Origin of the sequence: Neobacillus sedimentimangrovi (genome assembly GCF_010614825.1) — a bacterium.
Taxonomy (GTDB): domain Bacteria; phylum Bacillota; class Bacilli; order Bacillales; family Cytobacillaceae; genus Neobacillus; species Neobacillus thermocopriae.
Genome location: NZ_JAAFZF010000018.1, coordinates 1 through 56,246, shown reverse-complemented (window position 1 = coordinate 56,246; position 56,246 = coordinate 1). Strand labels below are relative to the sequence as shown.

At 40.6% G+C, this 56,246-nt stretch carries 50 protein-coding genes and 3 pseudogenes; 7 read left to right on the top strand and 46 right to left on the bottom strand.

The window, feature by feature from the left end; translation table 11 throughout:
• From GZA11_RS08340 to GZA11_RS08305, 8 genes are all read right to left on the bottom strand, one after another.
• On the bottom strand, window positions 1-184 hold a 184-nt coding region (locus GZA11_RS08340; protein ID WP_163183451.1), incomplete at its 3' end, for a helix-turn-helix domain-containing protein.
• A gap of 69 nt (window positions 185-253) precedes the next feature.
• Window positions 254-511, bottom strand: a complete 258-nt coding sequence (locus GZA11_RS08335; protein WP_163183450.1) for an HPr family phosphocarrier protein — start codon at window positions 509-511, stop codon at window positions 254-256.
• Window positions 512-583: 72 nt separating this feature from the next.
• A complete protein-coding gene (whiA, locus tag GZA11_RS08330) occupies window positions 584-1,534 on the bottom strand; it encodes a DNA-binding protein WhiA (RefSeq protein ID WP_163183449.1) in 951 nt (316 codons plus the stop codon).
• Between the two features lie 96 nt (window positions 1,535-1,630).
• Window positions 1,631-2,617: a gluconeogenesis factor YvcK family protein gene (locus GZA11_RS08325; protein ID WP_038537301.1), complete on the bottom strand. Its 987-nt coding sequence runs from the start codon at window positions 2,615-2,617 to the stop codon at window positions 1,631-1,633.
• Entirely contained in the window at window positions 2,614-3,507 is an 894-nt protein-coding gene (gene rapZ, locus GZA11_RS08320) for an RNase adapter RapZ (RefSeq protein ID WP_038537303.1), read from the bottom strand. Before rapZ ends, GZA11_RS08325 begins: the two co-directional genes overlap by 4 nt.
• Window positions 3,508-3,530: 23 nt before the next feature.
• A complete protein-coding gene (locus tag GZA11_RS08315) occupies window positions 3,531-3,989 on the bottom strand; it encodes an NUDIX hydrolase (protein WP_038537305.1) in 459 nt (152 codons plus the stop codon).
• Between the two features lie 394 nt (window positions 3,990-4,383).
• Window positions 4,384-5,334 (bottom strand): thioredoxin-disulfide reductase, encoded by a 951-nt coding sequence (gene trxB, locus GZA11_RS08310; protein ID WP_038537306.1) that lies wholly within the window; start codon window positions 5,332-5,334, stop codon window positions 4,384-4,386.
• 99 nt (window positions 5,335-5,433) lie between these two features.
• Window positions 5,434-6,927, bottom strand: coding sequence for a tetratricopeptide repeat protein (locus GZA11_RS08305; RefSeq protein WP_038537308.1), 1,494 nt, complete (start codon window positions 6,925-6,927; stop codon window positions 5,434-5,436).
• 150 nt (window positions 6,928-7,077) lie between these two features.
• Here GZA11_RS08305 and GZA11_RS08300 point away from each other — a divergent pair, with 150 nt between their 5' ends.
• Window positions 7,078-7,512 (top strand): hypothetical protein, encoded by a 435-nt coding sequence (locus GZA11_RS08300; protein WP_038537309.1) that lies wholly within the window; start codon window positions 7,078-7,080, stop codon window positions 7,510-7,512.
• On the opposite strand, the gene hisIE is transcribed toward GZA11_RS08300, so the two are convergent.
• The 28 genes from hisIE to GZA11_RS08160 all read right to left on the bottom strand — a co-directional run bounded on the left by hisIE (window position 7,509) and on the right by GZA11_RS08160 (window position 39,702).
• Window positions 7,509-8,138, bottom strand: coding sequence for a bifunctional phosphoribosyl-AMP cyclohydrolase/phosphoribosyl-ATP diphosphatase HisIE (gene hisIE / locus GZA11_RS08295; protein ID WP_038537311.1), 630 nt, complete (start codon window positions 8,136-8,138; stop codon window positions 7,509-7,511). The two genes, GZA11_RS08300 and hisIE, sit on opposite strands and share 4 nt — an antisense overlap.
• A 138-nt stretch (window positions 8,139-8,276) precedes the next feature.
• Entirely contained in the window at window positions 8,277-9,038 is a 762-nt protein-coding gene (gene hisF, locus GZA11_RS08290; RefSeq protein WP_163183448.1) for an imidazole glycerol phosphate synthase subunit HisF, read from the bottom strand.
• A gap of 30 nt (window positions 9,039-9,068) precedes the next feature.
• A complete protein-coding gene (gene hisA, locus GZA11_RS08285) occupies window positions 9,069-9,797 on the bottom strand; it encodes a 1-(5-phosphoribosyl)-5-[(5-phosphoribosylamino)methylideneamino]imidazole-4-carboxamide isomerase (protein WP_163183447.1) in 729 nt (242 codons plus the stop codon).
• On the bottom strand, window positions 9,794-10,420 hold the full coding sequence (gene hisH, locus GZA11_RS08280; RefSeq protein WP_163183446.1) for an imidazole glycerol phosphate synthase subunit HisH: 627 nt from the start codon (window positions 10,418-10,420) through the stop codon (window positions 9,794-9,796). Before hisH ends, hisA begins: the two co-directional genes overlap by 4 nt.
• A 23-nt stretch (window positions 10,421-10,443) precedes the next feature.
• Window positions 10,444-11,031 (bottom strand): imidazoleglycerol-phosphate dehydratase HisB, encoded by a 588-nt coding sequence (gene hisB, locus GZA11_RS08275; RefSeq protein ID WP_163183445.1) that lies wholly within the window; start codon window positions 11,029-11,031, stop codon window positions 10,444-10,446.
• Window positions 11,032-11,153: 122 nt separating this feature from the next.
• A complete protein-coding gene (gene hisD, locus GZA11_RS08270; protein ID WP_163183444.1) occupies window positions 11,154-12,437 on the bottom strand; it encodes a histidinol dehydrogenase in 1,284 nt (427 codons plus the stop codon).
• Window positions 12,415-13,086 carry an ATP phosphoribosyltransferase gene (gene hisG, locus GZA11_RS08265; RefSeq protein ID WP_038537322.1) on the bottom strand — a complete coding sequence of 224 codons (672 nt, stop codon included), beginning with the start codon at window positions 13,084-13,086 and terminating at the stop codon, window positions 12,415-12,417. Before hisG ends, hisD begins: the two co-directional genes overlap by 23 nt.
• 69 nt (window positions 13,087-13,155) lie before the next feature.
• Window positions 13,156-14,328, bottom strand: a complete 1,173-nt coding sequence (locus tag GZA11_RS08260) for an ATP phosphoribosyltransferase regulatory subunit (protein ID WP_163183443.1) — start codon at window positions 14,326-14,328, stop codon at window positions 13,156-13,158.
• Window positions 14,329-14,924: 596 nt separating this feature from the next.
• Window positions 14,925-15,470, bottom strand: coding sequence for an acyltransferase (locus GZA11_RS08255; RefSeq protein WP_163183442.1), 546 nt, complete (start codon window positions 15,468-15,470; stop codon window positions 14,925-14,927).
• On the bottom strand, window positions 15,442-16,119 hold the full coding sequence (ppaX, locus tag GZA11_RS08250) for a pyrophosphatase PpaX (protein ID WP_163183441.1): 678 nt from the start codon (window positions 16,117-16,119) through the stop codon (window positions 15,442-15,444). The genes GZA11_RS08255 and ppaX overlap by 29 nt, the downstream gene beginning before the upstream one ends.
• The gene (locus tag GZA11_RS08245) at window positions 16,119-17,057 is read right to left on the bottom strand and encodes a nucleoside recognition domain-containing protein (RefSeq protein WP_038541901.1); all 939 of its coding nucleotides are present in this window, start codon (window positions 17,055-17,057) and stop codon (window positions 16,119-16,121) included. The genes ppaX and GZA11_RS08245 overlap by 1 nt, the downstream gene beginning before the upstream one ends.
• Window positions 17,058-17,133: 76 nt before the next feature.
• The gene (gene lgt, locus GZA11_RS08240; RefSeq protein WP_038537329.1) at window positions 17,134-17,949 is read right to left on the bottom strand and encodes a prolipoprotein diacylglyceryl transferase; all 816 of its coding nucleotides are present in this window, start codon (window positions 17,947-17,949) and stop codon (window positions 17,134-17,136) included.
• A gap of 59 nt (window positions 17,950-18,008) precedes the next feature.
• Complete coding sequence (gene hprK / locus GZA11_RS08235; protein WP_038537331.1) at window positions 18,009-18,953, bottom strand: HPr(Ser) kinase/phosphatase; 945 nt, start codon at window positions 18,951-18,953, stop codon at window positions 18,009-18,011.
• A gap of 140 nt (window positions 18,954-19,093) precedes the next feature.
• A complete protein-coding gene (locus GZA11_RS08230) occupies window positions 19,094-19,456 on the bottom strand; it encodes a phage holin family protein (protein ID WP_163183440.1) in 363 nt (120 codons plus the stop codon).
• Window positions 19,457-19,537: 81 nt separating this feature from the next.
• Complete coding sequence (locus GZA11_RS08225; protein WP_163183439.1) at window positions 19,538-20,644, bottom strand: DUF4097 family beta strand repeat-containing protein; 1,107 nt, start codon at window positions 20,642-20,644, stop codon at window positions 19,538-19,540.
• A gap of 386 nt (window positions 20,645-21,030) precedes the next feature.
• A complete protein-coding gene (gene uvrA, locus GZA11_RS08220) occupies window positions 21,031-23,904 on the bottom strand; it encodes an excinuclease ABC subunit UvrA (protein WP_163183438.1) in 2,874 nt (957 codons plus the stop codon).
• 55 nt (window positions 23,905-23,959) lie between these two features.
• Window positions 23,960-25,942: an excinuclease ABC subunit UvrB gene (uvrB, locus tag GZA11_RS08215; protein WP_328822040.1), complete on the bottom strand. Its 1,983-nt coding sequence runs from the start codon at window positions 25,940-25,942 to the stop codon at window positions 23,960-23,962.
• Between the two features lie 165 nt (window positions 25,943-26,107).
• On the bottom strand, window positions 26,108-26,356 hold the full coding sequence (locus tag GZA11_RS08210; protein ID WP_038537338.1) for a CsbA family protein: 249 nt from the start codon (window positions 26,354-26,356) through the stop codon (window positions 26,108-26,110).
• Between the two features lie 69 nt (window positions 26,357-26,425).
• On the bottom strand, window positions 26,426-27,901 hold the full coding sequence (locus GZA11_RS08205; RefSeq protein WP_038537340.1) for an alanine/glycine:cation symporter family protein: 1,476 nt from the start codon (window positions 27,899-27,901) through the stop codon (window positions 26,426-26,428).
• A gap of 230 nt (window positions 27,902-28,131) precedes the next feature.
• Window positions 28,132-29,385 (bottom strand): exo-beta-N-acetylmuramidase NamZ family protein, encoded by a 1,254-nt coding sequence (locus GZA11_RS08200; RefSeq protein ID WP_038537341.1) that lies wholly within the window; start codon window positions 29,383-29,385, stop codon window positions 28,132-28,134.
• Between the two features lie 30 nt (window positions 29,386-29,415).
• Complete coding sequence (locus GZA11_RS08195; RefSeq protein ID WP_163183436.1) at window positions 29,416-31,485, bottom strand: glycoside hydrolase family 3 protein; 2,070 nt, start codon at window positions 31,483-31,485, stop codon at window positions 29,416-29,418.
• A gap of 26 nt (window positions 31,486-31,511) precedes the next feature.
• Window positions 31,512-33,194 (bottom strand): serine hydrolase domain-containing protein, encoded by a 1,683-nt coding sequence (locus GZA11_RS08190; protein ID WP_163183435.1) that lies wholly within the window; start codon window positions 33,192-33,194, stop codon window positions 31,512-31,514.
• A gap of 201 nt (window positions 33,195-33,395) precedes the next feature.
• Window positions 33,396-34,325: an N-acetylmuramic acid 6-phosphate etherase gene (gene murQ / locus GZA11_RS08185; RefSeq protein WP_163183434.1), complete on the bottom strand. Its 930-nt coding sequence runs from the start codon at window positions 34,323-34,325 to the stop codon at window positions 33,396-33,398.
• 38 nt (window positions 34,326-34,363) lie between these two features.
• Window positions 34,364-35,188, bottom strand: coding sequence for a carbohydrate ABC transporter permease (locus GZA11_RS08180; RefSeq protein WP_038537348.1), 825 nt, complete (start codon window positions 35,186-35,188; stop codon window positions 34,364-34,366).
• A gap of 14 nt (window positions 35,189-35,202) precedes the next feature.
• Complete coding sequence (locus tag GZA11_RS08175) at window positions 35,203-36,144, bottom strand: carbohydrate ABC transporter permease (protein WP_038541903.1); 942 nt, start codon at window positions 36,142-36,144, stop codon at window positions 35,203-35,205.
• Between the two features lie 76 nt (window positions 36,145-36,220).
• Window positions 36,221-37,513 carry an ABC transporter substrate-binding protein gene (locus tag GZA11_RS08170; protein WP_163183433.1) on the bottom strand — a complete coding sequence of 431 codons (1,293 nt, stop codon included), beginning with the start codon at window positions 37,511-37,513 and terminating at the stop codon, window positions 36,221-36,223.
• Between the two features lie 116 nt (window positions 37,514-37,629).
• The gene (locus GZA11_RS08165; protein WP_038537351.1) at window positions 37,630-38,484 is read right to left on the bottom strand and encodes a MurR/RpiR family transcriptional regulator; all 855 of its coding nucleotides are present in this window, start codon (window positions 38,482-38,484) and stop codon (window positions 37,630-37,632) included.
• A 276-nt stretch (window positions 38,485-38,760) separates the two neighbouring features.
• Window positions 38,761-39,702 (bottom strand): cation diffusion facilitator family transporter, encoded by a 942-nt coding sequence (locus GZA11_RS08160; protein ID WP_038537352.1) that lies wholly within the window; start codon window positions 39,700-39,702, stop codon window positions 38,761-38,763.
• 310 nt (window positions 39,703-40,012) lie between these two features.
• On the opposite strand from GZA11_RS08160, the gene GZA11_RS08155 reads away from it, so the two are divergent.
• Both GZA11_RS08155 and GZA11_RS08150 read left to right on the top strand, forming a co-directional pair.
• Entirely contained in the window at window positions 40,013-41,131 is a 1,119-nt protein-coding gene (locus GZA11_RS08155; protein ID WP_163183452.1) for a PfkB family carbohydrate kinase, read from the top strand.
• Complete coding sequence (locus GZA11_RS08150) at window positions 41,128-42,045, top strand: pseudouridine-5'-phosphate glycosidase (RefSeq protein WP_163183432.1); 918 nt, start codon at window positions 41,128-41,130, stop codon at window positions 42,043-42,045. Before GZA11_RS08155 ends, GZA11_RS08150 begins: the two co-directional genes overlap by 4 nt.
• A 183-nt stretch (window positions 42,046-42,228) precedes the next feature.
• Here GZA11_RS08150 and GZA11_RS08145 read toward each other — a convergent pair whose 3' ends face one another.
• On the bottom strand, window positions 42,229-42,609 hold the full coding sequence (locus GZA11_RS08145) for an ArsR/SmtB family transcription factor (RefSeq protein ID WP_038537354.1): 381 nt from the start codon (window positions 42,607-42,609) through the stop codon (window positions 42,229-42,231).
• 293 nt (window positions 42,610-42,902) lie between these two features.
• Between GZA11_RS08145 and GZA11_RS08140 the strand changes: the two genes are divergently transcribed.
• Genes GZA11_RS08140 through GZA11_RS08130 form a run of 3 tightly spaced genes read left to right on the top strand, consistent with a single transcriptional unit; the run spans window position 42,903 to window position 45,161 of the window.
• Window positions 42,903-43,682 carry an amino acid ABC transporter substrate-binding protein gene (locus GZA11_RS08140; RefSeq protein ID WP_163183431.1) on the top strand — a complete coding sequence of 260 codons (780 nt, stop codon included), beginning with the start codon at window positions 42,903-42,905 and terminating at the stop codon, window positions 43,680-43,682.
• Between the two features lie 58 nt (window positions 43,683-43,740).
• Window positions 43,741-44,400, top strand: coding sequence for an amino acid ABC transporter permease (locus tag GZA11_RS08135; RefSeq protein WP_038537356.1), 660 nt, complete (start codon window positions 43,741-43,743; stop codon window positions 44,398-44,400).
• A gap of 14 nt (window positions 44,401-44,414) precedes the next feature.
• Window positions 44,415-45,161 carry an amino acid ABC transporter ATP-binding protein gene (locus GZA11_RS08130; protein ID WP_163183430.1) on the top strand — a complete coding sequence of 249 codons (747 nt, stop codon included), beginning with the start codon at window positions 44,415-44,417 and terminating at the stop codon, window positions 45,159-45,161.
• A 317-nt stretch (window positions 45,162-45,478) separates the two neighbouring features.
• Here GZA11_RS08130 and GZA11_RS08125 read toward each other — a convergent pair.
• Window positions 45,479-45,751: pseudogene (locus GZA11_RS08125) on the bottom strand (manganese catalase family protein); the annotation flags it as partial.
• Window positions 45,752-45,802: 51 nt separating this feature from the next.
• On the opposite strand from GZA11_RS08125, the pseudogene GZA11_RS08120 reads away from it, so the two are divergent.
• Window positions 45,803-46,384 (top strand): annotated as a pseudogene (locus GZA11_RS08120) (manganese catalase family protein); the annotation flags it as partial.
• A 136-nt stretch (window positions 46,385-46,520) separates the two neighbouring features.
• On the opposite strand, the gene GZA11_RS08115 reads toward GZA11_RS08120, so the two are convergent.
• The 8 genes and pseudogenes from GZA11_RS08115 to GZA11_RS16695 all read right to left on the bottom strand — a co-directional run.
• A complete protein-coding gene (locus GZA11_RS08115) occupies window positions 46,521-47,714 on the bottom strand; it encodes a PDZ domain-containing protein (protein WP_163183429.1) in 1,194 nt (397 codons plus the stop codon).
• A gap of 300 nt (window positions 47,715-48,014) precedes the next feature.
• Window positions 48,015-49,472 carry a S41 family peptidase gene (locus tag GZA11_RS08110; RefSeq protein WP_163183428.1) on the bottom strand — a complete coding sequence of 486 codons (1,458 nt, stop codon included), beginning with the start codon at window positions 49,470-49,472 and terminating at the stop codon, window positions 48,015-48,017.
• Between the two features lie 391 nt (window positions 49,473-49,863).
• Window positions 49,864-51,174 carry a murein hydrolase activator EnvC family protein gene (locus tag GZA11_RS08105; protein ID WP_163183427.1) on the bottom strand — a complete coding sequence of 437 codons (1,311 nt, stop codon included), beginning with the start codon at window positions 51,172-51,174 and terminating at the stop codon, window positions 49,864-49,866.
• Between the two features lie 132 nt (window positions 51,175-51,306).
• Window positions 51,307-52,200, bottom strand: a complete 894-nt coding sequence (ftsX, locus tag GZA11_RS08100; RefSeq protein WP_038537366.1) for a permease-like cell division protein FtsX — start codon at window positions 52,198-52,200, stop codon at window positions 51,307-51,309.
• Window positions 52,190-52,876 (bottom strand): cell division ATP-binding protein FtsE, encoded by a 687-nt coding sequence (gene ftsE / locus GZA11_RS08095; protein WP_038537368.1) that lies wholly within the window; start codon window positions 52,874-52,876, stop codon window positions 52,190-52,192. Before ftsE ends, ftsX begins: the two co-directional genes overlap by 11 nt.
• Window positions 52,877-54,548: 1,672 nt before the next feature.
• Complete coding sequence (gene cccB / locus GZA11_RS08090; RefSeq protein ID WP_038537369.1) at window positions 54,549-54,884, bottom strand: cytochrome c551; 336 nt, start codon at window positions 54,882-54,884, stop codon at window positions 54,549-54,551.
• Between the two features lie 54 nt (window positions 54,885-54,938).
• Complete coding sequence (locus GZA11_RS08085; protein ID WP_038537372.1) at window positions 54,939-55,805, bottom strand: YitT family protein; 867 nt, start codon at window positions 55,803-55,805, stop codon at window positions 54,939-54,941.
• Window positions 55,806-56,008: 203 nt separating this feature from the next.
• Window positions 56,009-56,246, bottom strand: a pseudogene (locus GZA11_RS16695) (hypothetical protein); the annotation flags it as partial.

Sequence of the window (56,246 nt, the reverse complement as noted above, 5' to 3'; positions counted from 1 at the left end):
AAAACTGCTTATTTTTCTTGGCTGCCAAACCAATTCGACCAAATTCTTGATAAGCTCGTACCCATCGTCTTAACTGTGATTCTGCTAGTGGCTTATATTTCTTTGCAAGTAATCCACAACCTAATGGGCCATTAAGATATTCTAGTACAACCATCAGCTTAAATTCTTCACTATATTTAGCCATAAAAAACACCCCAAAAGTTAGATTTTAACTCTAACTTTTGGGGTGCAGTACCTGCGGGAACCCTTTTTATTAGTGTTCTTTTTCAACAAAATCGGTTAATGCTTGAATGGCTTTATCCTCGTCTTCCCCATCAGCGATGATGTTAATGACGACTCCGGAACCAAGCGCGAGGCTCATCAGGCCCATGATACTTTTGGCATTCACTTTTTTTCCATCCTTTTCAAGAAAAACATCAGCTGAGAACCGGTTGGCTTCCTGGACAAACAGTGCAGCTGGACGAGCTTGAAGGCCAGTTTTCAATTTTACTTCGACTTGTTTTGCCAACATGTAATTATTCCTCCTCTGCCATATGTGTTTAATTATTTTTTTTAATGGTATAAGTATGATCGGTCCTAAGCATTACTTCAAAGATAGTGATTCTCCTGCGCGCAGCTTTTCAGCAATCTCATCAATTTTCCGAAGGCGATGATTAATGCCAGACTTACTAATCGTGCCTCCTGAAACCATCTCACCTAGTTCTTTCAATGTAACATCTGTATACTTTAATCGGAGCTCAGCAATTTCTCTTAATTTGTCAGGTAAAACTTGTAAGCCAACCGTTTGTTCAATATAACGGATATTCTCAACCTGTCTGATGGAAGCACCAATCGTTTTATTTAAATTTGCCGTTTCACAGTTGACCAGACGATTTACAGAATTGCGCATATCACGAACAATTCGAACATCCTCAAATCGAAGTAACGCATTATGAGCACCAATAATATTTAAAAACTCCGTTATTTTCTCTGCTTCTTTTAAATACGTTATATAGCCTTTTTTCCGTTCAAGTGTTTTGCTGTTAAGTCCGAATGAATTCATTAATTCACATAATGAATCATTATGTTCCTTATAAAGGGAAGAAATTTCTAGATGATAAGAGGACGTTTCCGGATTATTCACCGATCCTCCAGCCAAAAATGCACCGCGTAGATAGGAACGCTTACAACACTTTTTTTTCACAAGCTCAGGAGAAATATCGTGGATAAATGTGAACCCATCCCCCAATATTTTTGTGTCTTCCAAAATTTCTTTTGCCCGTTCCGATAAACGGACAATGTAAACATTATTCTTTTTCAAACGCATTTTTTTACGGACAAGCAATTCGACTTGAACTTGATATCTTTTCTTCAATAACGTATAAATTCTTCTAGCAATCGCCGCATTTTCGGTTTGTATATCGACCACAATTTTACGATTAGAAAAGGAAAGGGAACCGTTCATTCGAATAAGTGCTGAAAGTTCAGCACGTTCACAACACGGTTTCACTTCTAAGTTCGTTAATTCCTTTTTTGTTTCAGAAGCGAAAGACATTCCCTTACCCCCTTTCAACAATAACAATCATTTTTCCTAATAAATAATTGCACTTTACGCTTCGTTTATTTTCTTAAAAATTCCATTTTATTTATTTTACGCTTCATAACGTCTTTTGGTTTCGGTCATTAATAAATTATATAAAATTTTAGCTACTTTTTGTGGGTCATGTCTTAAAGCACCTTTTTCAAGATTGGCGATATCGGCGTGAACAACCTCCAAGCCTAGTTCAGTAAGTTTCTCTAAATCGAAGTGAACCGGATGGGCCAGCTCTTCCTTATAACGAAGCTGAACATCTTCCGGAATCTCCTCTTTATTCACTAGGATGATGTTAATAAAATCATCACAACTCATGTGATCATAAATGGCCTTTACATGATCACTAGCCGTATATCCATGTGTTTCCCCTGCTTGGGTCATAAGATTACAAATATATACTTTTTTGGCTCGTGAACGGCATACTTCATCCCCTAGTTGAGGGACGAGCAGGTTCGGCAACAGGCTGGTATATAGACTTCCTGGTCCAAGAATGATCAAGTCGGCCTTACGAATCGCTTGAATGGTCTCTGGAAGCGGACGGATATTTTTAGGAGTTAAGAAAACCCTTTTAATTTTTTTCCCGGAATACGGGATTTTCGATTCTCCAGAAACGACGGTGCCATCCTCCATTTCCGCATGCAAAACAACGCTTTGATTGGCGGCTGGAAGCACTTTTCCTCGTACATTCAATACCCTGCTCATTTCCTGAATGGCATGAACAAAGTCGCCGGTAATCGAAGTCATTGCGGCTAATATGAGATTGCCGAGCGAATGACCGGAAAGCTCATTGGATGTTTTAAACCGATGCTGAAACATTTCCTCAACAAGTGGTTCCACATCCGAAAGAGCGGCTAACACGTTGCGTATATCGCCAGGTGGAGGGATATGCAGGTCCTCACGGATTTTACCTGAACTGCCGCCATCATCAGCCACTGTTACAATAGCGGTGATATCAACCGGATACTGTTTTAATCCCCTGAGTAAAACCGGTAACCCTGTTCCCCCGCCAATGACGACAATTCTAGGCTGCCCTAATTCTGTCATGTAGTCTTTTCCTTTCTCCTCTCAATGTCACGATGGGAAACAACGGTTCTATAATCTTTTTGGAAATATTTGCCGATATATTCTGCTAAGGCAACAGATCTGTGCTGCCCGCCGGTACAACCAATACCGATGACCAGTTGAGCTTTCCCTTCCCGTTTATAATGTGGAAGCATAAAGCTTAAAAGATCTGTTACTTTTTCCAAAAATTTTTGTGTTTCGTTCCACTTTAATACATAACTCGAGACCTCTTCATCCATTCCGGTTTTTGGACGCATGTGCTCGATATAATGCGGATTCGGCAGGAACCTTACATCAAATACAAGATCGGCATCAATAGGGATTCCATGCTTAAATCCAAATGACATGACATTGACGGTAAAGATTAAATGTTTATTCGCCGTAAACTCAGATAATATCTTCTCACGTAATTCCCGCGGTTTCATATGGGAAGTGTTGTAAATAATTTGTGCTCTCCCTTTTAACTCCTCTAAAAGCTGCCTTTCTTGCTTAATTCCTTCAAGTGGAGCCGCTGTTTTGGCCAACGGATGCGAACGTCTTGTTTCTTTATATCTTCGCACAAGTGTGGCATCATCCGAATCCAAAAACAGGATTTGCGGTGTTACCCAAGAAGTTTCAGCAAGGTCGTCAAGGGCCTTAAAAAGGTGGTCGAAAAATTCCCGACCCCGAAGGTCCATGACGAGAGCAACTTTATTCATTTTATTCCCCGATTCCTTCATGAGTTCAAGGAATTTTGGCAATAATGTAGGAGGTAAATTGTCGACACAGAAAAAACCTAAATCCTCGAAGCTTTGGATAGCAACTGTTTTTCCAGCTCCAGACATTCCGGTAATAATAACCATTTGAATATCACTAGTCGAACCGGTACTCATTGATTCTTCCTCCTAACTAATCTTTAACTTGGGTCTAAACGATAACTAATTAGCTCAAAATCTTTTGTATAAGTAAAAGTACCGTAAATAATGCCTTTTCCATGAATCATGTAATCAATAATATGATAATCACCTGCGGCCATCGGCAGATCTTTTATGTCATCAAAGGAATGCCAAGCAAGTTTTCCCTCTTCCGACTCATCGAGATCTAAACCATCCGAATCGGTAGCAACAAAGGTGAACATCATCCATTCAGAAAGAAGCTGGTCCCCTTCCTTCATAATCATGGTGAAAATCCCTTTTAATTGTGGATTTTTTAAATATACTCCTGTTTCTTCACGGAATTCTCTGATACACGAATCTCGTACCGACTCACCGGGTTCCATTTTTCCTCCTGGCGCAACCCACCAGCCCCGGCGCGGCTTCTTAAGCATCAATACTTTATCATCTTTAATCAACACACAATTGGTGACCCGCTGCAAAGTACTCACCCTCTTGCTAAATATACTAATATAACTACTAATCCATTCTTCTCATTATACTATTTTTATACCACACCCACAATGAATACAAATTTGATAATTCTGTTAACTTTATAGATGTCAGGTATCTTATTTAATAAATTCCCATATCAACATATCCACTCTATATAAACAATATAATAATTTTGTCCACAGACGGTGCCGACACCTTTAAAATGACAAAAAAAAGCACAGGCTGCTGATCCTGTGCGGGAAAAGGTATATATTTCTAAAAGGGGGTCAATTAGTATTAATTATACCGTATTTTTATTTCATCATTGTTACATTTGAGTTAAAACCGCTTTACTTTTTTACATGATTGAAGCGTCCTATTTTAGGACGCTTTTCTTGGACATTATTGTACTTGTTTTAATTTTTCTTTTAGTTCTTCTACATAGTGCTGAGCGCTTTGAGCAGCGATACTACCGTCCCCTGTTGCTGTAACAATTTGACGGAGCATTTTTTCACGAATATCTCCTGCGGCAAAAATGCCCGGAACTTTCGTCTCCATTCGGTCGTTCGTTTCAATATAACCGTTTTCGTTTGTAATCCCAAGTTTTTCGAAAGGCTTAGATAATGGTACCATGCCAATATAAATAAATACCCCATCAGCTGGCAACTCCTGTTCTTTGCCATCTACCGTCGACACAAGCGTCACACTGCCGACTTTCCCATCCTTTTCATTAATGGACTTCACGGTATGGTTCCATATAAAATCGACTTTCTCATTAGCGAACGCACGATCTTGCAAAATCTTTTGCGCTCTTAGTTCGTCACGGCGATGAACAATCGTTACTTTTGAAGCAAAACGTGTTAAATACACACCCTCTTCAACAGCCGAGTCTCCTCCACCGATGACAAATAGCTCTTTCCCTTTAAAGAAAGCCCCATCACAAACGGCGCAATAAGAAACTCCGCGTCCGCTAAGCTCTTGTTCTCCTGGAACACCAAGCTTTTTATATTCTGCACCGGCTGCAATTATCACGGAATAAGTCTTGTACTGCTTTGAACCCGCCACAACGACTTTATAATCACCATGGTCAATAATTTCTTTAATATCTCCATAGGCATATTCAGCACCAAATTTTTTCGCATGTTCAAACATTTTCGTGGATAATTCAGGTCCTAAAATACTTTCAAAACCCGGATAGTTTTCTATATCCTCTGTATTAGCCATTTGTCCACCAGGCATTCCACGCTCAATCATCAATGTGGATAGGTTGGCCCTTGACGTATATACAGCTGCTGTCATTCCTGCAGGACCAGCACCGACAATAATGACATCATAAATTTTTTCTTCCGTCATTTGGATCACTCCTAAAAAAAATACGATTAAGTATAGCATTCCCTACTTAATCGTATTAAACAAATGATTTTCCGTCCAAATATCTGCTCAAATCGGGCACTATTGTAACAATTCGTTCACTCGTTTGACATATTTTCCAATGGTCGCTTTCGAGATGCCGTAACGTTGGGCAACCTCTTGCTGGGAGACTTTCTCACTGCGCAGTCTGTGCCATACATATTCAACGGCACCTGCCCAAGCACGTTTATTTTTCAATTGAATGTTTGCTTTCAAAACTTCAACAAAAACAGTGAACCACATCAAGTACAAACCGGCTTCAACGGTGCCGATTGGATGATGGCTTTCATAAAATAATTGTGCCACTTCCTGAGCATCCGCGACCCGGGACGGTCTTCCTGAACGGATATGTGAGATGTATTCTTTTTCCAATGACGTAAACTTTGGATTTTGGGACAAACGTTTCGATTGGATAATCTCATCTTTTTTACTTGAAACCGTTGTTAAAAATAAGGCAAACAACCGCTCCTCAACATAGTCACTTTCAAGCTTTTGAAAAATAGAACCAGAATGGTCTTCAAATCCATTGGCCACTGCTTGCTCTTCTTTCCATGGTTCGAAACCTTCTTTGTCTGGACTTAATTCAAGCACTTTTTTCCATATGTTTTGAGCAAAGACTTCATGGCCCATAAAATAAGCAGAATAGGACAACCAATAATAGAATGGCCCATCCCCATCAAATCCGGATTTATATAATTTTTTCAACCACATATAGGCAAGCTCATATTCACCAACAAGTGCAAAAGATGTACCAAGCTTATATTGATGCTCGCTCAATATCGGCTGAATTTTTTTTAAGGTGTCTACCATCTGGTTCACAAACTTTAACTTTCCTTGGTAATGAGCAAACACCATCTTGTTGCAAAGGGCATGAAGATTTCCTGGATTCTTCTTTAGCACCTCATCCAAAATGGACTCTGCTTTTTCATTTTTACCTAAATAAAAATAAGCTAGTGCTAAATTATTGTAAGCAGACCAATATTCAGGATATTCCTTAATCACTTCCGTTAACAATTCAATCGCTTTTGGGAAATACCCTGATTCTAGTAATTCACGTGCCTGTTCTTGCTTAACAATTAAATCATCCTGAGGATCATACTCCTCATCAAGACCATCATATTCAAATGCCAAAATCTCAAGCAATTCCTGTGCGTCTTCCGAAAAATCACCATCCGGGTCAAGTTCTAAATACAATTTAACATGGTGATACGCATCTTTAAAAAATCCCAAATGGGCGTAATTATTCGCTAAGAAGTAGTGGCATTCCACCATTTCATCGTCTAGATCTTCGAGGATGAGATGCAGGAGTCGATTGGAATCTTCAAACTCGCCAAGTTCTGTTGAAACAATGGCCAGTTGGCATGCAATCATCGGCTCGCCCGGCTCAAGCTGTAGCGCCCGGCTTAAATATTTTTTTGCTTTGAAAAAATCACGGCGATGGTATGCCTTAATTCCTTTCTTAAAATAATATTCCCCCGTCGGAATAAACGACAGGATTTTCCCTTTTTCCTTTCTTGCTTTTGCGTCTTTACTCATGCAATCCTCCATCATCCTTTAATAACTTATGTAGTATAACACATTTTGGACTTGTACGAGAAGCGATTGCCTATGATGAAAACTGGTAATTTTTTTGCAGAGGGTTCGTCATTCGTTTTTAGGAGACTCTATAGATAAGGATGGTGTTGCATGATGCGAAAGGTGTTATGTAGCGTTGTTTTCTTTTTATTCCTTTCCACAAATGCGCTAGCCCAAACAAAACAAGTCGAAATTTTTGATATTGAAAAAGGAAAAGTCGTACAACTCGTTCCAACATCTTCAGAAATACAAAAAGAAGCATCTACCTTTCTTCAAGGGATTTCAGGGGTATACACGAAAGTTCGACCGATCCCTGAGAAAGGTTATATGATAAAATTTCCATTAGAACCTTCGATTATGGTCGATAACCAATGGTTTAAAGGTCTTGTGGACGAAGTAGTGATTATTTTTCCTGAACAGGAGAAGCCATTTTTAATGGTATTTGATGATGAAAACCGATTGCACTTTTATCATTTTGATGGCAATACCGATCGTTTTTTGAACCTCTTACATTTTCAGCCACAAAATGGAACCGGTCCTAATTAGGACCGGTTTTTGTGACGTTTTTCTAATGTCCGTAATACTTCTTTAAATGGAAGATCTTGTTCGACTAGTAATACGAGCAAGTGATAGAGCAAATCAGCAGCTTCCCATTTTAATTCTTCATGTTCTCGGTTTTTCGCGGCAATAATAACCTCAGATGCCTCTTCCCCAATTTTTTTTAAGATTTTGTCAAGCCCTTTTTCAAAAAGATAGGTTGTATAAGCACCTTCTGGTCGTTCCTTGTAACGTTGTTGAATGACCTTTTCAAGCGTTTGTAAAAACTGATAGTTCGCAAGACGAGGGGAGCGTTCGGAAACGGCTTCCTCGGAAAAGCAGCTAACGGCACCAGTATGGCATGCTGGCCCTTTTGGTTTTACTTGAATGAGCAGGGCATCTTGATCACAATCATATTTGATACTTACGACCGACTGGGTATTGCCACTTGTAGCTCCCTTATGCCAAAGCTCTTGGCGAGAGCGGCTATAAAACCATGTTTCACCTGTTTCCAACGTCTTTTCGAGTGACTCTTCATTCATATAAGCCAGTGTTAAAACTTTCATGGTTTCAGCATCCTGAATGATCGCTGGAACAAGTCCTTTTTCATCAAATCGGACAGTATCTTTTATCATTTGTTTCTCCCCCTTTTGACATGGATATGAAGGTTTGATGGTTATCTAATTTTCGGCCGAATATTCCCGATAGATCTATCCAAATTTTGACCATACTAAAACCAAATTCCCGAAATGGAAATCCAAAACCGATGTCCCTTAACGTACCGGAATTCCCTTCATTCGCAAATAGTTTTTTACTTCTTGAACAGAAGTTTCTTTATAGTGAAAAATGGAGGCGGCTAACGCAGCATCTGCTTTCCCTTCTATAAACGCTTCCGCAAAATGAGCTGCATTACCAGCGCCACCTGAAGCAATGACCGGAATCGAAACGGCTTCACTGACAGCCTTTGTTAAAGATAGATCAAAGCCATTTTTCTCTCCGTCACTATCCATACTTGTAAGCAAGATTTCCCCAGCTCCTAATTTTTCGGCCTCCATGGCCCATTCAAGAACCGTTCTTTCCGTTTTCCGGCGTCCGCCATGCGTATACACACGCCAAGTTCCAAGCTCATCGTCATATTTGACATCGATAGCGACAACGATGCACTGAGAACCAAAGAAGCTTGCTCCTTCGCGAATCAAATCTGGATTTAACACAGCTGCTGTATTTAAGGACACTTTATCTGCGCCTGCTCGAAGAATGTTTTTCATATCATCAAGCGTGTTAATCCCACCACCAACAGTAAAGGGAATGGCGAGTTCTGAAGCCACTGCTTTTACGACCTCAACCATTGTTTTCCTTCCCTCCACTGAAGCAGAAATATCAAGAAACACAAGTTCATCGGCCCCTTGTTGATCATATACGCGTGCTAATTCAACTGGATCACCGGCATCACGAAGCTGGACAAATTGAATTCCCTTCACCACACGACCTTCTTTCACATCTAGACAAGGGATAATTCGTTTCGTTAACGTCATGTATGTTCACCTCCAGTGAAGAAAGGCTCTTTAGACCTGTACAGTTTGAAGTGCTTCTATTAAGGTAAAACGTTTTTCATAAAGGGCCTTTCCGACGATAGCCCCACTGATTCCTTTTGTAGTTTGAAGAGCCTCTAAATCCGTAAGGCTGCTGACTCCGCCTGATGCAATAACATTTTTTCCAGTGATTTCAGCCAATTCACGGACAGCAGCAATATTAGGACCTGTGAGCATTCCGTCTGTTGCAATATCCGTAAAAATAAATGTTTCCGCTCCGGCGTCAGCAAAACGCTTGCCAAGCTCAATTGCCCGAACTTCGGAAGTATCGAGCCAGCCATGGGTTGCTACGTACCCATTTTTTGCATCAATCCCTACTGCAATCTGGCTGCCATACTTTCGAATCATTTCCATTGCAAATTCGGGTTGGGATATAGCTATGCTTCCAATAATGACACGGTCCACTCCGTTCTCTAAATAGTGAACGATATCAGCCTCAGAACGAATTCCTCCACCTATTTGGATTTTTACCTGCGGCAGCTTTTGGGCCGCTTCAATTACAAAACGATCATTGATCCTCTTTCCATCCTTGGCACCATCAAGATCCACCATATGGATCCATTCCGCCCCGTCTGCTGCAAAAGTTTGAGCCATATCAAAAGGGGAAGAGCTGTATACCGTCTCCTTGTCATAATCTCCCTGGAGAAGGCGGACACATTTGCCTCCCCGCATATCAATTGCTGGATATAGGATAAAACTCATCGTACCGCCTCCCTTTCAACTGCCATTTTTAAAAAATTGGATAATAACGCCATTCCCAGCTTACTGCTTTTTTCCGGATGGAATTGCATACCAAATATATGGTCCTTGCCAACAACCGCCGCTACCTGCTCGTGATATTCGGCTTTGGCAATTAAGACCTCTGAGTTCGAAGCATCCACATAATAGGAATGAACGAAATAGACGTAATCTTCATTCAAATTTTCTAGAAGAGGGGATGGCTTTACAAAATCAAGACGGTTCCAACCCATATGTGGAACTTTATACAGAACCCCTTCCTTCGTTTTGCCCGGGAACCTTCGTACACTTCCAGGGAGTAAGCCTAACCCTTTGGTCAAACCATTTTCCTCACTTGTTTCAAACAGCAGCTGCATTCCAAGACAAATACCAAGGAGTGGTTTTCCTGTCTTCGCAAATTCCTTAATTGTATCCACAGGAAGGCGATCCATGGCATCACGGAAAGAACCGACCCCTGGAAGAATTAGCGCGTCCGCGTTAAGCAACTCCTGTTTATCAGCGGAAATCCAATAATTTGCCCCCAGCCGTTCCAGTGCTTTACTAACACTGAATAAATTTCCCATTCCATAATCGACAATACCAATCATTGTAAACATCCTTTCCTGGTGCCTTATAGCATCCCTTTCGTGGACGGGATCCCTTTGATTCGCGGGTCGATGGTTGTCGCTTCGTCCAGTGCGCGAGCCATAGCTTTAAAAATCGCTTCGATGATGTGGTGTGTGTTTTTTCCGTAATGGACGATTACATGTAGATTCATTCGTGCTTCAAGTGCGAATTTCCACAAAAATTCATGAACAAGTTCTGTATCGAAAGTGCCCACTTTTTGAGAAGGGAAATCGGCTCTCATTTCTAAATGTGGACGATTGCTTAGATCGACAACGACTTGAGCCAACGCTTCGTCCATTGGAACAAAGGCATTCCCGTAACGCTTAATACCTCTTTTATCTCCAAGCGCTTCCTTGAGTGCCTGACCAAGACAAATTCCGATATCCTCTGTTGTATGGTGGTCGTCAACCTCGATATCTCCTTTTGCTTCTACCGTTAAATTAAACTGGCCGTGCTTGGTGAACAAATCAAGCATATGAGTCAGAAAAGGCACACCCGTTTCAAGATTGGAACGGCCTTCTCCATCAATATCTAATGTCAGTTGAATGCTTGTTTCATTTGTTGTTCGCTCAATTTTGGCTGTTCTTTCCATGATGAGTCCCCCTTGATTTCTTCTTTTAAATGTACTGAAAACTTCTGCTATCAAAAAATGAAATTTATGATTATCCCTTTAGACGATGAAAGCATTGTCCAAAAGATGGGCTCTTTTCTTCCTTAATGCGTCTCCCGAACGTTTTTTAACCGTATTTCGACCGCACGAGCGTGGGCCTCAAGCCCTTCTACGCGAGCAAATTCCGCTATTTTTTCTCCATTTTCCATCAGAGCCTTTTCACTGTAAAAAATCACGCTCGATTTTTTCTGAAAATCATCCACATTGAGAGGACTTGAAAAGCGGGCAGTTCCATTGGTTGGGAGCACATGATTCGGTCCGGCAAAATAGTCACCTACCGGCTCCGTGCTGTAACGGCCAATAAAAATGGCCCCCGCATGGCGAATTTTCCCAATAAGCTCTATTGCATTTTCCGTTATTATTTCAAGGTGCTCTGGTGCTAATTGATTGATGGTTTCAATGGCCTCATCCATACAGGATGTCACATAGATCATACCGTAATCGGCAATGGACCTGGCTGCGATATCCTGACGCAAAAGCAACTTCAACTGCCGTTCCACTTCGACCGAAACAGCCTCCGCCAATGCTTGGGAAGGGGTAACTAAAACACTGCAGGCTCTTGGATCGTGTTCAGCCTGGGATAATAAGTCTGCCGCCACTTCATCCGCACGGGCTGTATCATCTGCCAAGATAGCAATCTCACTTGGACCGGCAATCATGTCAATGTCGACATCTCCAAATACTTCCCGCTTTGCCAAGGCAACATATATATTTCCTGGACCGGTAATTTTATCAACAGGTTGGATCGTTTCCGTCCCATAAGCTAATGCTGCAATAGCTTGTGCCCCACCTACCTTGTAGATCTCATGAACACCCGCTTCCTTTGCTGCTACAAGCACGGGTGCGGGCAGTTTCCCTTCACGATCCGGAGGAGATACCATCACGATTCTTTTCACGCCAGCTACCATGGCTGGAATGACGTTCATTAACACTGATGATGGGTATGCCGCCGTTCCACCGGGTACGTAGACACCAACAGAATCTAACGGGGTAATTTTTTGTCCAAGAATCGTTCCATTCTCTTGCGTTGTCATCCAAGATGGACGAAGCTGTTTTTCATGATAAGCTCGGATATTTTCTGCTGCTTCACGGACGATGGAAATAAAACGGGTATCCGTCTGTGCATATGCATCCGCCATTTCTTCTTCTGTTACCGAAAAACTTGAAAGGCAAACCCCATCCAATTTTTCTGTAAATTCTTTTAAAGCTGCGTCTCCAAATCTCCGTACTTTGGCAATAATTTCTTTTACAACAGCCTTCTGCTCGTCATTTCCTGATTCAATAGAACGTTTGATGGACACTAAATCAGTTACTTGTTGGATTTTCATTTTTCAACAAACCTCCCGTTTCGTATGAGACTACTTCATGAAGCCGGGCTACCAATTCGTCGATGAATACGTCCTTCATTCGATAACTAACAGGATTGACGATCAGCCTTGAAGTCACATCTTCAATTTTTTCATATTCCACTAGTCCGTTTTCCTTTAACGTTCGTCCGGTCGAAACAATATCGACAATTCGGTCAGACAGGCCGATGAGAGGGGCAAGCTCGATAGACCCATTTAAAGTAATGATTTCCACTTGTTCCCCCTGTTCCCTGAAATATGCTTCCGCGACCTTTGGATATTTCGTGGCCACTCTTGGTGCCACATCGTTCATTTCTGTATCAGGAAGTCCGGCGACGGCAAGATAGCAGTAGCTAATTTTCAGATCAAGGAGCTCATACACATCGCGTTCCTCCTCAAGCAACACATCTTTCCCGGCAATGCCGACATCCGCCACGCCATGCTCCACGTAGGTCGCTACATCCATCGGCTTAGCTAAAATAAACCGCAAGTTCTCTTCAGGAACATCAATAATTAATTTTCTTGATTCATCAAATTCTTGCGGCAGCTTGTAACCAGCCTTTCGAAGTAATTCCACTGCCTCTTTAAAAATCCGGCCCTTCGGCATGGCTATGGTTAATCCATCCTTCATCAACCGCACCTCCTGACCATGAAATATCGCAATCTTTCTTTAAAAAAATTCCGTCTATTCAATGTATTGTTATTCACTATCACGACCTCCAATTAACAAGGTCGACCCTGCAAATTTTTTAGTGAATTTATCCAAGTCTTTCACTCCAGTAATATCTTGTAGAACAACCTTTTTCCCTTTAGAGTGAAACTGCTGGGCAAGCCCAAAGGCTTCCTTTCTCCGTTCTTGGCTGAAAAAAATGCAATGCATCTCATTTTCAAGTGTTTTTCCTCCAAGCGCCTCTAACAACCGATCAAGCCGGAGGGCAAAACCGGTCGCCGTTGCTTTTTTCCCAAACTTTTCTATTAAACTATACCGGCCTCCATTCCCAATTGGAAAGCCAACATTCCCCGCATATACTTCAAACAAAATACCGGTGTAATAGCTCATGTGACTGACGATGGATAAATCAAACTTCACATATTCTTCAAAACCATAATCCTTGATCACTCGCCAAAGCTCTTGCAGTTCAAGGATTGCCTGCTTCCCTTTGTCATTTTCGGTAATGCTATGTGCTTTAGCGAGAACCTCTTCTCCGCCTCTTAACTGCAACAGCTTAAGCAGTCTTTGCTTATCAATCATGGAAAGATCGAACGACTGGACACTTTCACGATAACCAACATAATTTTTTTCATATAAAAATTTCCTTAGTGTAGTGGTCCGGCCGTTTGTTCCGAGTATTTGCATAAACAGTTCTTGGGCGAAACCGACATGACCCACGGAAACTTGAAATTGGTCTAGTCCCGCTTTTTTCAAAGAGGAAATGAGTAAAGCAATAACTTCCCCATCGCAAGAAATAGTTGAGTCATTTATATACTCCACACCTATTTGCTCAAATTCCGCTGGTCGGCCTCCCTCTCGCTCCTGGGCCCGAAACACATTGGCAGAATAGGCTAATCGGATTGGTATGTCCTCCTTTAATAGCTTTGATGCAGCTACACGAGCAATTGGTGTCGTCATTTCTGGCCGTAGAACAAGAGTATGTCCCTCTTTATCCAGCAATTTAAAGAGCTGGGCATCATCAATCGCAGATGCTTTCCCGACGGTTTCATAGTATTCAAGAGCAGGGGTTTCGATAAATTGATATCCCCAAAGCTTCATGGTTTCGGCTATGTCGGAACGAACACGATCCTTTTTTTCATAGAGCTCCGGTAGTGTATCCCGCATCCCTAATGGTTTCTCAAACATAAACAAACGGCTCATTCAGCTCATTCCTTTTCAAAACACTTTAGTTTGCTAAATTATTAGAGAATTAAAGTTAATAATTAGTAGTTTAACTCTTATGGTAGATTTCGTCAATGAAAAAAGATTATAAATTGTAAGAATAATATTACCCACTTCTAATGGTTGTCAATAGAATCCACAGAAAGTTTTTTAAATGATTAAAATATTTTTCAATTTTGTCTTCTTTCCGCTATTTTTATCCCACACAATAATGGACAATTTCAGGAAAACAAAGGAATTCTGGTCATTGGCGTAGTACTTCATAGGAGATGTTGAGGGTGGGAAAATAAAGGTGGCTCGCCTTTAGTCGAAGGATACATTCTTATCTTTTAGGATCTGTTAATGACATGTTGATATTTGACTACGTTTAATGCTAAGCACAATCTTGATAGGTTACAAAATCTTCTCTGCTTTTGGGCGTTTCAAAAAGGAAGGATAAGCTTTGAAAGGAGGACACAAGGAAAGTCTGAAACTATTTTTTTATTAAATAAACTATGTAAGTTACTTTAAGATGGGGAAAGTAAATGGACTAATCATTTATATAAAATTAAAAAAGCCCGGTCGTATAAACCAGGCTATTGGGACAAGTTATTCTGTTTACCGTAAATGGGGTCATCGGCCCAGCGCTCAGCAAGCTGTTCTTTTGTATAAATAATCTGCATCGGGTTACCGCCGACAAAGGCGCCAGCAGGGATATCCTTATGGACATAAGTCCCCGCCGAGACAATGGCCCCGTCACCGATTGTGACGCCCGGCATGATCGTTGAGTTGGCTCCGATCATAACTTCATTGCCAATCACCACATTCCCGAGTCGGTATTCTTTGATTAAATATTCATGAGTCAGAATGGTTGTATTAAAACCAATAACGGTGTTGTGGCCGACTGTAATTTTTTCCGGAAACATGAGGTCAGGCATAACCATGAGGGCTAAAGCCGTCTTATCTCCGATTTTCATCCCAAGAAACGTACGGTACAGCCAATTTTTCACACTTAAAAATGGCGTATAACGGCCTAATTGTATAACAATGAAATTTTTGACAACTTTCCAAAACGAGACCGTTGAATAAAGTTGCCACAGGGAATTAGCTCCCTCAACGCGGTAGCGTGCCGTTTTCCTCATTGGCTTCCCCCTCGAGGATCTTTAATAAATCTGGCATTTGCTCTAAGATGTAATCTGGTTGATAGGTTTCGATATATTCTCTCCCTTTAATGGACCAGGCAACACCGGCTGTCTTCACACCAGCATTTTTCCCTCCGAGAATATCATGAAAATTATCTCCCACCATCATGGCCTCTTCCGGCTTAGAATCCAACTTCTCCAGAGCCAGAAAAATTGGTTCCGGATCCGGCTTTACTTTCTTGACATGCTCAAACCCAATGACGACGTCAAAATATGGTTCAAGCCCTGTTAGTCGTAGTCCCATTAATGCTACATCGTACCGCTTGGTTGTGACAACCGCCAACTTATAACCCTTATCCTTTAATGTTTGAATGGTTTCCAAAACCCCTGGGAATTCCTTCACGAGCGCATCGTGATTAGCAATATTAAAGGTACGGTATACTTGAATCATTTCCTCTGCCCGATTCGGATCAATACTGCTAAACGCTTCATGAAGAGTCGGCCCCATAAACGGCAGAACATCATCACGTTTATATTTACCCGGATAATATTGTTCAAGAGTATGCAAATAGGAAGTAATGATTAATTCATTGGTATCAATTAACGTTCCATCTAAGTCAAATAGTAATGTAGTGATTTTCTTACTCATTAGGTCGCTTCCTTTCTTCGTAACAGGCCGGACCGCTTCCAAATCGCACCGACAATTAATGTTAGTAAAATGGCTACCCCCAAACGAATGAGGAACAATGGCCAGACCGGGATGCCAAGTGGAACAAAGATGAGCGTATCTTCAATGACGGCATGACAAGCAACTAGAAAAATAAATGCCAGCGTGACGTCTTTCTGACTAACTCCGTCCTCTTCGACGGCTTGAATCATCACACCTGCACCATAGGCAAGGCCAAACAACAGCCCGGCCGCCATAGTGGTTGAGGTGTTCTCTTCCATACCAAGGGATCTTGTGACAGGAGCCATCGTTCTAGAAAAATTTTTTAGCCATTGTAAATCTTTTAGTATTTGTATGACCAACATAAGCGGAATAACAATCATCGCAAGTTGCAGAATTCCAAGCCCTGCTTTTTCAATGGATTCCAAAAGAATGGCCGCCAAGTCCGTAGCAGGTTCGCTCTTTGCTTGGATCAAACCATATTTGGCCGGCTCTTCCCCGCCTTGCCAAACCAAATGAATAATGGCAGCCGATACAAATGCTAACCCGAGTCTAGTCGTCAAGATCACCCAAAGCTTGACGCCCACTTTGACGGCTACACCCGACTCAATCAATAGATTGTGTGAAAACGAGAGCATTACTGCTAGAATAAATACTTCTTTTACTGATAGATCAAGGGTTAAGATGGCTCCAATGGCAGCATACAGATTTAGAAAATTTCCTAACACAAGTGGAATGGCCGCATCTCCTGATAAGCCGATCAGCTTCATCAGCGGTGTAATCATTTTAATTGCCCATGGTAATATGGGTGTGTATTGAAGCACCGACACAATGAGAGTGACCGGAAAAATGATTTTCCCCAATGTCCATGTTGTCTTTAAGCCAACTTGCAGACCTTTTTTTGCTGAGTCTAACAGCACTTCCAACACTCCCCCTTATGATAAAACATCGCTGTTTTTTTATCTAAATCAAACGATGCATAGTCGGTTGAAAAAACTAATTTTCCGAGTCTAAATATCTCAAATCAGACAGCTGCTTCTTGCGGCGATAAAGGAGAAGGGCTATTGACCCGACAATTAAAACAATCGAGATCATTTGAGCCATTCGTAACTCTCCCAACATGAGACTGTCTGTACGCATTCCTTCGATAAAATATCGGCCTACCGAATACCAAATGACATACGTTAAAAACATCTCACCACGACGTAAATTCACGCGGCGTAGTAAAAGTAAGAAAATAAACCCGGCCAAATCCCAAATCGACTCGTAGAGAAATGTTGGGTGATAGTATGAACCATTAATATACATCTGATTAATAATAAAATCTGGTAAATATAAATTCTCAAGAAACTCCCGGGTAACCTCGCCACCATGGGCTTCCTGATTCATAAAGTTTCCCCAGCGACCAATAGCCTGCCCTAGGATAATACTTGGGGCGGCAATATCGGCCAGTTTCCAAAAAGAAATTCCCCGCTTTTTAGAAAAAACATAAGCCGTCAGCACGGAACCAATAAGAGCACCATGAATGGCGATCCCGCCATTCCAAATTTGCGGAATCGCTGCTAAATTATTTTTATAATAATCCCATTCAAAAATAACATAATAAATCCGTGCTGAAATAATGGCGATCGGAATCGCCCACAGTAATAAATCAGCAAAGGTATCCTTCGGCAACCCGCGGCGATTGCCTTCCTTCATAGCTATGTACATGGCCAGTGCCAAACCAACACCTATGATAATTCCATACCAATGAACCTGAATCGGCCCAAGTGAAAAGGCAATCGGATCCAGTGGCTGAATATGTTCGTTCATTCTATCCCCTCTTTCTTTCTATTTTCTATATCCCATAGAGATGAGCAGCAAGCTAAATATTAGAACAACTCATCGTGTTCATGATCACCATCTTCAATGACATCCGCGAGACGTTCAGTAAATTGCTGAGCAGCGTTGACTCCCATTCTTTTTAAACGATAGTTCATAGCCGCCACTTCAATGATAACAGCAAGGTTCCGTCCTGGACGTACCGGCACCGTAAGCTTTGTAATCTCTGTATCAATGATTTTCATCTTTTCTTCATCTAATCCAAGGCGATCATATTGTTTTTTCGGGTCCCACGTTTCCAAATTGATGACAAGGGTAATTCTTTTATTGCTTCTAACCGCCCCTGCCCCGAAAAGTGTCATGACATTAATAATTCCAAGGCCCCGAATTTCTAACAAATGTTCAATGAGATCCGGAGATGTGCCTACCAATGTATCTTGGTCTTCTTGGCGAATTTCCACACAGTCGTCAGCCACAAGTCTATGTCCACGCTTCACCAATTCCAGCGCCGTTTCACTTTTTCCGACGCCACTTTTACCAGTAATTAACACGCCAATCCCGTAAACATCAACTAATACACCATGAACGGCGGTTGTCGGAGCAAGCTTGCTTTCCAAAAAGTTTGTCAAACGGCTTGCAAAACGAGTTGTTTTAAGTGTCGTTCTTAACACAGGTACCGATTCGCGCTCGGCAGCTTCAATTAATTCTTTCGGAACTTCCAAGCCTCTTGTAATAATGATGGCCGGAGTAATATCGGTACATAATTTTTCCATCCTAGTCTCTTTCTCTCTGTCAGAGAGTTGTTGGAAAAACGTAAGCTCCGTCATTCCTAACAGCTGAATTCTTTCTGCAGGATAAAATTCAAAAAAACCGGCCAATTCGATTCCCGGCCGGGAAATATCGCTCATAGTAATGGGACGGTTAATTCCCTCTTCACCACATATTAATTCAAGCTGAAATTTTTCCACAATATCCTTTGTTCGTACTTTTACCAAGGAAGCTTCCTCCTTTAGTTCCTGTAAACATTAATAAAAATCAATTACCATCTATTTTAACATTTTTTTAATAATTACCATACTTTAGCCTTTTAAAAAATAAAAGGTGCATGCCTAGAAAGTAGACACACACCTTGAAATTAATTTTTCGAATTTCTTGAATCCATTATTACTTTTTGAATAAAAAGATTAACAAGGGCCATTAGGACCGAGAAAAAGAGCGCCATCCCAAATCCTGATATTTCAAATGACTCACCCATTAAATAATCGGTCAGCTCTAAAGTAATGGCATTAATAACAAATAAAAAGAGTCCCATTGTTAAAACCGTTACCGGTAGTGTAAACAAAATCAAAATAGGTCTTACCAATATATTCAAGATGGATAATAGAATACTTGCTTGCAATGCAGCCCAAAATCCTGTCAAATAAAAGCTTTCGCGAAAATATCCTGCAAATGCCATAAACAAAACTGCGTTTATTAAACATCCAATTATCCATCTCATGACCAAAACTCCTACATCATAATATTCAAACAGGGAATCTCCGGTCTTTTCCTATTCGGAAAATTCCTGTCCATACTTATTCTATCTTATTGCTTTTTTCAATGTAATAGAACCTGATTTTGAATCCGCATAGATCTTTAATATTTTATCAAGTTGGTTGGTAGATTGGAAGCGAAGTGACTTTTGAAGCTTTTCACTTTTTTCCTCCAATACCTGAATGTCTGCGAACTCAAGATGAAATCCGCCAAGATTCGTTTTTAGCTCCCCGCTTACCGATGTTCCTTCAGGGATCGATAATTCAATTGGGGCGGTGAAGGTTTTTGCGTGAATCCATTCGCAGCGATTCCCACTTAAATTTAAGGAAATTTGTCCATGGAAGGTGATGGCCTCCGCTTTTTGAAAATCCCCATCTAGCAGTATTGCACCATTTATAGTCTCTGCCATTACCTCACCAATATGACTATTTGCGACGTGAATTTTTCCGTTCGCCGTTTCTACTTCTGCTTTTAAACCGTTCATTTGATCTAGATTAATTTTACCATTGGCCGTCTTAATGAAAAGATCATTCACTTGTAGATTTTCTCCTGACACAGATCCATTGAAAACCCGAACGCGCATTTTCTCATATTGTGCTTTAGGGACATAAAGGACCGTATCTACCTTCATCGATTTTTGCTGGGACATTAAGCGCAGTTTTTGCCCCTCTAGCGAGAAGATCATATCCCTTAAAAAATGTTGCCTAGCTTGATCCTGATGATCCACACGATACACCTTTGCCTGGCATTCGGCTCGAACATCTGGCTGGTCCCAAGCAACAATATTTATCGACCCATTTGCCAGATCAATTTCCACTTCATTCATGGTGGCATTTCCATGGTGAAAAATATGGGAAATCTCAACAGACTGGCCAAAATTCAAATCTAAATCCATTTCCTTTACCTTTTTTATGGCTGAGTCCACAAATTCAAAAATCTTTTCTTTTGTTGATTGATAATTCGTAAAAACAGGATCTTCCTTCTTCGCTTCTTCAAAATGAACCGTATGAGAAAGGTCATTTATGATTTGCTCCTGCTTTTGATCCATTGTTTTCTGTGCTTTATCCAATTCTTCAAGTAATGTTAACGCCTCATTAACCGTCAGTTTTCCCTCTTCAACCATTTTCAAAATACGTTTCCGTTCCTCTTTCATTTTTTCACCCTCAAGCCTTTTAAATTGTTTCTTCCATAAATCCTATTCATTAAATTATCTTTTTACGCCATCAATCCCATGCCCAATACGAATAATTTAGAGTAGGTTGACCTTTTTTGTCACCACCTCTTATCTTTTACTTACGATAGGATATCTTTAAAGTTTCATCTTTAAACCAATTCGTAGCCGACTGGGACGAGAAAATTGGTCTGATTCTGCTAAGCTTAGTACTCCAAAACGGAAAGAAACACGTTGACACTAGAGGTAATTTGATTTGGATGGGACATTGAGTGAAAGCACTTGCGCTAGAACATTCTCAAAATGGAGATAGATAAAAAAGAGCTGTAACCTGCTCCTTTACCGGTGTTACAGCTCTTCAACTATTCTTAAGCTTTAATGGTGCTTTTGTCTTCCACTTGCTGTTTCATACGCAAGCGGTCACGTTCGAGAATAGGCTTTAAGTATTTACCTGTGTATGATTCCGGAACTTCAGCGACCTTTTCTGGGGTACCGGTTGCAACGATCGTACCACCTTTGTCGCCACCCTCCGGACCGAGGTCAATCAGGTAATCAGCCGCTTTGATGACATCCAGGTTGTGCTCGATCACTAAAACAGTGTCACCATTTTCAACTAGACGCTGCAAGACAACAAGCAGACGTGAAATGTCATCGACATGAAGACCGGTTGTCGGCTCATCCAAAATATAGAAGGTACGTCCGGTCGAACGGCGGTGCAGTTCGGAAGCAAGTTTGACACGCTGAGCTTCCCCTCCTGACAGTGTTGTCGCCGGCTGACCAAGTTTAATATACCCAAGACCGACGTCATAAATCGTCTGTAGCTTACGACTGATTTTTGGAATGTTCTCGAAAAATGTTAAGGCATCTTCAACCGTCATATCGAGAACCTCAGAAATATTCTTTCCTTTATATTTCACTTCCAATGTCTCGCGGTTATAGCGTTTACCATGACACACTTCACAAGGAACATAAACATCTGGCAAGAAGTGCATTTCAATTTTAATAATCCCGTCACCACGGCATGCTTCACAGCGACCGCCTTTTACATTAAAACTAAAACGTCCCTTCTTATAGCCACGTACTTTCGCTTCGTTTGTAGCCGCAAAGACGTCGCGAATGTCATCAAACACACCTGTATAAGTGGCCGGATTGGACCGCGGTGTCCGTCCAATTGGAGACTGGTCGATATCAATCACTTTATCCAAATACTCAATCCCTTGAATCATCTTATGCTGACCAGGCTTTATTTTTGCATTATTGAGTTTTTGGGCAAGAGATTTATGAAGGATTTCATTCACAAGCGTACTTTTTCCGGAGCCCGAAACCCCTGTCACAGCAATAAACATTCCTAAAGGAATCTTTACATTCACATTTTTTAAGTTATTTTCAGCCGCACCTTTTATTTCAATAAAACGACCATCTGGCTTGCGACGTTCAAGTGGGAGTGGGATAAATTTCTTCCCTGACAAGTACTGACCAGTTAGCGAGTTAGGATCAGCCATAACCTCTTCCGGTGTTCCAGCAGAAACCACCTGACCTCCATGAACACCAGCACCTGGACCGATATCAATCAAATAATCGGCTGCTAACATCGTATCCTCATCATGCTCCACGACAATGAGCGTGTTTCCAATATCCCGCATGCTCTGTAAAGTACTAATTAAGCGATCATTATCCCTTTGATGAAGCCCGATGGACGGTTCATCCAAAATATAGAGTACACCTGTTAAGCGGGAACCGATTTGTGTGGCCAAGCGAATTCGCTGAGCCTCACCGCCGGAAAGGGTTCCAGCCGTTCTGCTTAAATTTAAATAATCTAGACCGACATTGACTAAAAAACCAAGACGTTCTTTAATTTCGCGTAATATGAGTTTAGCAATCTTTTCTTCTTTTTCAGAAAGCTGAAGATTGGAGAAAAAGTCTAATGCTTCTTCAATTGAAAAGTTAGTGACTTGGGCAATATGATAGCCATTAATAAGAACAGCCAAGCTTTCTTTTTTTAATCGAAATCCTTTGCATGTAGGACAAGCTTGATCGGCCATATATTTTTCCATTTGCTCACGAATATAATCAGAGCTTGTCTCTTTATAACGGCGCTCCACATTACGAATGACACCTTCAAATTCGACATAGCCTTCACGAATTTGCCCCATATCGTTCTCGTATCGGAAATAAATCTTCTCTGAACCGGAACCATATAATATTTTATCTAAAAGATTTTCCGGAATGTCTTTCACCGGAATATCCATATCAATTCCGTAATGGTTGCAGACAGATTCCAACAATTGCGGATAATATTGTGAGCTTGTCGGTTCCCATGGGGCTATCGCATGCTGTCTCAAAGTTAATTCTTTATTAGGGATGACGAGATCTACATCCACTTCTAGCTTGGAACCGAGACCATCACAATCCGGGCAGGCACCAAACGGGCTGTTAAAAGAAAACATCCTTGGTTCAAGCTCTCCGATAGAAAATCCGCAATGAGGGCAAGCATGATTTTCACTGAACATTAATTCTTCCTCACCGATGACATCGACAATAACCTTTCCCCCACCAAGGCCTAAGGCCGTTTCTAGTGAGTCGGCCACACGTGAGGCAATACCCTCTTTTATGACGATTCGGTCCACTACGACTTCAATGGAGTGTTTTTTATTTTTATCGAGCTCAATCTCTTCGCTAAGGTCGAGCATTTCACCGTCAACACGAACGCGGACAAAACCTTGTTTTTTTATGTCTTCCAAGACTTTAACATGCTGCCCTTTACGGCCTGATACCACTGGAGCAAGAATTTGCATTTTTGTGCGTTCCGGATATTCAAGAAGACGGTCCACCATTTGCTCAATGGTTTGTGAGGAAATTTCAATGTTGTGAATCGGACAAGTGGGATGTCCAATTCTTGCAAAAAGCAATCTTAAATAGTCATAGATTTCAGTCACCGTTCCAACGGTTGAGCGCGGGTTGCGGCTTGTTGTTTTTTGGTCAATTGAAATGGCAGGTGACAAGCCTTCAATAGCATCTACATCTGGCTTATCCATTTGTCCGAGAAACTGCCGAGCATAAGCCGAAAGTGATTCCACATAGCGACGCTGACCCTCCGCATAAATCGTATCAAACGCGAGTGAGGACTTCCCTGATCCGGAAAGTCCCGTCAATACAACAAGCTTATCTCTCGGAATGGTGACATCAATATTTTTTAAATTGTGGGCTCTGGCGCCTTTCACAATCAATTTTTCCATTGCCATTATTTACGACATCCTTCCGTTTATTAAAGCGGTAGGTTCGGCCAATGATCCGGCATTATCCTTCCGCTTTTAATTCCAAAATTAAATCTCGAAGCTCCGCAGCACGCTCGAAATCGAGTGCCTTGGCGGCAGCCTTCATTTCTTTTTCCATGTTGGCAATCAATTTGTCCCTTTCCTTCTTGTTCATCTTGCCAAAAGAAGTAGCCGGTTTGTACTCTTTCTGTTCCTCGGCCACATGTGTAGCACGAATCACATCGCGAATATCCTTTTGAATGGTTTTTGGTGTGATACCATGCTTTTTATTGTATTCCTCCTGGATGGAACGACGCCGCTTCGTCTCATTAATTGCGACTTCCATGGAATGTGTAATCTTGTCAGCATACATGATGACATGACCATTGGCGTTTCTTGCGGCCCGGCCGATTGTCTGAATTAACGAGCGTTCCGAACGGAGGAAGCCTTCCTTATCAGCATCAAGAATGGCCACCAGTGATACCTCAGGAATATCAAGACCTTCCCTTAGGAGGTTAATGCCAACCAATACATCATATTTTCCAAGACGAAGCTCGCGGATAATTTCAATCCGCTCGAGTGTTTTGACCTCAGAATGAAGATACTGCACCTTGATCCCAATTTCCTTCAAATAATCGGTTAGATCCTCAGCCATTTTTTTCGTTAAAGTGGTAACGAGAACTCGTTCATTCCGTTTTATTCTATCTTGGATTTCACCGATTAAGTCATCAATTTGTCCTTGAATCGGCCGAACATCAATCGTTGGATCAAGTAGCCCAGTCGGACGAATAATTTGTTCAACCATTTCAGGAGTATGTTCGAGTTCATATGGGCCAGGTGTAGCCGAAACATAAATGATATTATGAATATGCTTTTCAAACTCTTCGAACTTAAGCGGGCGATTATCTAAGGCTGACGGGAGGCGAAAGCCGTGTTCAACGAGTATTTCCTTCCGGGCCTTGTCCCCATTATACATACCTCTAATCTGCGGTAGTGTTACGTGCGACTCATCAATGATCATTAAGAAATCATCCGGAAAGTAATCAAGCAATGTATATGGTGTCGAGCCCGCTGGCCTTAAAGTCAGATGGCGTGAATAGTTTTCAATTCCAGAACAGAAGCCCATTTCCCGCATCATTTCAATATCGTATCGAGTTCTCTGTTCAAGACGTTGAGCCTCGAGTAATTTATTCTGTTCACGGAGGACAGTAAGCCGTTCTTCTAGTTCTTTTTCAATATTTTCGATCGCTTTACGCATCTTTTCTTCACGAGTAACGAAGTGGGAGGCTGGGAAAATGGCAACATGGTCGCGTTCACCGATAATCTCCCCTGTTAAGGCATCGACCTCACGAATCCGGTCAATTTCATCTCCGAAAAATTCAACACGAATACAGTGTTCATCACGGGAAGCTGGGAAAATTTCAACGACATCTCCACGGACTCGGAATGTTCCGCGTTTAAAATCGATGTCGTTTCTTTCATATTGGATATCTACAAGGCGGTGAAGTAGTTGATTGCGTTCTATCTCCATTCCAGTACGAAGCGAAACAACCATCTCCCGGTATTCCTCCGGTGATCCGAGACCATATATACAGGAGACGCTGGCAATGATGATGACATCCTTGCGTTCAAATAACGCTGAAGTCGCTGAATGGCGCAGCTTGTCAATTTCATCATTGATACTGGCGTCCTTTTCTATAAATGTATCAGTCTGTGGCACATAGGCCTCCGGCTGATAGTAATCGTAATAACTGACAAAATATTCAACAGCATTGTTCGGGAAAAATTCCTTAAACTCACTGTAAAGCTGACCGGCCAAGGTTTTATTGTGGGCGATCACCAAGGTCGGTTTATTTACCTCTTTTATTACATTGGAAATCGTGAACGTTTTCCCTGTACCAGTTGCGCCAAGGAGGGTTTGATGTTTTTTATTATTTTTAATGCCTTCGACCAGTTTCCTTATGGCTTCCGGCTGGTCTCCCTGTGGTGAGTATTTGGATACTAATTCAAATTGGTCCTTCTTCACGGTCGTTCCTCCCGTTTTAAAAAAATCCGTGTCTATGATTTTCATCTAACAGTTTTCAATTTCATACTATACATTTTACCACAATACCCCAAAAACAAACCAATAATATACGAACTCACATTCGATTTTTTTGTACAAAAAAAGCCTGCCTTATTCTGGCAGACTTTATTTTTCAACCTTGGTACGATTGTTTGGCAACTTCATTTTGGCAGCAAGCCAAAAGCCGGCAGTCAGTGAAAATGCATCTATTACAATGAGAGAAAATGTATCGGTATAGCCTTTATGGACAGAAGCTGCAATTAAGGCAACCGTTAAGACAAGACCAATCACTCGATTATAAGTAACACGAGTAAAAAGTAAAACTAGAAGTCCCGGTATAAAAAACGCTGACATATGTCGTATGACTTCAATCATTTCACACCTCATCCATTCCATTCTGTTCCTATATTCTAGAAATTCATGGACGAAAATGCAAATAAAAGATTAATTGGCCACACGTTTGCTTTCTTCTTTTTCCGATTTTTGATAACCATTAGCCCAGAAATCAGCATTCTTAATTCCTAACTTAGTAGAATTAAATTCAGGATCTAGTCCCTTCTTCAATTGCTCTTCGTAATCTTTCAAGGCAATATTGGCTGGTTTAAATAGGAGAACAATAGCAATTAAGTTCAACCATACCATGATTCCAAGTCCAATATCTCCCATTGCCCAAGCAAGCTCTGCTGTTTTTACTGCTCCATAGAACACAGAGCCTAAAAGGATTAGTTTTAATAAAAACATAGCTGGCTTTCTGTTTTTGCCCTTTACTAAGTAAGCAAGATTCGTTTCTGCGATATAGTAATAAGCAAATATAGTCGTGAAAGCAAAGAAGAATAAAGCAAATGCAACAAAACCTGATCCCAATCCTGGCAGAATGGTATCGACCGCTGCTTGTGTATAAGCTGGTCCGCTTTCCACTCCTTTAAGATTCTCCACTAAGAATTCCCCAGTTTTTTCATTTATTGTATTGTAAGAATTAGTAAATAAGATCATTAAAGCTGTTGATGTAACGACTAAGAACACATCAAGGTAAATGGAAAATGACTGAACGAGCCCTTGTTTTGCTGGGTGTGATACTTCTGCAGCTGCAGCAGGATGAGCACCAGTACCTTGTCCAGCTTCATTGGCATATAAACCACGTTTTACGCCCCACATGATCGTGGTTCCAAGAATACCTCCAAACATTTCTTCTGCACCGAATGCACTTTTAAAAATTAGGGCAAATACTTCAGGGATTCTTTCAAAATTAACCGCAATAATCGCTAGAGCAAGAAGTAAATAGCCGATAGCCATAAAAGGTACAATAAATTCTGCAACTCTAGCAATACGTTTTACTCCACCAAAAATAATAAGTGCCATTAATACAACCACTACTAAACCAGTAATGGCACTATTAATTCCAAACGCATTTTTCATACCTTCTGCAATAGAATTCGCTTGAATACCTGGCATTAATACAGCCATAGCAAGGAGAGTCGCAACAGCAAAAATCACAGCAAACCATTTCCAACCAAGACCCTTCTCAATATAGAACGCCGGGCCACCTCGATACTCTCCATCTTGCTTTTCTTTATAGATTTGCGCTAGTGTTGATTCCACAAAAGCGGCTGATGCACCAATAAACGTGATTACCCACATCCAAAATACAGAACCCGGTCCTCCGAATGCAATTCCTGTTGCTGTTCCGGCAATATTCCCGACCCCAATTCGTCCGGATAAAGACATAGCCAATGCTTGGAAAGAAGAAACCCCTTCATTAGAGCTTTTTCCCGTAAATACGAGGCGAATCATTTCTTTCACATGTCGAATTTGCAAAAATCTGGTGCGTATACTAAAATATAGCCCAACTGCCACAATGAAGATAATCAATGGTGCACTCCATAAATACCCATTAATGCTTGTCACAAGCTGCTCGAACATAAATTTCCCCCTTTGTATTATACAGATTGATATAACCATCCCCCTTTGTTGTATAACAAGGAGACAATCAAATTATAAAATAATACAGTGTTATATTTCAACAAAATATTTAGTATATTTAGATTTTACTGATATATCAAAAATTAAACCATGATGAATAGAAATGGCTAAAAAAATGAGGAGAAAAGCCCCCTGACAAGTGCTTTTCTCCTATCAAACTAATAGGTCATTTAATAGAGTAAATATTTCTCACGGACATCCATAAATGTTTTTAATGCTGGCTCCCATTCTTTTTTCATTTCTTCGATAGATTTGCCTGCTTCGATCCCATCGCGAATGGAACCGTTCCCTACGAGCAAGTCAAAGTGTGATACCCCTTTACTATCACGGGCCCGGAATTGGAAATCGTTCGGATACATGTCATGTATGGTCTTCACAATATACAATCCTGTTTCGAATGGCTTAAAGGCATTTCTGTTCGTTACATGAATTTGAATTCCATGGTTTAACTGATTTACATTCTTGGAGGTTGTCGGTATGAATGAAGCAGAACGGAATTTCACACCTGGTAGATGATAGGAATTTAACCTTGCAGCTAGTTCATCTCCATCAATGAAAGGCGCCCCGATAAGTTCGAAAGGTCTAGTGGTTCCCCTACCTTCTGAAACATTGGCAGCCCCTTCAATTAATGCAGCACCCGTATACACAAGGGCTGTATCTAATGTAGGCATGTTTGGTGACGGCATCACAAAATGCAATGGTGTTTCATCATAATACATATTCCGCTTCCAACCTTCCATTTTGACAACCGTTAAATCGGCACCGATACCAAATTCCTTATTAAATAACTGAGCCAACTCTCCTACTGTCATACCATGTCGAACTGGAATGGCATACTGACCTACAAAGGAAGCATATTTTTCCTCTAATATTGGTCCTTCTACTTTAGTGCCACTAATTGGATTTGGGCGGTCAAGCACGATGAAAGGAATATTGTTCTCTTTCGCTGCTTCCATTGCCAAAGCCATCGTATAAATGTAAGTGTAGAAACGAGCTCCAACATCCTGAATATCAAAAACCAATACATCAATATTGCTGAGCATATCCGGTGTAGGCTTACGCGTTTTTCCGTAAAGACTGTACACGGGGAGACCTGTTTTTTCATCTATATAGGATTCCACATACTCACCGGCAGGCGCGCTCCCGCGGACACCATGTTCCGGACCGTACAATGCTGTAAGTTCAAATTCCTTATGTTGATAAAACAAATCCACGATACTATTTAGCTCCTGGTCGACACCAGTTGGATTCGTAATCAAGCCTACGCGTTTCCCTTTAATTAAGTTAATTTGGTCTTTTAACAATACTTCTACACCTAAACGGAACTTTTTATTATTCTTCTCTTTTTCATTTTTCGCAATGGCTGCCGTTACTGTTGATAGTACTAATAGCAGAGTGATCATTGCCATTATCCATTTCTTCATCCAAACCCCTCCCCTATTTTTTAATAGTTTTTAATACCCTAATCCATGGCCAAAACCGTACATTACACTACCATCATGACCATAAATCGTAACTGGCAGCTTTCCTGTTGGGTGATTCTCGCCAAAAATGGTGTTTACTGACGCCGCGAAGCTGGCTGGTCGATATCCATATTGGACAAGATAGGCATCTACAGCCGGGTAGGACATGACATCGTATGGGTTACGGATTCCTAAAGCAATGACTTTGGCATCGGTTTCATTAATGAGCTGATTGGTCATGACCATTTGGCTGGCACTTGGCGCCCTTCCTCCTACACTGGAAGTATAAGTTCCGACAATAATATATTTCGCATCTTTCACTTGTTCGAGCTGAGCAGTGGTCAGCTTAGTTTGTGTATCAATATAGGTAACATTTGTATGATGCTTTTTCACTTCATTCAAAAGCAAATTCACATAGTAGCCGGAATACCCTACTACAGCAATTTTGTCTTCTGGTGCTGCCTTAATTGGGAGAACTCCGTTATTTTTTACCAGTGTAATTGATTTTTCCGCGGCCTCTTTTTCAATAGCCTTATGCTCAGGTGAGCCGACTACTTGAAGAGCATGGGAAATCTTTTGATCGATGCTTTCTTCAACCTCTCCTTTAACAATTCCCCGATTTAATTTTAAGGTTAAAATTCGCTCGACAGACTGTTCGATTCTTTTCTCAGAAATTTCACCAGATCTCACTGCGTTATAAAGCCCATTAGCTACTACTTCTAGTCCGACAGGCATTAACACAATATCCGCTCCCGCTTTAACACTGCGGATGGCGGCATCAACCGGACCGAAATGGTCAGCAATCGCATTCATGTTCATCGCATCGGTTATGATTACTCCTTCATATCCCATTTCCTCACGCATCAGTCCAGTTAATACCTTGTGTGAGAGGGTCGCTGGAATCGCAATTTCCGTTCCATCTTTTTGAGAAACGGCTTTTGTAGGATCGATTTTCGGGAAAGTGACATGAGCAGTCATAATCGCATCAATTCCTGCATCCATCGCCTGCTGGAAAGGATATAATTCAACTTGTTTCAAACGGTCCTTATCATGAGGCACTTCTGGTAATCCTAAATGGGAGTCTACCGCTGTATCTCCATGCCCTGGAAAATGCTTGGCCGTTGCCGCTGTGCCGCTTTCCTGGAGCCCTTTAATATAAGCGTTGCCCATTTTTCCTACAAGCTCTGGATTTTCCCCAAACGAACGCACTCCAATAACTGGATTATCCGGGTTATTATTGACATCAAGCACCGGCGCCAGATTCATATTAATACCTAACGAGTGCAGTTCCTCGCCAATGGCTCTTCCGACTTTTTCAGCTGTCTCTTCAGATCTTGTTGCTCCAAGCGCCATATTCCCGGAAAAATCAGATCCTGATTGGAGACGAGTAATAATACCGCCTTCTTGGTCAATCGTAATAAGCAAGCCATATTTTTGTGCTACTTGTTGATAAGCATCCACAAGCTTGGTTGTTTGTTCGGTTGTCACTACATTTTCACGGAACAAGATAACCCCGCCAAGATGATAATCCTTTACAAGCTTGGCGATCTCATCATTCATTTCCGTAACATTTTTTCCTTTCCATGTTCGAAAATCCGGCATCAACATTTGTCCGACTTTTTCTTCTAGTGTCATGTGCTTAATCGCGTTGCCAATGACGTCATACCGGGAACCTTTTTCTTTTATTACGAGAATTTTATCCTGGTTTCCCTTCACTTGAATAGCAATTCGGTCAGTGAATTGACCATCACTGACAGAGATAAACGTTTTCCCGTTATGACCGGTCAACGTAACTTCGCCATCTTTTACAGAAGCTACATTTTTATTTGAAGACTTCCATGTGACGTCTGCAGCTAGCTTAAAATGACCATCCCCAAATATATGAAGTGGATTTAATAAAATTTTGTCGTCTTTTACCTCCCGTTTTACTTGAGGCACATTTAGGTCAATGACTAAATCCTTAATGGTGGATGCCGCAACTGAGCTGGATACGGGAATACCAGTCAACAAGACCCCAATAGCCAAGCACGAAATCATGAACGCTTTTAAAAATTTCCTCATCAGTTTCCTCCTCTTTTTATTAAAAATTAGTAATTGCGTAACTGCCATTCGTTTTTATCAAATTTCAGTTCCACAGAATCTAGCTTCGGATTCAAGACATACCAGCCGCGACCATTCACTGTGGAATCCGTTTGATAAACAAAACGAAGTTTCTTAGCTTTACGCGGTACATCGAACGTAAGAATTTCCCAGCCATTGCTTGTGCCGGAAAGTTCTGTGACCATTTGCCATTTGCCATCTATCAACATTTCCACCCGTCCATAATCGGCTTGATTTTCCATACGGTACCATGTAGCAAAGGTAAGCTTCGTATCTTTTATTAACTGTAGATCGGTTTCCATCACACGATTCAAAAGATCCCCATATCCAGCAAACCATGCCGAACTTTTACCTGGAATGGATACCGGAATGGCATCTGCGACCTGCCTTGCAAACCATCTTCTTGGAGCATTAATAGATCCCATATTTCTACTTGGATGAACACGATTGGTGAGCAAAATGGCAACCGTTTTGTTATGGGGACTGACGACAATCGATGTGCCGGTATAGCCTGTATGACCGAAAGATTCAGTTCCTTCAGATAAGGCATCCATGTACCAGCCTTGGCCTAGTTCCCAACCAAGACCATGGTCATTACCTGGAAATGCTAAATTTTGATTTTCCAGCAAAAGTTTTACCGTTTCAGGTTTCAGGATACTTTTTCCACCATATTTTCCATTGTTGATAAAAATATGCGCTAGTTTTGCAAGGTCCTCTGCAGTTGAAAACACTCCGGCATGCCCGGCAACTCCATTAAGAGACCAAGCATTTTCATCATGCACTTCCCCCCAAACTAATCCCCTGTTGGGAACAGCCTGGTATTCTGTCGCTGCAATACGGTTTTTCAAAGAAGCTGGCGGGTTGTACATTGTGTCCTTCATCCCTAACGGCTTTGTAATATGTTCCTTCACAAATTCATCCAGGCGCTTTCCGGATAGTCGCTCAATGAATGCCCCTAAAGTAATCATGTTGAGATCACTATATTCATAAGTTGTACCGGGCTTATTTTTCAATGGCTGCTGAAAAACAAGCTGCAGTCGTTCTTCACGGGAATTTCCCATTGTATAGAGCGGTATCCAAGACGTAAATCCAGAGGTATGAGTCAATAGCTGGCGAATCGTAACTTTTTCTTTCCCATTTACAGCAAATTCCGGAATATACTTGGCAACCGGGTCATCCAGCTGAAATAAACCTTTCTCAAAAAGCTGCATAACGGCTACAGAAGTGAAAATTTTACTAATGGAGGCAAGATCAAAAATGGTATCCTTCTTCATCGATAAAGGCTGATCTAATTTCGTAAACTGACCGTCTGCATAAATAGCTGAATGACCATAAGCAGAGTGTTTAACGATTTTCCCTCCTCTTGCGACAAAGGCAACAGCACCCGGGAATAGTTTATTTTCAATGTTTTCTTGAATCATGGTGTCGATTTGTTGTAGTGGTGTAGCAACCATTCCTGCCCCTCTAGGCGAACTAGGGTGAAGCACACTTGTGACAGGGACGAATTCAGAGTTCCATGTAAAAACAGGGTGAGGTTTTTCCGATTGGAATGATTTCATTTCTTTCTTTTCAATGGTAGGAATAATCTTAGATTCACTGTTAGCAGAAACATGAGAGGTACACAATAATGCAGTACATACTGAAGCAAGGACAATGGATTTTTTCCTCATAGCTCCTCCTTAACTTTAGCTTTCCGATCTGGACAAAGCTAAGAAATATTATTTACTATTTTTTAAGAAAGTATGAGATAATAGGTATAGTTATCTATACCACTTTAGACCTATAATACTGTCAACAAATAGGTATAAAGAATCATTCAAATTCAAATGGAACCATAATAAAAAGAGCAGGCGGAAGGTTTCCACCCGCAATCAGGTGAGATCCTTTGCAGCTTTTTGCCTTTGAAGTTGTTCCATCGCATTCGGAAAATGATCATGATGCTGTTTGAGAACGGAGATCGCAGTATCGAAATCAACTTGAAATAAAACCATTAAAATCGCAGCTCTCGTATCCCCATTTGCCTTCTCATTTGCTTCTTTGGCCGCCGATTCATCCAAGCCGGTGATGTCTTGAATGATGGAGATCGACCGTTTCCTCAGCTTTTCGTTCGTGGCTTGAACATTTACCATTAAATTTTTATATACCTTGCCCATTTTAATCATCGAAGCTGTCGAAATCATATTTAATACCATTTTTTGCGCTGTTCCAGCTTTTAGGCGGGTAGAGCCGGTAATGACTTCTGGCCCTACAGGAATTTCAATTGGATATTTAGCCATCTTGGCTAATTCTGAACCAAGGTTACACGCGATTCCGATCGTGAGAATATTTCGTTCATTTGCTTTTTCCACAGCTCCCAAAACGTAAGGTGTTCTACCGCTAGAGGCAATGCCAATTAACACATCCTTTGGTCCAAGCAGTTGATTGACGACCTCTCTTCCTGCCTCACGATCATCTTCCGCATCTTCAACAGCATAGCGAATCGCCTTTTCTCCGCCAGCAATAATACCATTTACTAGATCATTGGTTACGCCAAAGGTTGGCGGGCATTCAGAAGCATCCAATACGCCAAGTCGGCCACTTGTTCCCGCTCCGATATAAAAGATCCTCCCCCCTTGCTTGAGCGATGTGACCACCGCATCAATCGCATCTTTTATTTGGGGCAAGGCTTTTTCTACCGCAAAGGCAACCTTTTGGTCCTCCTGATTCATCAACTGAATAATTTCCAGAGTCGTAAATTGGTGTAAATTTTCCGAATTCTCATTTCGCATTTCTGTCAAAAGTCCTGGGCGAGTTTCATCCATAATCTATGCCTCCATTTAACAATGCCAAGGTAAAATCACTATTTGACCGCACCAGCAGTCAAACCTTCCATAAACTGTTTCGATGCTATAAAGAATAGAATGAGCATTGGCAAAGAAGATAATGTCAATCCGGCAAATAGCGCACCCCAGTCAGCTGAATATTCACCAAACAAGCTTAGCATGCCGACAGGAATCGTCTTTTTCATCTCATTCGTGATAAAAATTAACGGGAAGAAAAAGTCATTCCATGACTGAATAAAATTAATAATCATAACCGTACCAAGCGCTGGCCGCATTAATGGCAAAACGACATTCCATAAAATCCTAAGATCGCTAGCCCCGTCCATTCGGGCGGCTTCCTCTAACTCCATTGGCATCGTTCGGAAAAATCCAGTCAAAATTAAGATGGACAGTGGTATCCCTTGTGCAGTGTACATCAAAATAAGTGACCATAAAGAGTTCGTTAAACCGAGACCCTTCATTAAAATAAACAATGGCACAATTCCTAATTTAATCGGAATCATCATCCCCATCAGGAAAACGAAAAAGAGGATGTTATTCCACCAGTAGGTATACCTAGCGATATAAAAAGCTGCTAGAGAAGTAGTAATCAAAATAAGTAGGACTGAAACAACACTGACAAACACACTGTTGTAAAAATACGTCATAAATGGAACCTGATCTAGCAGTTTCTCGTACGTTTGCAAACTAAAGCTTTTCGGCAACGATAGTGGGTTTGTAAAAATTTCTATCGTTGGTTTATAGGAGGATACGATCATTAGGATGATCGGATAAAGACTGATAGAAGCAAATAAAAAAGCAACGATATAATAGAATAACTTCATCCAGATCGATTGTTTCATGATTAGTACCCTCCCTACATTTCAACTTCTTTTTTCTTCATATAGTTTAAAAAGAGCGCGGTAAAAACGCAGATAAAGAGAAATAGCACAACTGCCAGCGCCGATCCGAGTCCAATTGCTGTAGAATCCCCCGTCGCCCCGCCAAAGGCTAAACGATAGAAATACACAGCTAACGTATCTGTTGAACGATATGGTTCTCCCTGAGACCCTTGCATAGCATAAACTAGTTCAAAGGCTTCAAATGATTGGATAAACGTCAGCACTGTCATGATCATGATGGATGGCATCATGAGTGGCATCATGATTCTCCTTAACATTGTCATGCCTTTTGCTCCATCTAATCTTGCAGCTTCGATTAATTCTTTTGGAATCGACTGGAAACCAGCCAAAAAGATTAATATGGCAAACCCCAATCCAAACCAGCAGTTTACGAGAATAATAGTTATTAAGGCCGTGTCTGGATCACCTAGCCACGCCTTTTTCCATGATTCCAATCCTAATTTACTAAGAATGACATTTAAGGCCCCAAAGTTTGGATTTAATATAAGCTTCCACAAAAATCCGACGACGATGACTGACAAAAGTCTTGGCAGAAAATAAGCCATTTTCAATAATTCTGCGCCACGGATTTTTTGAAAGATAATAAAAGCAAGGAAAAAAGCCAAGCCATTCTGGACAACCATTTGAACAACAAAATATAGGACGTTATGGCCAAAAGCATTCCAGAACATGCCGCTAAATGGCTCAAGGGTAAATAGATTTTTATAATTTTCCAGCCCGACAAATGCTTGTTTTTGGATTCCCTTCCAGTCGTAAAAACTGTAAGTAATGGCTGCTACCAATGGATAAACAATGAACAGGCCATAAATAAAAAGGGCGGGAATAGGGAAGAGATGAATTCCCCATCTCTTCTGTTTTTTCCGCTTTTTCTGCTTCACAGTCTCCGTTTGGATCATCGTTTGCATATTCTCCGCCACCTACTTTTTATTCACTTTCCGAAGGACCATTCAACCATGGTCCTCCTTTTTTTCATTATTGAAATGGTTTAAACCACGTTTCCGCATTTTCCTGTACACTTTTTGCTACGCCTTCAGGTGTTTGTTTACCTAAATACATTCCTTGAAGCTCGTTTTCCAAGGTAGTTTTGGAAGTAGGGTTGCCGCCAGCAAAGTACACAACCATCATATAAGGGGTAGACATTTTCTCAACTGCTTCACCTAAAGACGTTACTAATTCATCCTTAGCCTTCACACCAGGCATTGCACTAATCATTTTAAATTCGTTTGTGAACAACTCGGCAAACTCTTTCGTTGCTAAAAACTCTAGGAACAATTTTGCTTTTTCTTTATGCTTAGATTTTGCGTTCAAGGCGAAGGAGCCATCTACCCAAGCTGTAATCGTTCGTTCTTTTCCAATCGCAGATGGCATTGGGAAAAATCCAATTTCGATATCAGGATTTAGGCTGCGCACGACCTCAATTTCCCAGCTTCCCATAGGGAACATAGCTGCTTGGCCGGTTGCAAATAGTGTACGGATATCCTCCATACCAAGACCTTCATAGTTATCAGGGAAGTATTTCTTCAATTGATCCATCGCTTTAATTGAATTGACAAACTCAGTTGATTCAAAGTTCGTTTCACCTTTCGTTATTTTTTCAACAAATTCATTACCGCCGTAATGAGCAGGCCCGATAATTCCATGAGCCGCTGACAATAGCCAACCTTCCTTCGCGCCAAGGGCGATTGGTATGATGTTTTTGGATTTCAATGTTTCATTTAGCTTGATAAACTCATCCCATGTTTTCGGTTCTTTTAAATTATGCTCTTTAAAGATTTTTTTGTTATAAAAGATTTGGGTGGTACTCATGTTGAGAGGGACGCCATATTGCTTGCCATCGGAACCTTTTGATGCCTGAAGGGCTGTCTCCGGGAATGCATCCAATCCAGTCAGACCGTCAAGTGGTTCCAGATAACCAGCATCAGCAAGGGCAATTCCAGGTGCATATGGTCTAAGATGGATAATGTCCGGGCCTTCGCCACTTTGAAGTGCCGTATTCAGAATGGTGTTGTATTCTGTGTTTTTGGAAGGTTTAAATTCGACTTTAATATCAGGATGTTTTTTGTTGAAAGCTTCAATCACTTTCTCGTATTTGGCTGTATCCTCTGTTCTCCAGCTACCAATGGTCAGTGTGACTGCATCTGCTTTTTCATCTTCTTTAGAGGCATTTGATTTTTTCGAAGTTTCTTTTTCACTTGAACATGCTGTGGCAAACATCAAGATGAATGCAAATACCCCAAATAACCAAGCTTTCCCCATCTTGTTCATGAATTTTTAGTTCCTCCTTCATTGATATATATTTTAAAAAACCTCGTGTGAACGAGGGTGGTAACCAGATGGAGTAATCAGATGGTGTTATTTCAGAAGGTGCGGCCTATCATTATTTATTTTTTCTTAAAAACATTTACTGCTTTGCGGGTTCGTTCCAAAGCTTCTACATGGGTATCTTGGTTGGATTTTGTAACACCGAGAAACAAAATATCAATGACATTGAGCTGCGCAATACGTGAACTCGTTGCCCCACTTCGAACATTTCGCTCTAAAGAAGTGGTAAATAGTTTGACGTCTGCTAATGAGGAAACAGGGTTATCCCCTGATTTTGTCAAAGAGATAATGCGGGCACCATTTGACTTAGCAACTGCTAATGATTCAATAATATCTATCGTCTGACCGCTATAGGAAATGCCAAAAGCCACATCCTGTTTTGTTAGATTCGCCGCAACAGTAACCTGGGTATCTCCATCGAATGCTGCTTCACACCAATGGCTGATCCGGGTTAGTTTTTGTTTGAAGTCCATCGCAACAATGGCAGAAGCTCCGATTCCAAAGACAGCCACTTTTCTAGCATTCGAGATAAGAGCAACCGCCTTTTCTAATTCCTCTGCTGATAGAACTAGAGTCGTATTTTGGATGGATTGTATATTATTTTGCGACACAGATTGAATAAACGCTTGAATGGAATCGTCCTTAGGAATATCTTCATACAGACTATATTCACTTTCCGATTTCGCCAATTCATAAGCAATTTTCAGCTTCAATTCTTGGAAACCTTTACATTTTAATACCTTAGATAAGCGAACAATGGTGGCTTCGCTGACTTTCGCTTTTTCTGCCAATTTCTGAACAGACATATTCACAGCTTCCTGCGGATTTTCAAGGATGAATTCAGCCGCCTTTCGTTCGGAAGGCTTAAACATATGCATGCTTTCTTGGATAAATAGTATTTCAGCACTTTTCATCAAACTTCACCCTATACTAAGTCCTAATCCGATTATATTAAATAATGTTTCATAATATCAACAATTTTCTGAAACATTATTACAAATGTTTCGACAAAATCTACTTTTACTCAACAAAAATAAGCTTACCCTCTTTGGATAAGCTCAATTTTGGTTTTATTTGATTACTGTAAAATTGGATCTTGAATTGCTAGTTTATGGTTATACTTTAAGGCATTTTGCTAATTAACCAATAAAATCAATGGAAGTATAGTACCTGTTCTTCCTTTCCATTAATTAATTACACGTTCCATGCGGACTCGGACAGCCCCTTGCTTCTTTTTCCACCTGGATGGTGCTGTGTTCTATGTGAAATTCATCGTGAAGGATTTTTTGTGATTGTGCTAAAATTTCATCATGTTGTGCTTCATCAGCAATCGTGATATGGCAGCTTAAAACGGGGTATCCGGAAGTAATTGTCCAGATGTGCAGGTCATGTACTTCCTTCACGAATGGAATTCGGCCAAGGGAAGCCTTAACTTGATTCATATCAATCTGCGTCGGCGCCCCCTCCATCAACACATGAAACGAATCCTTCGTAACCCGATATCCACTAATTAAAATTAACACTGCGACAATGATACTAGCTATCGGGTCAGCGATCCCCCAGTCAAAAAACATAATTAATAAGGAAGCGATAATCGCTCCAAAAGAACCAAGCATATCACCAAGTACATGTAAGAAAGCACTTCTGACATTTAGGTTCTCATCTTTATCTCCACTCATCAAAATCCATGCTGCCACAATGTTAACTAATAAACCTGTCACGGAAATCATTAGCATCCCCATACTTTGAATTTCCGGAGGATGGAAAAATCGTACTACAGCTTCATACAAAATATAAATGGAAATGAGTATTAAGGTTAACCCATTTAAAGCTGCAGCAATAATTTCAAACCGTTTATAGCCATATGTTTTTTCTTGAGAAACTTGTTTTTCACCAAGCTTAATCGCGAAAAAACTCAACCCTAAGGCAGCCGCGTCACTTAGCATATGACCTGCATCTGATAATAGTGCCAAGCTATTGGTTAACAATCCGCCAATAACTTCGATCACCATAAATGACGCAATTAAGATGAAGGAACTCAATAAAGCTTTTTTATTACTTGTATGTGCATGCCCATGCGAGTGGCCGTGATGATGACCATGTGAATGGCCATGATGGTGATGATGCCCCATGTTATCCCCCCAATAAAACCTTTTTCTTTCTCTCTTTTTAACAGATGGAAACCGAAAAATTTCCGATTATGGCTAGTTTCTTCGAATACAACCCATTTTATAAAAGATCTATTGCTTCATTCAAATCTTCATTTGATTATATAATATTCAAATAGACGTTTGATTGTCAATAAAAAATATACCCTTGTTTATTTTATTTGTCTGAATTTTTTATATAAAATTATTGAACTGAAAATTTCTAATGTTACAATATAAACAAAAGTTTATTTTATGAACAAAAGTTTATTAGAAGTAGATGTTTTTAAAGGGGGTGGAGTTTTTGCGTGAACAATTGACAGAGAATGAACAATTGATACTCGATTTCATACGAAAAAACCCCTATATTTCTCAACAGGAGCTAGCGCAAAAGTTAGGTTTATCCCGACCCACCATTGCTAATCTGATTTCGGGGTTAATGAAAAAAGGACACATTTTAGGCAGGGCCTATATATTAAATGAAGCCCAACCAGTTATTTGTATCGGCGGAGCAAATGTGGATCGTAAATTTCACATTAAAGACAAAGTCCAACTAGGGACTTCTAATCCTAGTTATGTTACACAAACTGCCGGCGGAGTGGCACGAAATATCGCTGAAAATCTAGGACGGCTCGGGTTGCCCGTGTATCTTCTCACAGCATGTGGCGCTGATAAGGAATGGTCCATCATTGAAGAGACGTCTGCTCTTTATATGAATTTGGAAACCGTAAACCAATTCCCTGAAAAATCAACCGGTTCTTACACAGCCGTTTTAGATGAAAACGGAGAACTCGTTATTGCGTTGGCAGATATGGATGTTTATGAAGCCATTACACCTGATTTACTGTTGAAATATGAAGCAATTTTAAGCCGCTCCAAATGTATTGTAGCGGATTTAAACTGTCCAAAAGATACCATTCAATTTTTATGCCATTTTTCCAAAAATCATCATTTACCCCTAGTGATTGTCCCTGTATCCTCACCAAAGATGAGAAGGCTGCCATGTGATTTGCATGGGGTGACTTGGTTGATTACCAATCGGGATGAAACGGAAACTTACTTTCAATCCGAAATCAAAAATGAGGAAGATTGGAAACAAGCTGTAGAAAAATGGCTATCAATTGGTGTAGCCAATGTAATTATTACTAATGGAAAAAAAGGTTCTATGATTGGGAATAAAGACGAAGGAATTATCCACGTTCCTGCTGTGGAAACAAGCAACATTGTGGATGTGACGGGAGCTGGAGATGCGTTCTCTGCAGCAGTTATTTACACTTGGCTAGAAGGAAAAACCTTTATAGATATTGCTAAAGCCGGAAGCATCAATGCATCGAAAACACTCCAATCCCCTTTTACCGTTAGGCAAGATTTATTTGCTACACAACTACAAAAAGACATGGAGGAACTGTCATGAAACAATATTTATTTTTTTCAGAAGAAGTAAGCGTTGCCAAAGAACAAGGCAAACCTATTGTTGCCTTAGAATCTACCATTATCTCGCACGGCATGCCTTATCCGCAAAATGTTCAAACCGCTCGAGAAGTGGAACAAATCATTCGTGACCATGGAGCTGTTCCAGCAACCATTGCAATCATGGATGGTAAAATAAAAATCGGCTTATCTAATGACGAGCTGGAGGTGTTCGGAAAAAGCAAAGAGGTAGCCAAAGCTTCCAGACGCGACTTAGCTTACTTACTTGCAACGAAAAAACTTGGTGCCACCACCGTAGCTGCGACAATGATTTGCGCTGAATTAGCAGGGATTCCTATCTTCGTCACCGGAGGGATTGGCGGAGTTCACCGCGGTGCAGAAACAACAATGGATATTTCCGCAGACTTGGAGGAATTAGGTCAAACAAATGTTGCTGTCATTTGTGCAGGGGCCAAATCCATTTTGGATTTAGGATTAACCATGGAATATCTCGAAACAAAAGGTGTACCGGTTATAGGCTATCAAACCGACGTTCTTCCAGCCTTCTTCACACGCACAAGTGCATTTCCACTCCATTTGCGGACAGATCATGTGGATGAAATTGCCTCCACTTTAAAAGTGAAATGGGATTTGGGCCTAAATGGCGGTGTTGTCATTGCAAACCCCATTCCGGAAGAACATGCCATGGAAGAGAAATTTATTAACAAAATCATTGAATCAGCCTTAAAAGAAGCGGAAGAACGCCATATTACCGGTAAAGACGTTACACCGTACTTACTTGCAAAAGTAAAAGAACTAACAGAAGGCAAAAGCTTAGAAGCAAACATTGCCTTAGTAAAAAACAACGCCGTTCTTGGCGCTCAACTCGCTGTCAAATTTCACTCAATAAATGCTTAAATAGAAAGGGGCTGTCCGGAAAGTGGTATTTCAGCCGAAATCTTTATAAAAGCAAAACCCAAGAATGCTGTTAAATCAACATTCTTGGGTTTTTAATTTGGGTTCATTTTTCTCTTAAATGGACTTTTTAGACAGCCCCTTTTATTTTTCCTAATATAAGGTGAAAAATCTTAATAGGTTTTTTTAAGCACTTCCCCCACGGCTAGAAATCTCCTCTGAATGTTCAAAAGCAAGATGAATCAATTGTTTTACATGATCATCATCTAGGGAATAATAAACTAGCTTCCCTTCTTTTCGATATTTAGCAAGACCAAGATTCTTTAAATGACGAAGATGATGAGAGGCTGTCGCCGTCGTGGCTCCGACAATTTGAGCCACATCACATACACATAGCTCCTCTTCCAGTGTGAGTGCATAGGCAATTTTCATTCGTGTTACATCAGACAAAGCTTTAAATAGCTTGGTCACTTCAAGAATTTGGCTGTTTTCGGCAATTTCCTGCTTAACGCGGCCGGTTTTTTCACGATCAACACAGGTTACCTCACATATATCATGATTTTTCATACCTGCACCTTCTTTATTTAACGCTTTGTTTACTTTCTATCATATTCAAACATATGTTTGAATGTCAATGAATTAGAAAAGACAAAATTCTATGTACCAGCAAAAAATACAGATTTACTGAGTTTCTCATTTTCTTTAAATAGCAAACATAAATAAAAAACTTACCTATTTATTTTACTATTATGAATATTTATTATGCTATTGCCAGAAGAAAAGTTATCGTCTTATAATATAAATACATTTTAGTTTGATAAAGTGATAAAGTAATAATGAAATAAAGGGAGTTCATTAATATGAAACGTTTAGTAGGAATGATTTTTATATTAGCTGCATTTTTCACTCTATTAACAGGGTGCTCCTCAGAAAAAACTACTGATAAAAAGGATGACACTTTAATTATAGGTATTGATGATAAATTTGCTCCAATGGGATTTAGAGACAAGAACAATCAAATTGTTGGCTTTGACATTGATTACGCCAAAGCTGCCGCTGAAAAAATGGGAATGAAAGTGAAATTCCAGCCAATTGACTGGAAAACAAAAGAAGCTGAGCTTTCTAGTGGCCGGATTGATCTTATTTGGAATGGATATACAATTACAGATGAACGGAAAAAGAAAGTCCTTTTCACTAAGCCTTATTTAAAAAATGCCCAAGTGGTCGTGACGCTCAACGATTCCAATATTGAAAAACTGGATGATCTTAAAGGTAAAGTGGTTGGTCTTCAGTCCCTTTCATCTGCAGCAGATGCTTTAGACGAAGCACCAATTAAAGAAAAAATCAAAACCGTTACCGAATTTGCTGATAATATACAAGCATTAACTGACTTAAAGAGCGGCCGGTTGGATGCGGTTATCATTGACGAGGTAGTGGCCAATTACTATATGACAAAAGAAAAAGAAACGTTTAAAGTACTCGATGAATCCCTTGCCCCTGAAGAATATGGAGTTGGGGTGAAGAAAGGGAATGAGGAATTGTTAAATAAACTTCAAAAAGCACTTGATGAGCTAAATGAAGACGGTACTGCCGCTGAAATCTCGAAAAAATGGTTTGGTAAGGACAAAGTATTAAAATAATATAGTTCAAAACAGGATTTCCTCAGGAAACCCTGTTTTGTTTTTGGAGGTTGTCATGATGTCTATGGATAATTTTATGACGATGCTGAAACCGATGCTCGAAGGGGCGCAAATGACCGTCCTGTTATTTTTCATCGCGATCATTGCATCGATTCCGCTCGGATTTTTAATAACACTGGCAGCAAGAAGTAACTTCAAGCCATTATCTTGGTTTGCTCATGGTTATATATATATCATGCGAGGAACACCACTTTTGCTTCAGCTATTACTCATTTGTTTCGGGCTACCAATGCTTCCAGTAGTAGGTGAATATTTGGTTTTGGATCGGTTTGTGGCCGCATGTTTAGGTTTTATTCTTAATTATGCCGCTTATTTTGCAGAAATCTTCCGGGGTGGTTTATTGGCTATCGATAAAGGACAATATGAAGCGGCCCAAGTTTTGGGATTGAATAAATGGCAAACGACGACACGGATTATCTTGCCACAAATGTTTCGCATTGCCCTTCCAGCTGTAACAAATGAATCGGTAACACTAGTGAAAGATACCGCGCTATTATATGCTGTAGCTGTACCAGAGTTGCTACATTACGCGCAAACGGCCGTTAACCGTGATTTTACCATTTTTCCATTCTTTGTTGCCGGGGTGATTTATCTTTTAATGACACTTGTCATTTCGATGTGTTTTAAATGGATGGAAAGACGGTTTAAATTTGAATAATTGGAGTGTTGAATATGGCGATCATCGAAGTATCCAATTTAAAAAAATCATATGGGCAACTTGATGTGTTGAAGCAAATTACTTTTGATGTCAATAAAAATGATGTGGTGGCGATTATCGGCCCGTCCGGTTCTGGAAAAAGTACGATGCTTCGCACTCTCGTTCATCTTGAAAAAGTAGACGGCGGTAGCATCACGGTAGCTGGCGATTCTCTAGTAAAGGACGGCATTTACGCTAGCCCGCAAGAAATTAAGAAAATAACCGCTAAAATGGGGATGGTTTTTCAGCATTTCAATCTTTTTCCTCATTTGACGGTACGAGAAAATTTGGAAATCGCTCCTAAAATGGTTAAAAAGGAGTCAGCTAGCACAATACGGGAACGAAGCAGCCAGCTTCTTGAAAAAATAGGTCTGATAAACTGGGCGAATGCCTACCCTGCCAAGCTTTCCGGAGGGCAAAAGCAGCGCGTGGCGATTGCCCGGGCACTCATGATGAATCCGGATATTCTGTTGTTTGATGAACCAACTTCTGCCTTGGATCCGGAATTAACTGGTGAAGTATTGCAAGTCATGAAAGATCTTGCCGAAGAACATATGACGATGATTGTCGTAACACATGAAATGGGGTTTGCAAAAGAAGTGGCCAATCGTGTTATCTTCATGGATAATGGAGAAATCATTGAATCCGGTCACCCAACGGAATTATTTGAGAACCCACAGTTTGAACGGACAAAAGCATTTTTGAACCGGAGTTTGAAGTAAATTTTCACTCTAAGAATAAATGTTGTATATGCTCCCCAATCAAGACAGTGAAATAAATAACCTAAGCGGCTTTAGCTCTATGCTCCATAGGGTTAAAGCCGTTTAATCGTTTTAAATAGAATGGTAATTTTTCCTTTAATCGAAAAATGTTGTTCCAGTTTCAGGACAATGTTTTGCTAATTCCTCAAAAGATTTCTATCAAGCACATCGCCCTAAGTACACACCAAATTGAAACCTAGAAAGAATCCTATATAAACCCTTCCTAATATCATAAATGTTACCAACTAAGCAGATGGATCAGAAGAATATCGTAACTTACCAACTCCTAGTTCGCCTGACCCATTTAATAGTTGATTGATGGTCGATTGAACAAGTTCAACATGACTAATTTCTTCTAGGAAAATTCCTCTAATTAAGTCCCGAAATTCTTTTGCTGGCCCCCGAAAATTAGAGCTTTGAAAAAAGAACTGCATCATCGTTCTCATTTCACCAAAACGCCCACCTAATACTTCTTGAAGAACTTTAGCTGCAGCCGGATCAGGCTCATCCGGAATAATAGGATTAATCAAATCTTCTTTGTAGAAATACACTGTTATACCTCCAAATAGAAATGGTAAATTCCATTTTATTATTCCGGTATTAATCAAGGAACAACAGGTGCACCATTAGAGGAGGCAACCGCCCATGCCAACCCATATCACTTTATTATGGGGGCTCAAGCCTCTCTTCCAGTCGATGCTGCTGGGCTTCCTTGGCTAGGTAGTTATGTCTATAGCCACGGAAATTTGATTACCGATCTCCTTGATAATCTTGTTGTAGAATCAACAGGAGTTTTACAAAAAACAAGGATTTATGAGATGAGTTCCAATAAAGCGTTCAGAGAAACACTAGCATTCCTGATTGTTCGGGATAACGCTCATCAAAATGCTTATGCTAAAGCTTTAGAAAAGTTAGGCGTGAATTGGGCAAAGATCTTTCCTGTTCCGAATTATGATATCAATAAATATCCTGAATGTAGGAAATATGTTGAAATGGGATATAATAATGTCTTGTTTAATTTCAGATTGGATGAAACACGAATGGCTGAAATATTCCAAGGCGAATCTCCAAGCAGAAGTTCAGGGCAGTTAAGTGTGGTAGGACCACCACAAGGAGCTCCAGTTCCAGTACTTCCAGAAATGCCAAACGAGCATAGTCCAGGACTGTCTGATCTAAATACTTAACCATCTGAGACGGATCGAACATGTCCTTTCGTATTGGGGAAACAGTTATAAAACAGATGGTAACATTATCTCCTTTAATAAAGAGAGCTCGACGATTCGTCGAGCTCGATGCCATAAAAGCCTAATGAAGTATCATTTATCCAGTTTTCTTATCATATTTCCTCTGTTCCTGAACGAAAAGGATTCCTAGTTCGTGATGGTCCCCATCAAAAAGGGCGCGTTGCTCAAAGCGAATTTCGCCGTTTGTGTCAAGGACTTCCAGTTTGCAGTGAGCTCGGTTTTTTTGAAGAGCCTCGTAAAAAGTAGATTCATCATGAACCTTCATCCCATTAACCTTTGCAATGATTTCACCGACTTTTAGTCCCATTTTATTCGCTGGCGAACCTGGGATAATTCCAATAATCATTAATCCCTGATTCTTTTTCGAAAAATAAAATGGTCTATTTTCGTCCTTTAAGTAAGCCATTAAAGAGATCATTTCACGTCCAATGACGGCCAGAGCTGCCATAACAATAGAGATCAGCGGATACCAATAACCGGCAATGGATAATAAAGTGATAAGCCCGCCTAAAAATATTACCTGCCTTCCATGTTGTTGAATGGCTACAGTTGGAAGCATCCCCTTCACCTGCTGATGAAAACCAATGGCAAAAGGAACGAGAATAAGAGAGTACTCTTTTTCTCCTAAATGAAACACCGGCCACCAGTCAATAGGTAGCTGGAGAGCATTGCCCGGAATTAACAAGAACATCGGCAACATCCAAAGCCGTTTAATTTCATGGACTCCAATCATTTGACCACGTTTACTTTTGATCAGTTTCGGAGATGTTCCGATTCCTCCATTTTTTACAATCAACATTCCTTCAGCGATTAATAATAAACCGAGGACAATCACAATGGAAGGGTAGATCTTCTCATCGATTTTTGCAAAAACATGAGATAATAGAGGTATGTTCCAGTTTGTATCTGCTAAAAAAATCACACTGAAAAATGCCGCTCCGACTGTATAGGCCGGTGAAATCCAACGTACATTTGTGGTAAGGGAGAGCAATAAAGTAAAGACGGCTATCAGTAAAATCGCCGCAAACGGAATAGTCACACCGATGGCAACAACGATGATTGAAAGCGCCAAACCAATAAAAATCCCATGTGGGAACAACTGTCGGAGCTCAAAATACGCATCCTCCGCCCGTATATGGAAATTTTTTCGCTCACGTTTCACCCTCATAACCCCTAAAATTCCTGCGAGGAAAAAGAGATAGTATAATACGGGATTAAGAAAGAATTTGCCTGTCCCTTTAAGAAGCTCCACAAGCCATATTTGCACCAATACAGTCACCTACCTCTATCATTCATTTTTCTAGTAATTTTTTATAAAAGTCTCTAAATTTTATTTTACCATAAAATATAGGTCTAGTTTCTAGAAATCTGTTAAAAGTCTATTTTGCTAGACATGTATTGGGATAGCAGATTTTGCGAAAGTAAATTCCTTTCTAATGTTAGTTGGATCCCCATTCACAAAAGATCATGAACCTCGAAATTTGTTGGTATTTCCGCGGAAATGATCATAATTTGTAAAAAAAAGAGCAGTGAATGGCTTTCCCATTCAACTGCTCCTTTTCACATACAACTATTTAGCAACCAATCTTAATGCAGCCTGTAGCTGAAGGTCGTTTTTCTCCTTCTTCATTTCATTCATGGCTGCTGTCTCGAGCTTGGCCGCTGTTTTTGCATCAATTTTCCCCGTTACAGGAAGTTTATGATTTTGCTGAAAGACTTTGACGGCATCCACCGTTTCTTCACTAAAATATCCATCTGTTCGTCCCGGACCTAAACCTAAGGCTTCTAAAATCTCTTGGGCATTTTTCACTTGCTCATTATTCATGTCCTGTTCCAGTGGCTCCTCTACCTGAAGCGGATGGGTAGAAAAGATTTTTGGCTGCGAAACCTTCACATCAGGTTTAATACCTTTTTTGTGAATCCAATTTCCATTAGGTGTAAGCCATTTAAATAAGGTAAGTTTGATGTTACTACCATCCTCCATTGGCATTGCTTGCTGAACCGTCCCTTTTCCAAAAGTTTTTTCCCCGACAATTTGATAGCCAGCTGCCTCTTGGAGAGCTCCTGCTAATATTTCTGAAGCAGAGGCACTGCCCTTGTTAACCAGAACTGCTACCGGGTATTCCTTTTTCTCGGAAAGGCTTGAGAAAAATCGTTGTTTTTTACCATCTCGTTTCTCAATTTGAACGTATGGTTTATCATTTGGGACAAATTCCTTTAAGATCTCTTCTACACTATATAATAGACCACCAGGATTTCCGCGTACATCAATAATCAACCCTTTAATATGATCATTTTCCAATGCCTTTAATTGCTTTTTAAAGTCGGCGGCTGTATTTTCAGAGAAGGAAGTGATTTCAATATAGCCAATCTTTTTCCCATCATATTTTTTTACATCTGAATGAACCGTTTCAAGTGGAATTTTATCGCGCTTCACCTTAAAAGTAAGAGGTTCCTTTAAACCTTTCCGAGCAATTTCGATCGTAACCGTCGTTCCTTTTTCACCTCGTATTTTTGACGTAGCCTTATTCAAATCAAGTCCTTCCACACTTTTTCCATTTATTTTTACAATTTCATCATTTGGCTTAATACCCGCCTTTTCAGCTGGTGAATTTTTGAATGGAGAAATGATGACAATTTTCCCATCCACCATGCCTACCTCTGCACCGATTCCTTCAAAGGAAGATTCTAATGTTTGTGTGAATTGCTTGGAGGTTTCCTTGTCCATATAGACAGAATAAGGATCCTTTAATGCGGAAATCATTCCTTGAATTGCACCTTCAATCAACTTTTCCTGTTCTACCTGTTCCACATATCGATTGAGTATTAATTCATAGGCCTGCTCAACCTTCTCGAGATCATCCGTTTCAACTTCTGTGTTCGCCGAATTACTGGCAGGAACCAATGCTTGCTCTAGATGGGTACGGTTCCCCATTTTCTCCTCCATTACTTTCATTCCAGCATAGGTGCCCCCTGCTCCGGTTAGTAGCGAACCTGTCATTAGGATAGCTATCCATTTTCGTTCCATTCCGTTATCCCCCTGTAAAAATGCCTTCTTTATTTTAGAAAAAGGCACAGAATTCCTGCTTGATTATTAAGATATATGATGGGGGTGGACGAGTTATGATAGGAGTCAGCTTTCTTAGCTAATAAAAAATAGCCTTATTACGGCTATTTTTCTTTTGGTGTCGCTTAAAATTTTTAAATAAAAAGGGCACGAGATTTAAAAATCTCCCTCTTGATCAGATTGTTCAACTTTTTCAATGGATTAGACAAATTACTTTATATTTCTCTCCCTTTATTATTCATGAAGCCTATTTGGGAAACTTGACTTATCATTATTATAAACAACCGCAAAAACAAAAAAAGGCTGCCACTAAAGGTGATACTTTTGAGGCAACCTCTTTCTTTTTAATCAATTATGGTAGTGGAACAATTCCCGCTGGATTTATAGCATTTCGTTTATCTGGTGTCCAAGGCCCTTTATGAAGTTCGAAATGAAGATGCTGTCCTCTGGATCGGCCTGTGTTCCCCATAGTCCCTATCTTCTGGCCTTTCTTGACTGTCGCACCACTTCCCACTGCAAGGGATGACATATGAGCATAAACCGTTGTATAAACCTGTCCATTTATAGAATGAGAGAGAAAAATACAATTTCCATAAGTAGTAGAATAGTAAGCTCTTATAACAACACCATCAGCGGCAGCAAGAATCGGAACACTTGCTCCATTAGCAATATCTACGCCGTCATGCCGTCCAGCACTGCGGTAGCCAAATCCGGAACTAACATAACCTGTAGCAGGCTGAGTCCATACTCCGCTAGATACGTGCGGTGCACTTCCACTACCTCCACCGCTGGATACTTTCGGAGCATTCCCACTGCTCGCAAAAGTACTGCTTTGGGTTGTACGGCTTTTTGCTGCAGCAGCAGCTGCAGCTGCCTTAGCTTGACGCTCTTGTTCTTGTTTAATTGCTTTTTGGATAGCCGCTTCTTGAGTAGCAAGAAGTTGCTCCTGCTCTTTCAAATCCATCATGTGACTGTGTTCTTCTTCCTCTTGTTGGACAAGTTGAGCCATCAACTGATCCTTTTCTGCTCGTTTCGCATTTAATTGCTTCTTCATGCTCTCTAAATCGGCAACCATCTTTTCCAAGCTTGCCAATTCTTTTTTCACTTGAAGCTGTGTGGCTTCAAGCTCTTTTTTGTCTGCCTCATGCTGCTTTAAAATATCCTGGTCTGCCTGCAAGAATGTGGCTACTGCACTTGCCCGTTCAATAAAATCGCTGAAACTTGTGGACCCTAGCAATACGTCCAGGTAATTAATTCCCAACCCATTTTCTTGATAGCTACGGACACGTTCCTTTAATAAAATATTACGTTTTTCAATACGATCCTTAAGCTCTTCTATTTTCGCTTGAAGCTTAGCAATCTCATCTTTGGTAGTCGCAATTTTTGCGGTTTTCTCTTCAATTTGCTTTGTTGTTTCACTGATTTCTTTATCAAGGGACTGGATTTCGTTTTTCACATTGGTTTGTTGATTTTTAATCTCACTTAGTTTTTCATTCGATTCCTTAATGTTTGAATTAACATTAGATCGCTGGCTTTGAATCTTGTTTTGTTGTTCTTTCAAGCTAGAAATGGAAGCTGCCTCTGTCTGAAGCGCAAATCCTCCAATAACTGTCCCCATTCCAACCGTTGCAGCAACAGCTAGTGAAATAGCTTGTCTCTTCATTCCGATTTTTCCTCCATTTCCCTTAATTACTATGTATTTTGTAATAATTACTATGTATTTTTTAAAATGATAAAAAATCTTGTACTCAATGAAATCAGGAAGGAGAGTGAAGGACTCCTTCCTGATGTTTCATTAAACCTTTAAGAATTTTCGAACAGACATCATACTTCCCCAGATACCAATCAATGCCCCCATTAACAGAAGCAATCCAGAAAGCTGATATACAAATGGGGTAAACGGTAGTACCTCAATAAAGGTACCAGTAAGCTTAGGTTTGAGATAATCATAGGCACGATAATAAGCAATAGATATCAGAACAATTGGAAGGATTGAACCTATTACACCAAGCCATAGCCCTTCAAGGAAAAACGGCCAGCGAATGAAGCCATTTGTCGCCCCTACCAATCTCATAATCTTAATTTCTTTTCTTCTTGCAAAAATGGTTATTTTAATTGTATTAGATATGAGGAAAACCGCAGTAAAGAATAAGCCAAGGATTAATACGATTCCAACATTTCGGCTTGCATTAATAAATTTAAATAGCTTTTCGACTTTACCTTGTCCATATTTTACCTTTGCCACATAGGCAAAACTTTCAACCTTTTTCGCTACTTTCATTGTATCATTCGGCTTTTTTGTCTTTACGATAAAGACATCGTTAAGTGGATTATCCTGTTCAAAAAGCTTAAATGCCTTCCCTTCTTCTCCCATGCTTTTAACCAAGGCATCTAATTCCTGCTCTTTGGAAGAGAACGTAACACTTTTCACTTCTGGGATAGCTTCAAGTTCAGCTTTCAGTGAGTCTTGATTCTCTTTTGTCGCCGCCACATCAATATGAACACGGATTTCCACATCTTCTTCCACTGTTTCTGCGACCCTATTTAAATTCATCATAATGACGAAAAAGACACCAACTAATATGAGAGTAACGGTAACGGCACTAACCGATGCAAAAGTCATCCAGCCATTTCTCCCGATACTTTTGAAACTTTCACGGGCGTGACGGCCAATTGTTCTAATTTTCATAACCGTATTCACCTCTATGCTCATCACGCACAATTCTTCCGCCTTCAATGGCAATGACGCGATGTTTTAATGTATTAACGATTTCCTTGTTATGAGTAGCCATAACAACGGTGGTTCCTCTAGCATTAATTTCTTCAAACAGTTTCATGATTTCCCACGACGTTTCTGGATCCAAGTTACCAGTAGGCTCGTCCGCAATCACGACGCCTGGCGAATTCACAATCGAACGGGCGATAGATACACGTTGCTGCTCACCACCAGAAAGCTCGGAAGGGAACATTTTAATCTTATGTTTTAAGCCAACAAGGTCAAGAACTTCCATGACACGTTTCTTGATAAACTTCGGCTGAGCTTCAATAACCTCTAAAGCAAATGCAACATTTTCATAGACTGTGAGATTAGGAAGCAGTTTAAAGTCCTGAAACACGACGCCAATATTACGTCGAAAGATTGGAACTTTGCTCATTTTTAGTTTGGCCACATTAACGCCATTTATCGTAATTGTTCCTGATGTCGGAACCTCTTCCCGATACATCATTTTAATAAATGTCGATTTCCCTGCTCCACTTGGGCCAACGACATAAACAAACTCCCCTTGATTTATTTTTACATCAATCCCATTAATAGCTGAAACACCATTTGGGTATTTTTTAAATACTCCTTGCATTTCTATCATTTATATCACCTATCATTTTAGTTTCAGTTCGGAAAATTCGACAATATTTGCAATAAATACCATAACAAATACATCCATAATTCAACATGATATTATTATAACATCAACATTCGTCAAAAAAAGCGATAAAAATATTACAGTTTCTTTTCAAAGAATACAAATAATGACTGATTATACCATAATTAGCAAAATTGGCTAGAGATTTGTCGAAATTAGAAAAGCGAAAGCCCCCTGCTCAGCGGCGTATGGCTTGGAGGTCTCCAACTGAGATAAAGGAAACACGAAGAGACGAAGGCGATTCGATGTTGACTTATCGTAGGGCGGAGAGCGAAAGACACTAGCCGCTAGGGGGCTGGAGCTAGACAATTCTCGAAGTCCAATATGTGCATTCTTATCTATTAGAAAAGCGAAAGCCCCCTGCTCAGCGGCGTATGGCTTCCTCCCAAAAGCTAACGCTTTCGGTCGTGCGATGCTATGCTGCCGGAGCTTTCCTTGTGGTGCTCACCAACTGAGATATAGGAAACACGAAGAGACGACAGGCGATTCGATGTTGACTTATCGTAGGGCGGAGAGCGAAAGACACTAGCCGCTAGGGGGCTGGAGCTAGACAGTTCTCAAAGTCGAACAGATATTTTCTTATTTTTTCGGAAAAGCGTAAGCGCCCTGCTTAGCGTCGTATAACCTCCTCCCAAAAGCTATCGCTTTCGGTCGTGCGATGCTTGTGCTGCCGGAGACTTCCTTGTGGTGGTCTCCAACTGAGATATAGGAAACACGAGGAGCCGTAAGGCGAATTGATGTTGACTTATCGTAGAGGCGGAGAGTGAAGGGCACTAGACGCTAGGGCGCTGGAGCTAGACAGTTCTCAAAGTCGAACAGATATTTTCTTATTTTTTCGGAAAAGCGTAAGCCCCCTGGTCAGCGGCGTATGGCTTCCTCCCCAAAGCTATCGCTTTCGGTCGTGCGATGCTTGTGCTGCCGGAGCTTTCCTTGTGGTGCTCACCAACTGAGATAAAGGAAACTCGAAGAGACGAAGGCGATTCGATGTTGACTTATCGTAGGGCGGAGACCGAAGGACAATAGCAGCTAGGGGGCTGGAGCTAGACAGTTCTCAAAGTCGAACAGATATTTTCTTATTTTTTCGGAAAAGCGTAAGCGCCCTGCTTAGCGTCGTATAACCTCCTCCCAAAAGCTATCGCTTTCGGTCGTGCGATGCTTGTGCTGCCGGAGACTTCCTTGTGGTGGTCTCCAACTGAGATAAAGGAAACTCGAAAAACCTTAGGTGATTCGATGTTGACTTATCGTAGGGCAGAGACTGAAGGACAATAGCAGCTAGGGGGCTGGAGCTAGACAGTTCTCAAAGTCGAACAGATATTTTCTTATTTTTTCGGAAAAGCGTAAGCGCCCTGCTTAGCGTCGTATAACCTCCTCCCAAAAGCTATCGCTTTCGGTCGTGCGATGCTTGTGCTGCCGGAGACTTCCTTGTGGTGGTCTCCAACTGAGATAAAGGAAACTCGAAAAACCTTAGGTGATTCGATGTTGACTTATCGTAGGGCAGAGACTGAAGGCGTCTCGCCGCTAGGGGGCTGGAGTTAGACAATTTTCGAAGTCAATAAATAAATTTTATATAAGAGAAAAACGCTCTGTGTTCCTCACAGAGCGTTGATAAAAATTATTACTTTTTAGCAGATAACCATTCTGCTACTTGTTCAGCATCATCGCCAGTTACAACGTTTGGTGGCATCGCACCTTTCCCGTTCTCAATGATGCTGAGGATTTCATCTTTAGAATACTTCGATCCTACTTTTGTTAAATCAGGACCCATTCCTCCTGTTAAATCACCGCCATGGCAGCTGGAGCATTTTTGATCGTAAATCTTTGCTCCTTCACTGGCAGAAGCAGTTTCATCTCCGCCTCCATTACCATTTCCATTATCATCTCCACCGCCACATGCAGCAAGACCCATAGTTAAAGTGGTTCCCAATAAAAAAGTAAGCAATTTCTTTTTCATTTATTAAATCCTCCCAAATGAAAATAATCCCACCAGTGCTATTGTATACCAGTCTTAGGCTTTTTTAAATCCCTCCCCTAATACCTCTGCAGCGTCCATAACAATGACAAATGCAGATGGGTCAAGGGATTTCACCAATTGTTTCAATTTTGTGAACTCCGTTTGATCGACTACACACATTAACACTGGACGTTCATGGTCCGTAAAACCGCCATATGCTGATAGTTTTGTCACACCACGGTCAATTTTATTCAAAATGCCCTCGCGAATTTCTTCCTGATTATTCGTGATAATCATCGCCATTTTGGAACGGCCGAAACCAACTTGAATAAGATCAATGGTTTTGCTTGTTACATAAAGGGCTATTAAGGCATATAAAGCTTTTTCAATATCAAAAACGACAGCAGCAGTCAACACAATCAGACCATCAATCATGACCACACATCGGCCAAGGCTAAACCCTGTGTACTTATTGATGATCTGCGCCGCAAGGTCAGTCCCTCCGGTTGACCCTTTTCCTCGAAAAACAATTCCGAGACCAATCCCCACTCCAATGCCGCCGAATAATGCGCCTAGCAAGGCATCATGAGTCCACGGTTGCCATCCTTTTGTTAAGAAAACAACAAACGGCAAAAACACTGTTCCTACCAATGTCTTCACGCCAAATTGTTTTCCTAATAAAATCACTCCAGCAATAAATAAAGGAATATTAAATGCCCATTGGACATAGGCTGGTTCAAAGCCAAAGACAGCCTTTAAAATCGTACTAATCCCGCTCACACCACCGGAAGCCACTTGGTTTGGTAACAAAAATACATTAAATGCTATCGCTATGATGGCCGAACCGATTAGCACTAGAAGATAATCTACAACAATCCTCGTTCTTGGATAGGTTTCAGTTAAATGGCTCAAAATATTCATAGATGATACTCCTATTTACTCTTTTATTCATAAATTTCCATTCATCGAGTGAGAGTATAGCATGAGTAAAAAATGGTGTAAATGGCAATAGTCTAACGTATTAAAGGGATAAATTTATATTTAGCATTTGCAGTTGAATCTGTTTTCATAAGGTTTGTTTTTTAGTACAGATCATGGGTTATCCCCTTGTAAATGTTAATATGTCATCCATTATTATGGATCCATTTCACTTCCACTCTAATCAAGTAGGAGGGGGTGACTAACCCCCGACCTCTCACACCACCGTACGTACCGTTCGGTATACGGCGGTTCAATTTCTGTAGACTTTTAAGCCCTTGGTTACTCCAATAGGAGTTTCCAAGGGTTCTGTGTAATATGGGACTTTTTGAGATTCGCCAATAACCTTTACGACTGTTCCCCCATTCATAAGCTTTCCATTCA

Bases quoted from the DNA above. Each gene is read 5' to 3' on its own strand.
- GZA11_RS08210 (WP_038537338.1), bottom strand. From the start codon at position 26,356: ATGATTGAAGTCATACGACATATGTCAGCGTTTTTTATACCGGGACTT.
- GZA11_RS08085 (WP_038537372.1), bottom strand. From the start codon at position 55,805: ATGAATATTTTGAGCCATTTAACTGAAACCTATCCAAGAACGAGGATT.
- GZA11_RS08205 (WP_038537340.1), bottom strand. From the start codon at position 27,901: ATGTTCGAGCAGCTTGTGACAAGCATTAATGGGTATTTATGGAGTGCA.
- GZA11_RS08255 (WP_163183442.1), bottom strand. From the start codon at position 15,470: ATGAGGAAAACGGCACGCTACCGCGTTGAGGGAGCTAATTCCCTGTGG.
- uvrA (WP_163183438.1), bottom strand. From the start codon at position 23,904: ATGGCAATGGAAAAATTGATTGTGAAAGGCGCCAGAGCCCACAATTTA.
- murQ (WP_163183434.1), bottom strand. From the start codon at position 34,325: ATGGATGAAACTCGCCCAGGACTTTTGACAGAAATGCGAAATGAGAAT.
- GZA11_RS08300 (WP_038537309.1), top strand. From the start codon at position 7,078: ATGATGCGAAAGGTGTTATGTAGCGTTGTTTTCTTTTTATTCCTTTCC.
- GZA11_RS08135 (WP_038537356.1), top strand. From the start codon at position 43,741: ATGTCTATGGATAATTTTATGACGATGCTGAAACCGATGCTCGAAGGG.
- GZA11_RS08170 (WP_163183433.1), bottom strand. From the start codon at position 37,513: ATGAACAAGATGGGGAAAGCTTGGTTATTTGGGGTATTTGCATTCATC.
- rapZ (WP_038537303.1), bottom strand. From the start codon at position 3,507: ATGAGTACCGGTTCGACTAGTGATATTCAAATGGTTATTATTACCGGA.
- GZA11_RS08200 (WP_038537341.1), bottom strand. From the start codon at position 29,385: ATGAAGAAATGGATAATGGCAATGATCACTCTGCTATTAGTACTATCA.
- GZA11_RS08225 (WP_163183439.1), bottom strand. From the start codon at position 20,644: ATGAAAGAGGAACGGAAACGTATTTTGAAAATGGTTGAAGAGGGAAAA.
- hisD (WP_163183444.1), bottom strand. From the start codon at position 12,437: ATGAAAATCCAACAAGTAACTGATTTAGTGTCCATCAAACGTTCTATT.
- GZA11_RS08105 (WP_163183427.1), bottom strand. From the start codon at position 51,174: ATGAAGAGACAAGCTATTTCACTAGCTGTTGCTGCAACGGTTGGAATG.
- GZA11_RS08195 (WP_163183436.1), bottom strand. From the start codon at position 31,485: ATGAGGAAATTTTTAAAAGCGTTCATGATTTCGTGCTTGGCTATTGGG.
- GZA11_RS08130 (WP_163183430.1), top strand. From the start codon at position 44,415: ATGGCGATCATCGAAGTATCCAATTTAAAAAAATCATATGGGCAACTT.
- hisH (WP_163183446.1), bottom strand. From the start codon at position 10,420: ATGATTGGTATTGTCGATTATGGAATGGGAAATTTATTCAGTGTTAGT.
- hisIE (WP_038537311.1), bottom strand. From the start codon at position 8,138: ATGATAAAAGATACTGTCCGATTTGATGAAAAAGGACTTGTTCCAGCG.
- GZA11_RS08230 (WP_163183440.1), bottom strand. From the start codon at position 19,456: ATGAGATGGATAATTGGATGTTTAATAAACGCAGTTTTGTTTATGGCA.
- ftsE (WP_038537368.1), bottom strand. From the start codon at position 52,876: ATGATAGAAATGCAAGGAGTATTTAAAAAATACCCAAATGGTGTTTCA.
- GZA11_RS08325 (WP_038537301.1), bottom strand. From the start codon at position 2,617: ATGACAGAATTAGGGCAGCCTAGAATTGTCGTCATTGGCGGGGGAACA.
- hisA (WP_163183447.1), bottom strand. From the start codon at position 9,797: ATGAGTTTTATCCTATATCCAGCAATTGATATGCGGGGAGGCAAATGT.
- ftsX (WP_038537366.1), bottom strand. From the start codon at position 52,200: ATGAAAATTAGAACAATTGGCCGTCACGCCCGTGAAAGTTTCAAAAGT.
- GZA11_RS08335 (WP_163183450.1), bottom strand. From the start codon at position 511: ATGTTGGCAAAACAAGTCGAAGTAAAATTGAAAACTGGCCTTCAAGCT.
- whiA (WP_163183449.1), bottom strand. From the start codon at position 1,534: ATGTCTTTCGCTTCTGAAACAAAAAAGGAATTAACGAACTTAGAAGTG.
- GZA11_RS08110 (WP_163183428.1), bottom strand. From the start codon at position 49,472: ATGGAACGAAAATGGATAGCTATCCTAATGACAGGTTCGCTACTAACC.
- GZA11_RS08150 (WP_163183432.1), top strand. From the start codon at position 41,128: ATGAAACAATATTTATTTTTTTCAGAAGAAGTAAGCGTTGCCAAAGAA.
- GZA11_RS08160 (WP_038537352.1), bottom strand. From the start codon at position 39,702: ATGGGGCATCATCACCATCATGGCCATTCACATGGTCATCATCACGGC.
- hisB (WP_163183445.1), bottom strand. From the start codon at position 11,031: ATGGAAAGAACAGCCAAAATTGAGCGAACAACAAATGAAACAAGCATT.
- GZA11_RS08140 (WP_163183431.1), top strand. From the start codon at position 42,903: ATGAAACGTTTAGTAGGAATGATTTTTATATTAGCTGCATTTTTCACT.
- lgt (WP_038537329.1), bottom strand. From the start codon at position 17,949: ATGAACGAACATATTCAGCCACTGGATCCGATTGCCTTTTCACTTGGG.
- cccB (WP_038537369.1), bottom strand. From the start codon at position 54,884: ATGAAAAAGAAATTGCTTACTTTTTTATTGGGAACCACTTTAACTATG.
- ppaX (WP_163183441.1), bottom strand. From the start codon at position 16,119: ATGAGTAAGAAAATCACTACATTACTATTTGACTTAGATGGAACGTTA.
- GZA11_RS08175 (WP_038541903.1), bottom strand. From the start codon at position 36,144: ATGATCCAAACGGAGACTGTGAAGCAGAAAAAGCGGAAAAAACAGAAG.
- GZA11_RS08190 (WP_163183435.1), bottom strand. From the start codon at position 33,194: ATGAGGAAAAAATCCATTGTCCTTGCTTCAGTATGTACTGCATTATTG.
- GZA11_RS08180 (WP_038537348.1), bottom strand. From the start codon at position 35,188: ATGAAACAATCGATCTGGATGAAGTTATTCTATTATATCGTTGCTTTT.
- hisF (WP_163183448.1), bottom strand. From the start codon at position 9,038: ATGACGTTAACGAAACGAATTATCCCTTGTCTAGATGTGAAAGAAGGT.
- hisG (WP_038537322.1), bottom strand. From the start codon at position 13,086: ATGAAGGATGGATTAACCATAGCCATGCCGAAGGGCCGGATTTTTAAA.
- GZA11_RS08145 (WP_038537354.1), bottom strand. From the start codon at position 42,609: ATGAAAAATCATGATATATGTGAGGTAACCTGTGTTGATCGTGAAAAA.
- GZA11_RS08305 (WP_038537308.1), bottom strand. From the start codon at position 6,927: ATGAGTAAAGACGCAAAAGCAAGAAAGGAAAAAGGGAAAATCCTGTCG.
- trxB (WP_038537306.1), bottom strand. From the start codon at position 5,334: ATGACGGAAGAAAAAATTTATGATGTCATTATTGTCGGTGCTGGTCCT.
- GZA11_RS08165 (WP_038537351.1), bottom strand. From the start codon at position 38,484: ATGAAAAGTGCTGAAATACTATTTATCCAAGAAAGCATGCATATGTTT.
- GZA11_RS08260 (WP_163183443.1), bottom strand. From the start codon at position 14,328: ATGAGCCGTTTGTTTATGTTTGAGAAACCATTAGGGATGCGGGATACA.